Origin of the sequence: Ferrovibrio sp. (genome assembly GCF_035304305.1) — a bacterium.
In the GTDB taxonomy this organism is placed as follows: Bacteria; Pseudomonadota; Alphaproteobacteria; order Ferrovibrionales; family Ferrovibrionaceae; genus Ferrovibrio.
The window spans coordinates 1-49,441 of record NZ_DATGQG010000044.1 but is presented as its reverse complement, the minus strand read 5'-3'; the positions used below and the strand labels follow the sequence as shown (position 1 = coordinate 49,441).

Below are 49,441 nucleotides of genomic sequence, written 5' to 3'. Positions count from 1 at the left end.
TATGCCGGCGATCAGGGTTTCCTGCTGTTGAAGGTCGCGACCGAGATCGTCAGCCGCACCTACCTGGTCATCGGCTTTTCCGCCCTGTTCGGCCTGACCCTGCTGGGCCTGACCTCGACGGACGGCGCGCTGCGGCGGCTGGGCGGCAAGCGCTGGCAGATGCTGCACCGGATCGTCTACGGCCTCGCCGTGCTGGCCCTGATTCACTACCTGCTGCAGAGCAAGCGCGACATGACCACGCCGCTGCTGCATTTCGGCCTGCTGGCCTGGCTGCTCGGCTACCGGGTCGCCTATGCGCTCGACCGCATGGAACGGCCCTGGCAGGCGGTGGCGCTCGCGGTGTTTGCGGGTCTCGCGACGGTGGTCATCGAGGCCGGCTGGTATGCCGGCTTCACGCAGATCCCGGTGGATCGCGTGCTGGAGGCGAATCTGCAATTCGCCTTCCGGATCTCGCCATCCTGGTGGGTATTCGGCACCGGCCTGGCCATCGCGGTGCTGGCCTGGCTGCGGCAGCCGGGGCGGCGCCTCGCGATGGCGGGGTGAAAGTTTACTGGAAGACGATCTTCGGCCCACGGTTCGCCGCGGCCTCGCGATCGACCTTTTCGGCCACCTTCGCCGCGATGGCGCGATAGGCCTTCGCTTCCTCGCTGTCGGGCTGCGAGGCCACGATCGGCGTTCCGCCATCGGAGGTTTCGCGGATCGCGATGTTCAGCGGCAGCTCGCCGAGGAAATCGCAGCCCAGTTCGGCGGCGGTCTTGCGGGCGCCGCCATGGGCGAAGATCTCGCTGCGGTGGCCGCAATTGGGGCAGCAGAAGTAGCTCATGTTCTCCACGATACCGAGAACGGGCACGTCGACGCGGCGGAACATGTTTAGTCCCTTGCGGGCATCCAGCAGCGCGATGTCCTGCGGGGTGGAGACGATCACGGCGCCGGCCAGCGGCACGCGCTGCGCCATGGTGAGCTGCGCATCGCCAGTGCCGGGCGGCATGTCGACGACCAGAATGTCGAGCTCGCCCCAGTTCACGTCGCGCAGCATCTGTTCCAGCGCGCTCATCACCATCGGCCCGCGCCAGATCATCGGCGTGTCTTCCGGCACCAGGAAGCCCATGGACATGCAGGGAATGCCCCAGCCCTGCAGCGGGTGCAGCCGTTTGCCGTCGGGCGAATGGGGCTTGCCGGTGATTCCCATCATGCGCGGCAGCGAGGGGCCGTAGATGTCGGCGTCCAGCAGGCCGATCCTGCGTCCTGTCTGCGCCAGTGCCAGCGCGAGATTCACCGCGGTGGTGGATTTTCCGACCCCGCCCTTGCCCGAAGCGACGGCGATGATCGCCTTGATGCCTGGGATGGCCGGCCGCTCGCCGACCGGCCCGTCGCCGCCGCGCCGGGCGCCCGGATGTGCCGCTCGCCCGGCATGGGCATGGCCGCGATCCGTCGCCGGCGGTGCCGCCTTGCCCTGGGTTTCGGCCGTCAGCACCACGGTGGCCGAGGTCACGCCGGGTAGGCGGGTGACGGCTTCCTCGCAGGCCTTGCGGAGGGGCTCCTTGGCGGCACCCTGTTTCGGGTCGACCTCGATCGCGAATCCGACATTGCCGCCCTTGATGACGAGTCCCGACACCATGCCGGCGTCGACCACATTCCTGCCATGATCGGCATCTACGACTTGCCGCAGCGCCTCGAGGATCTGCGCTTCCGTTACCCCGGTCATGCTTGAATTCCCTGCAATTGTTCCAATATTGTCGGCATCACGCCGGGCGGCGCGCGGCTCGCACCAACTGTTCGATAATCCTGTTGCGGATATATCGCAGGGGGCCGGGCCGGGCAATTCGCCCCTGTTCTTGACCGGGCAGGCGTTCGTTACCGGACAGGCGTTTCACAGGAGAGGCGTGCGGCAGAATAGCCCGGATCGCAGGCATCCGGGGCAAACAGCCATAATCCTCGGCAAAAAAGGACTTTAGGATGCCCTGGAGCAATCAAGGTGGGGGATGGCAAGGCGGCGGCGGTGGTCGCGGTCCTTGGGGGGGCAAAGGCGGCGGCCCGGGTGGTTCGGGTGGCGGCTTCGGCGGGGGACCCACTCCGCCAAATCTCGAAGAAATTCTGCGGCGCGGCCAGGACCGCTTCCGCAACATGCTGCCGGGTGGAAACGTCTCCGGCCGCGGCCTCGGCCTGCTGGTGCTTGTCGCAGTGGCGATCTGGCTGGGCACCGGCTTCTACCGTGTCGACACCGATGAACAGGGCGTAGTGCTGCGCTTCGGCAAGGTGCATGCCGTTACCGAGCCGGGCCTGCGCTACCGGCTGCCCTGGCCGATCGACACCGTCCTGACGCCGAGGGTCACAAGCATCAACCGCGAGGAAATCGGTTTCCGTACGCTGGGTGATACCGCCGGCCGCACCGGCCAGCAGCGCGACGTGCCGGAAGAAAGCCTGATGCTGACAGGCGACGAGAACATCGTCGACATCGACTTCACCGTACTGTGGCAGGTGCGCGATGCCGGCCAGTATCTGTTCAATGTCGTCAATCCCTCGCAGACCATCAAGCAGGTGGCGGAAAGCGCCATCCGTGAGGTCGTCGGCAAGAACAACATTCAGTTCATCCTCACCGACGGCCGCACCAAGGTGGCCGACGATACCCGCCAGCTGATCCAGCAGATTCTCGACAGCTACAATGCCGGCGTGCTGATCACGCAGGTCGCATTACAGCGCACCGAGCCGCCGGCTTCGGTGATCGACGCCTTCCGTGACGTGCAGGCGGCCCAGGCCGACCGCGAGCGCGCGCAGAACGAGGCGGAAGGCTACCGTAACGACATCATCCCGCGCGCCCGCGGTGAAGCGCAGCGCATCGTGCAGCAGGCCGAAGCCTACAAGCAGGAGACCGTCGCCAATGCCCAGGGTGAGGCGAGCCGCTTCATCCAGGTCTACGACGAATGGCGGCAGGCCAAGGACGTGACCAGCAAACGCCTCTATCTCGAAACCATGGAGCAGATCCTGCGCGGGACCAACAAGGTCGTGATCGACAGCCAGGCCGGCAGCGGCGTGGTGCCCTATCTCCCGTTACCCGAACTGCAGAAGCAGCGACAGAATTCGTCGCAGCAACAGCAGCCGCAGCGCTGAGGAGGGCCCGCCATGAACCGTTCTCTCCTCACCATCATTGCCGTCCTCGTCGTCATCGGCGGTTTCGTCCTCAAGGGCTCGCTGTTCACCGTGCATCAGGCGCAGCAGGCGCTGGTCGTGCAGTTCGGCGATCCGCAGCGGGTCATCATGGAGCCGGGTCTGAACTTCAAGATCCCGCTGATCCAGGACGTGATCTATTTCGACAAGCGGATCCTCGGCCTCGACGCCCAGTCGGAAGAGGTGCTGACCACCGACCAGCGTCGCCTGGTGGTGGACAGCTTCGTCCGCTACCGCATCACCAATCCGCTGCTGTTCTACCAGACCGTCCGTAACGAGCATGGCCTGCGTGGCCGCCTCGCGCCGTCGGTCGCCAACGCCCTGCGCGGCGCCTTCGGCAAGCTGGACGCGGTCTCGATCATCTCGGGCGACCGGCCCTCGGCCATGCAGCAGGTCTTCGCCGCCCTGCAGGACAACGCCCAGCGGCTGGGCATCGAGATCGTCGACGTGCGCGTGAAGCGTGCCGACTTCCCGGATGCGATCAGCCAGGCGATTTTCCGCCGTATGCAGACCGAGCGTCAGCGCGAGGCCAACGAGCAGCGCGCGACCGGCGCCGAGCTGGCCGAGAAGATCCGTGCCGAGGCCGACCGCCAGCGCACCGTGCTGCTGGCCGAGGCCCGCCGCCGAGCGGAGATCCTGCGCGGTGAGGGTGATGCCGAACGGACCCGGATTTTCGCCAATGCCGCCAACCGGGACCCGGAATTCTATGCCTTCTACCGGTCGCTGCAGGCCTACTCCAAGGCGCTGCAGCAGAGCGACACGACCATGATCCTGTCGCCGGATTCCGAATTCTTCCGGTATTTCGAGAATGTGCCGGGCGGAACCGCGCCACGGAACGCGCGCCAGTAGCGGTAGTTGTTGAGGCTGCCCTGTCGGCAGCCTGGAGGTTGGGACCATGAATGCGATCCTGCATCGGCGTCTGATCCGTGCCTGTGCCGCCACGGCCGGCATGCTGTTCGTCGTGCTGCTCGGCGCCGCGGCGCAGGCCAGGCCGCCCGAAGGCGATTTCGCCGATCTGGCGGAACGGCTGCTGCCGGCGGTGGTGAACATCTCCACCACCCAGAGCATCCAGAACCGCGGCCTGCCGGAGGGAATGCCGCAGTTTCCGCCGGGCTCGCCGTTCGAGGACTTCTTCAAGGAGTTTTTCGACCGGCAGCAGCGCGGCGAGGGCAGCCGGCCGCGGCAGGTTTCCTCGCTCGGCTCGGGCTTCATCGTCGATGCGCGCGGCTATGTCGTGACCAACAACCACGTCATCGCCGAAGCCGACCAGGTGAAGGTGATCCTGCACGACAAGACCGAGCTGGATGCCAGGATCGTCGGCCGCGACCCGGAGGTCGACATCGCCGTGCTCAAGGTCGAGCCGAAGAAGCCGCTCACCGCGGTCGAATGGGGCGATTCCGACAAGCTGCGGGTCGGCGAGTGGACGCTGGCGATCGGCAATCCCTTCGGCCTCGGCGGTACGGTGACCGCCGGCATCATCTCGGCGCGCGGCCGCGACATCAATGCCGGCCGCTATGACGATTTCCTGCAGACCGACGCCTCGATCAACAAGGGCAATTCCGGCGGCCCGCTGTTCAACAAGGCCGGCGAGGTCATCGGCATTAACACCGCGATCTTCTCGCAGACCGGCGGCTCGATCGGCATCGGCTTTGCCGTGCCGGCCAACCTGGCCCGCCCGGTGGTGCAGCAGCTGATCGAATTCGGCCGTACCAAGCGCGGCTGGCTGGGCGTGCAGATCCAGTCGGTCACCGAGGAAATGGTCGAGGCGCTGGGCCTGGATGCCGCCCGCGGCGCCCTGGTCGCCAAGGTGGTTCCGGGCGGTCCGGCCGAGAAGGCCGGCATCGAATCCGGCGACGTGATCGTGTCGCTGGACGGCAAGCCGATTGCCAGCACCAACGCCCTGACCCGCAGCGTGGCCGAAACCCCGGTCGGCCGCACGGTGAATATCGAGATCATGCGCAAGGGCAAGAAGCGCACGGTGAAGGCGACCCTCGGCGAGCTGGAAACCGCACTGGCTTCGGCCCGGGCCGAGAATGGCGGCAAACCTGGTTCCGCCGACCGCCCCAAGGCAAGCCGGAACGAGACCGAGCTGGCCGAACTGGGACTGCGGGTCGCGCCGCTGACCAAGGAGCTGCGCCAGAAGCATGACATCAAGGAAGACGTCAGGGGCGTGGTGGTGACCGATGTCGAGCCCGATGGTCCGGCGGCGAAACGCGACGTTCGCGTCGGCGACGTGATCATCGAGGTGGCGCAGTCGGAGGTGCGCAATCCCGACGACATCACCGAGATGCTGAAGGCACTGAAGGACGCCAAGCGGAAGGTGGCGCTGCTGCAGATCCAGCGCGCCGGCGAGCCGCGCTTCGTACCGGTGCCCCTGCGCTCCTGAGCCGAATGGCAGATATGAAAAAGGCCGGCTGAACAGCCGGCCTTTTTGATTCCCGGTAACGGGCGGGATCAGCCGATCTCGGTCACGTTTTTCACGATCCGGCCAACCAGACCGTAGGTCACGGCGTCTTCGGCGCTGATCCAGAAGTCGCGGTCGGTATCCTTCTCGATCTTCTCGATCGGCTGGCCGGTCTCACGGGCGAAGATCTCGTTGAGGCGCCGGCGCATGCGGATGATCTCCTTGGCCTGGATCGCCACGTCCGAGGCCGGGCCCATGGCGCCGCCGGCCGGCTGGTGCAGCAGGAAGCGGGTGTTGGGCAGCGCGAAGCGGTTCTCCTTCTTCGCCGCCACGTAGATCAGCGCGCCCGCCGAAGCGACCCAGCCGGTGCCGACGACGCGGACTTCCGGCTTCACGTACTTGATCATGTCGTAGATCGTGTCGCCCGACTCGACATGGCCGCCCTGGCTGTTGATGTAGATGGTGATCGGGTCGTCGCCGGCATACTGAAGGGCGAGCAGGCGGGCCGAGACGTCCTTGGCCACCTTCTGGTCGATGCCGCCGTAGATCAGGATGGTGCGGCCCTTGAACAGCCGTTCCTCGATGCCGGGCGATTTCTCGCGGACCTTCTCGCCTTCATTGGCGTCGGGCTTGTCGTCCTCGTCCAGGCGCATCGTGGCACGGAGGTCGCTCGGGTTCAGCATCGGGAAAGCTCCTTGAAACAGGCTGATTTTGTATCCCATGCAGGGCAGGGCGGTGCAAGGCTCAGGCCGCCGGGCGGCATCCCGGCTCTGGTCGGGCGGAATGGCTTGGGCTAGGCTCCCGGCCGATTTAGCACCCTTCCTGAGATGAGGTCGCCCATGCTGAAAGGCAAGTCCGCCATTGTCACCGGCTCCACCAGCGGCATCGGGCTCGGCATCGCCCGCGCACTTGCCGGCCAGGGCGTGAACGTCATGCTGAGCGGCTTCGGGGATGCCGCCGAGATCGAGAAGACGCGGGCCGCGCTGGCGGCCGATTTCGGCGTCAGGGCGGTCTATGACAATGCCGACATGGCCGATGGCGCCGCCGTGGCCGCCCATGTCAAAAAGGCCGAGGACGCCTTTGGTGGCGTCGACATCCTGGTCAACAATGCCGGCATCCAGTTCGTCTCGGCGGTCGACGAGTTTCCCGAGGCGAAATGGTCGGCGATCCAGAACATCATCCTGAACTCCACCTTCCACGCCACCAAGGCGGTGCTGCCCGGCATGAAGGCGCGCAACTGGGGACGCGTGGTCAATATCGTTTCCGCCCATGGCCTGGTCGCCTCGCCCTTCAAGTCGGCCTATGTCTCCGCCAAGCACGGCCAGATCGGCTTCACCAAGTCGGTCGCGCTGGAAGTGGCCGAAAACAACATCACCGTGAACGCGATCTGCCCCGGCTATGTCCGCACACCGCTGGTGGAGGGCCAGATCGAGGACCAGGCCAAGGTGCACAACATGCCGCGCGACAAGGTGATCCGCGAGGTAATCCTGGCCGCGCAGCCGAACAAGCGCTTCATCGAGATCGAGGAGGTCGCCGCACTGGCGCTCTATCTCTGCGGCGACATGGCGAAATCGATCACCGGCACGGCCATCGCGATCGATGGCGGCTGGACGGCGCGGTAATCACGTCGGGCTTGTCATGGCCTGTCCAGGCCATGACAGGGAAACTGCGGGACAGAGCAGAGCTACCCGCGCCCGGAAATTTCCTCGCGGCGGTAGCCCTGCGCATAGAGCAGGGCAGTCAGGTCGCCGTGGCGGATGTTGTAGCGGGCGGCTTCCTGCACCTTCGGCTTGGCATGGAAGGCGATGCCGAGGCCGGCCTCGCCGAGCATGTCGAGATCGTTGGCCCCGTCGCCCACCGCGATGCAGTCCTTCACGTCGATGCCGCGCTGCTGCGCCACGCGGCGCAGCGCTTCCAATTTGGCCTCGCGGCCCAGGATCGGCTCGCGCACCTCGCCCGAGATCTGGCCGTCGGCGATGATCAGGTGGTTGGCCTGGTGCTCGTCGAAACCGAGCTGCGCCGCCACCGGGCCGGTGTAGTAGTCGAAGCCGCCGGACACCAGCGCGCAGTAGACGCCGTGTTCCTTGAGGGTGCGCAGCAGAACCTGCGCGCCGTTCATCAGCCTGATCTTTTCAGCCGCCTTTTCCAGCAGCGCGGCCGGCTGGCCCTTCAGCAGCGCAACGCGCTCGCGCAGGGCGCCGCGGAAGTCGATTTCGCCGTTCATGGCCCGCCGCGTGATATCGGCCACCTGGTCGCCGATATCGGCCTCGAAGGCGATCTCGTCCAGCATCTCGTTGCGGATGATGGTGGATTCCATGTCGGCTATCAGCGCTTTCTTGCGCCGGTTCTCGGGGTTCAGCACCAGCACGTCGATCGGCGTGTTGCGCAGGGCGGTTTTCGCCGCCTTCACGGCTTCCGCCGGCGCCACGTCATCGAAGGGAATGTCGCAGGCGATGCCCTGATCGAGCCAGTCCACCGGGCCCACCCGGCCGCGCGACAGCGCCAGCGCATCGCGCACGGCATTGGTCTGCCGGGCGGTCAGCATCGCGTTATGGGGATCGGTGATCAGGGTCAGGATATGTTGCATGCATTTGTTCTAGGCCTGTAGAAAGGGGCGCGCAACCGCCGGTATCAGACACCATGCACAGTGAAACCGTTCCCCTGATCGTCGTGGCGGGGCCGACCGCCAGCGGCAAATCCGCTCTGGGGCTGGCGATCGCGCAGCATGTCGGCGGCACCATCATCAATGCCGACAGCATGCAGATCTACCGCGACCTGCGGATCCTCACCGCCCGGCCGAGCGATGACGAAATGACGCTGGTGCCGCATCGCCTCTACGGTGTGGTGGACGGCAGCGAGAAGGGCACGGCGGCCTTCTGGTGCCGACTGGCCCGCGAGGCGATCGCGGAGGCCGCCGCATCCGGCCGCGTCCCCATTCTGCTTGGCGGGACCGGGCTTTACCTGCGCGCCCTGCTGGAAGGACTGGTTGAGTTGCCGCCGATACCGGAGGCCGCGCGCGACGAGGCGCGGGCGAAACTTGCCGCCCTCGGGGCTCCCGGCCTGCATGCGGAATTATCGCGGCTCGACCCGGAGACGGCGGCGCGGCTGAAGCCGGGCGACCGCCAGCGGCTGGTCCGCGCCTATGAAGTGGTGGTCGGGACAGGCCGGGGATTGGAGGCCTGGTATCGCGAGGCGCCGCGGGACGCGCCGCTGCCCAATCCGGTCTTCCGCCTGCTGCTGCGCCCGGACCGGGCGGCGCTGTACCAGCGGATCGACCGGCGGTTCATGACGATGATCGCCGAGGGGGCGCTGGACGAGGTGCAGGCGGTGATGGCGCGGGGCGAACTGCCCGAGGAGGCGCCGATGCGAAAAGCCCATGGACTTCCTGAACTTATGCGACATCTGAAGGGCGAGATCAGCCTCGACGAGGCGATCCGGCTCGGCCAGCGCAATACCCGGCACTACGCCAAGCGCCAGACCACCTGGTTCCGGAACCAGTTCGAACCGGAACTGCTTGTGGAAAATGCCGTTTGGCAGCAAGAAAATTTCAACCTAGAGGCAGAAATCTTTCCGAAGATTGTGGAATACCTATTGACCGCCCGCCAAACCGGCGATTAGGTTGGCGCGTTTTTTCGCCCGGCGGCCCTTCGTCTGCCGGGCGACGTCATTCAGGAGAGTGCGTTATGTCCGGGAAGCAGCCCGCGCCGGAGCAGATGTCCGGCGCCGAACTGGTGATCAAGGCTCTGGTGGATCAGGGCGTTGAGGTCATTTTCGGTTATCCGGGCGGCGCCGTACTTCCCATTTACGACGCGCTGTTCAAGCAGAATGCCATCCGTCATGTGCTGGTCCGCCACGAGCAGGGCGCGGTGCATGCCGCCGAAGGCTATGCCCGCTCCACCGGCAAGCCGGGCGTCGTGCTGGTCACGTCGGGTCCCGGCGCGACCAATGCGGTCACCGGCCTGACCGACGCGCTGCTCGACTCGATTCCGGTGGTCTGCCTGACCGGCCAGGTTGCCACCCATCTGGTCGGCACCGATGCCTTCCAGGAATGCGACACCACCGGCATCACCCGGCCCTGCACCAAGCACAATTACCTGGTCAAGAATGTCGACGACCTCGCCCGCATCGTGCACGAGGCCTTCTATGTCGCCACCAACGGCCGTCCCGGTCCGGTGGTGATCGACCTGCCGAAGGATATCCAGGTTGCCCAGGGACCCTATACCGGTCCGACCAACGTCAAGCACAAGACCTATCGCCCCCGCGTGGAGGGCGATGAAGCGAAGATCAAGGAAGCCATTGCGCTGATGGCCGCGGCCGAGCGCCCGGTCTTCTATACCGGCGGCGGCATCATCAATGCCGGCCCGCGCGCCGCCGAACTGCTGCGCGAATTCGTCAAGCTGACCGGCTTCCCGATCACCAACACGCTGATGGGTCTCGGCGGCTATCCCGGCACGGACAAGCAGTTTCTCGGCATGCTGGGCATGCATGGCACCTGGGAAGCCAACCATGCGATGCATGACTGCGACGTGATGATCAATATCGGCGCGCGTTTCGACGACCGCATCACCGGCCGCCTGAACGCCTTCTCGCCGGGCTCGAAGAAAATCCATGTCGATATCGATCCGTCCTCGCACAACAAGACGGTGCATTGCGACATCAATATCGTCGGCGACGCCGCCACGGTGCTCGAGCAGATGATCGCGGCCTGGAAGCAGGGCGGCCACAAGCCGAAGCAGAAGGCGCTCGACAGGTGGTGGCAGCAGATTGACCAGTGGCGCGCCCGCGACTGTCTGAAATACAAGACCGATCCCAGGATCATCAAACCGCAGCAGGCGATCCAGCGCCTTTACGAACTGACCAAGGACCGCGACACCTTCATCACGACGGAAGTCGGCCAGCACCAGATGTGGGCGGCGCAGTTCTACAAGTTCGACAAGCCGAACCGCTGGATGACCTCGGGCGGCCTCGGCACCATGGGTTATGGCCTGCCGGCCGCCATTGGCGTGCAGCTGGGCCATCCCGGCAAGCTGGTGGTCGATATTGCCGGCGAGGCCTCGATCCTGATGAACATCCAGGAGCTTGGCACCGCGGCGCAGTTCCGCCTGCCGGTGAAGGTCTTCATCCTGAATAACGAGTATATGGGCATGGTGCGCCAGTGGCAGGAACTGCTGCATGGCGGTCGCTACAGCCAGAGCTATTCGGAATCGCTGCCCGATTTCGTCAAGCTGGCGGAAGCGTTCCACTGCAAGGGCCTGCGCTGCACCGATCCGGCCGATCTGGATGCCGTGATCAGGGAGATGATCGACCATGACGGGCCGGTCGTCGCCGATATCGCGGTCGACAAGGCGGAGAACTGTTTCCCGATGGTCCCGTCGGGCGCGGCCCATAACGAGATGATCCTGCCCGAAACGCTCGGCGGCGACGCCGCCGAGCCGAGCGTTTCCGAAGAGGGTATGGCGCTGGTCTGACGCCCGAACCTGTAAAAGAAAGTCCAGAGAAAATGCCTGCCCCGCAGCAGCCGATCGAATCCCACATCCTGTCCGTGCTGGTCGACAACGAACCGGGCATTCTCGCCCGCGTGGTCGGCCTGTTCTCGGGCCGCGGCTACAATATCGAAAGCCTGACCGTGGCCGAGGTGTCCGATGCCGCGCATCTGTCGCGCATCACCGTGGTCACCTCCGGTCCCGCCAACGTGATCGAGCAGATCAAGGCCCAGCTCGGCCGGCTCGTGCCGGTGCATTCCGTACACGATCTGACCGTGGAAGGTCCGCATATCGCCCGCGAACTGGCGCTGATCAAGGTGGCCGGTACCGGCGAGAAGCGCGTGGAATCCCTGCGGATCGCCGATATTTTCCGGGCACGGGCGGTGGATTCCACGATCGAATCCTTCGTTTTCGAGCTGACCGGCACGCCGGAGAAGATCACCGCCTTCATCGAACTGATGAAGCCGCTCGGCCTCGTGGACGTGTCGCGCACCGGCGTGGTGGCGATCAGCCGCGGGCCCAGGGCGATGTAATCCGGACGATGTACGTTCCGTCATTCTGATCCATAATCACAACGACGCTTCCGAGGAGATAAAAGATGCGCGTTTACTACGACCGCGATGCGGACCTGAACCTGATCAAGGGCAAGAAGGTCGTCATCGTCGGCTATGGCAGCCAGGGCCATGCCCATGCGATGAACCTGAAGGACAGCGGCGTGAAGGAAGTTGCCGTCGCGCTGCGCAAGGGGTCGGCCGGCGTGAAGAAGGCCGAGGAGGCCGGCTTCAAGGTGATGACGCCTGCCGAGGCCGCCAAGTGGGGCGATGTCGTCATGGTGCTGACGCCCGACGAGGGCCAGTCGGACCTGTGGAACAACGACCTGCGTGACAACATGAAGGAAGGCGCGGCGCTCGCCTTCGCCCACGGCCTGAACATCCATTTCAACCTGATCGAGCCGCGCAAGGACCTCGACGTGTTCATGATCGCGCCGAAGGGCCCCGGCCATACCGTGCGTTCGGAATACCTCAAGGGCGGCGGCGTCCCCTCGCTGGTTGCGGTGCACCAGAATGCCTCGGGCAATGCGCTGGAGATTGCGCTGTCCTACGCTTCCGCCATCGGCGGCGGCCGCGCCGGCATCATCGAGACCACCTTCCGCGAGGAATGCGAGACCGACCTTTTCGGCGAGCAGGTGGTGCTCTGCGGCGGTCTGGTCGAGCTGATCAAGGCGGGCTACGAGACGCTGGTCGAAGCCGGCTATGCGCCTGAGATGGCCTACTTCGAGTGCCTGCATGAAGTGAAGCTGATCGTCGACCTCATCTACGAGGGCGGCATCGCCAACATGAACTACTCTATTTCCAACACCGCCGAGTACGGCGAATACGTCACCGGCCCGCGCATCATCACTGCCGAGACCAAGGCCGAGATGAAGCGCGTGCTGGACGACATCCAGTCGGGCCGCTTCACCCGCAACTGGATGCTTGAGAACAAGGTCAACCAGACGTCGTTCAAGGCCACCCGGGCCCGTCTGGCCCAGCACCCGATCGAGGAAGTCGGCGCCAAGCTGCGCGCGATGATGCCCTGGATCGCCAAGAACAAGCTGGTCGACAAGGCCCGCAGCAACTAAGTCCAAAGGGACGTTGCGTCAGCGGCCGCCGGAGAAATCCGGCGGCCGTTTTCGTTTGTGCCGGGCCGCATCTGCCGTACACTCCGCGCAGCAGAAGGAGAAAACGTCATGGCCAAGGTCATTGTTGCCGGCGTCGGCATGATCCCGTTCGCGAAGCCGGGCGCTTCGGCGCCCTATGACGAGATGGGCGCGGAGGCGACGGGGCTGGCGCTGAAGGATGCCGGGATCGGCTACGACGCCGTTCAGCAGGCCTATGCCGGCTATGTCTACGGCGACAGCACCTGCGGCCAGAAGGCGCTCTACCGCGTCGGCATGACCGGCATTCCGGTGATCAACGTCAACAACAACTGCTCGACCGGCTCGACGGCCCTGTTTCTGGCCCGGCAGGCGGTGGAGAGCGGCGCCGCCGACTGTGTGCTGGCGCTCGGCTTCGAGCAGATGAAGCCCGGCGCGCTGGGCTCCGTCTATGATGACCGGCCCAGCCCCTTTGTGGAATTCGACCGGGTCTGCGACGACATCGTCGGCCAGCCCGACATCCCGCTGGCGCTGCGCTACTTCGGCGGTGCGGGCCTGAGCCATATGGAGAAATACGGCACGAAGCTGGAGACCTTCGCGCGCATCCGCGCCAAGGCGAGCCGGCATGCCAGGAACAATCCGCTGGCGCTGTTCCGGCAGGAGGTCAGCGCGGATGACGTGATGAACGCCCAGGTGATCTGGCCCGGCGTGATGACGCGCCTGATGGCCTGCCCGCCGACCTGCGGCGCGGCGGCGGCCCTGCTGGTGTCGGAGAAATTCGCCGCCAAACACGGCCTGCGCAGCGACATCAGGATCGCCGCTCAGGCGATGACGACGGATTATCCCTCGACTTTCGAGGCGCGCGACATGATGCAGGTGGTCGGCGCCGACATGAGCCGCGCGGCCGCCGACAAGGTCTACGAACAGGCCGGCATCGGACCCGAGGATCTCGACGTGGTCGAACTGCATGACTGCTTCGCCCATAACGAGCTCATCACCTACGAGGCGCTGGGCCTCTGCGGCGAAGGTGGCGCCGAACGCTTCGTCGAGGATGGCGACAACACCTATGGCGGGAAGGTTGTCACCAATCCGTCCGGCGGGCTGCTCTCGAAGGGGCACCCGCTCGGCGCCACGGGCCTCGCGCAATGTTACGAGCTGACGCACCAGCTGCGCGGCACGGCCGAAGCGCGGCAGGTCGAGGACGCGCGTCTCGCGCTGCAGCACAATCTCGGCCTGGGCGGCGCCTGCGTCGTGACGCTGTACCAGCGCGCCTGATCTACAGCGCGCCCAGCAGCGTCAATCCCCCGTCGACCAGCAGCGACTGGCCGGTAACGTAAGCCGCCAGTGGCGAGACGAGGAACAGCACCGCGCCGGCGATGTCGTCCGGCGTGCCGGTGCGGCCCAGCGGCAGCTTGGCGTTGAAGGCGGCGATGGCTTCCGGGCTGCTCTGGTTGGCCGTCATCTTGGTCGGCACGAAGCCGGGCCCGACACCGTTCACGCGAATGCCCTGCTTGCCCCATTTCATCGCCAGCACCTTGTTCAGGTGCTTCAGGCCGATCTTGCTGGCCGAATAGGCGGGGTTGTTGCGGGCCGCCTGCTCGGTGACAACGGAATCCAGATTGACGATGCAGCCCTGCCGTTTCGCCAGTGCCGGCTGCAGGCTGGTGCAGAGGTCCATCACGCCGGTGAGATTGACATTGACCACGCGGGCGAAATGCTCGCGCTCGAATTCTTGGCCCTTGTAGAGAACCATGCCGACGCAGTTCACCAGCACGTCGAGGGCATCGAATTTTTCCGTCACCGCCCTGACCGAAGCCGGATCGGAAACGTCCAGCCGGTGGAAATCCATGCCGCTGAAATCCTGCACGTAAGCCGAAGCTTCGCGCGTGCCGGTCACAGCAACGGTGGCGCCGAGCGCCTGGAAGGCGCGCGCCACGCCATGGCCGATCCCGTCCGATCCGCCGGTGACCAAAACGCTCTTGCCGCTGAAATCCAGTGTCCGCTGCCAGGCCGCCATGCTGTCCTCCCTGTCTGTGACAGGGAGGTTAGCGTCGCCCGGCGCGGCTGGCGAGTTTACGCCGCGGCAGCCAGGGCCGCGCCTTCATGGGCGAGCAGCCAGCGCTTGCGCTCCAGTCCGCCGGCATAGCCGGTCAGCGAGCCGTTGCTGCCGACTACGCGATGGCAGGGCACCACGACGCCAATGGGATTGGCGCCGTTTGCCAGACCGACGGCGCGCACCGCCTTCGGGCAGCCCAGCTTTGCCGCCAGCGCGGCGTAGCTCATGGTCTGGCCGATCGGAATCTCGCGGAGCGCCGCCCAGACTGCGCGCTGGAACGTCGTGCCGGCGGTGGCGCAGGGAATGCTGCCAAGCAGGCTCAAATCGCCGGCGAAGTAGGCCTCGAGCGCGTGCCGGATCGCCACCGGCGCCGGCTTCGGCGCGACCGGCGTTGCTGCGCCGTAATGCAGCCGCAGCAGGCGCAGGAAGCGCGCCTCGTAGCCCTCCCAGTCGAAGGCGCGAAGATGGCCATCCACATCGGTGATCAGCAGGCCCTTGCCGATCGGCGTTTCGATTTCGTCATAGAACAGGATCTGCGTCGTCATGGGGCTTCTCCGGGGTTACGGGATGCGCCTGAACAGGCCAGGATAGTCGACCACGAGACCATCGTCGTCGATGGTCACCTCCGCGACGAAGTCGCTGTCGCGCGACTCGTAGCGGTAGCGGTGCCAATCGAGGCAGGTATAGCGCTGCGGATCGGGCTGCACGGTCAGATCGGGAAAGCTGACATAGGCAGTGACGATGTCGGCCGACTGGCCCGGCTGCAGCTTCAGCCGCCTGATCGGCAGCGTGTTGGTGAACGGCGTGGCCGGCAGGTCGATGTCGATGGCACCATTGAGGTGATCGATAAGCGTCCCGTCATGTCCGCACCAGCCGCCTTCACCGTCGCTTTGCAGCCGGAATGGCGCCCGGCCGAGCACTTCGACCTCCAGCAGCCGCAGATGCCAGCGCCGGTCGCAGGTGACGCGATAGCGGGCGGCATAGTCTCGGCCGACGATCATGGATTCCGCAACGACGCCATCCTCGTCCTGCCGGAGCAGCAGGAGCTCGCGGCTGTCACCGTCCCGGCTTTCCCACCGGACGATCCGGTCAGGCTGCCTTGCGTGCATCAGTGCGATCCTTCATCTGCGCGGCGTCGGCGGCCCAGAGATGGATCGCCGCATAGGCGCGCCAGGGACGCCAGGCTTCGGCACGCTGCAGAAGTTCGACGGCCGTCGGCCGTCGTCCCTCGGCATCGGCCATGGCGCGCATCAGGCCGATATCGCTGGCCGGAAAGGCATCGGGTTCCCGCAGCAGCCGCATGGCGATGTACTGCGCCGTCCATTCGCCGATCCCGGACAGGGCGCGCAGCGAGGCCACGGCGTCTTCCAGGCTGCGGCGGGGACCGAAGATCTGCGGGTCGCGTTCCACCGCCGCCGCCATGCTGGAGATGGCACTGGCGCGGGCACGCGGCATCCCGACTCTTGCCGTGATATCGGCGCCGCTCAGCCGGGCCGGGCGCGGGAACAGATGGGTCAGCACGCCGTCCGCTCCGGGCAGGGGATCGCCGAAGGCCTGCACGATCCGGCCGGCCAGCATCGTCGCAGCACCGACGGAGATCTGCTGGCCAAGTATGGCCCGCACGGCCAGCTCGAAGCCGTCCCAGGCCCCCGGCACGCGCAGGCCGGGCCGCGCTGCCACCAGGGGTGCCAGCTGCGGGTCTTCCGCGAGATGCGCATTGATCGCCAGCGGATCGGCGGCGAGGTCGAAGACGCGCCGGATCCGCGCGATGATGGCGGGCAGCGCCGTCAGGGTCGGCAGGCGGATCGTGGCCGCGAGCGCGTTTCCGGTTCCCGCCTCGACGCTGATGCTGCCGCACTGGCCATCTATCTCGATGCTGCGGCGATACCGGCCGCCTTCCACCGCCTCGACGCCCGGAATGGCCCGCGCGGAGAGGAAGGCCAGCATGGCCTGGAAATCGTAGGGCGGCCGGTAGGGCAGCAGGATCCGCACCGCCCCGGCATCGCGGGCCCGGTCGCCGCCGCCGCGGCGCAGGCTGGCGGGTGGGCGGCGGAACAGCTGCTGGAAGGTTTCGTTGAAGCGCCGCACGCTGCCGAAGCCCGAGGCCATGGCGATCTCGGTCATCGACAGCCGGGTCTGGTGGATCAGCTGCTTGGCCAGCAGCACCCGGCGCGTCTGCGCGACGGCGATGGGCGAGGCGCCGAGATGCCGCCGGAACAGCCGGCGCAGTTGCCGCTCGCCGATGCCGAGCCGGTCGGCCAGCTCCTCGACATCGCCGCGATCCAGCGCGCCCTGCTCGATCAGCGCCAGCGCGCGCGAAACCGTATTGGAGGTGCCGTGCCAGGCGGCGAGGTCGGGCGAGGTTTCCGGGCGACAGCGCAGGCAGGGCCGGAAGCCGGCTTCCTGGGCGGCGGCGGCCGAGGGAAAGAAAACGACATTTTCGCGTTTCGGCACCCGGGCGGGGCAGACCGGCCGGCAGTAGATGCCGGTGGTCTTCACCCCGGTGAACAGCCGCCCGTCGAAGCGGGCGTCCCGGGTGCAGATGGCGCGGTAGCAGGCGTCGTGGTCCATATCCATGCCGGCAGTATCATGCGCCTGCCGCCAAATGTCCGGCGGTTCTCGGACTCCAAGGGCCCGGACTGGCGGATTTCGGACTCTTGGATCGGCATGAGGCCCCAGGGTCGGCCCTCCCGGTTTTCCGCGGAAATCCGAAACAGGAACCCGTTTTGGTTGGTATTCACCCTCTTTTAAGCATGCTATCGGAGAGTAGCGCCGCAAAGTCTTGGTTAATCCAGCCTTTCCTCCTTTGATTGGACCCCGGCAAAGCGTGTACACTATGGCTAAGACACGGAAAGCACGGCGAAATCGGGCGCGGCCGCCGTTTGGCGCCGCCCAGCCCGTGGAAAGGGATTGCCATGACTAACGCAGCGGTAACCGGCACTCGGACGACGGCCGAATCGGGCTCGAAGCGCGAGCGCGTCATCATCTTCGACACCACGCTGCGCGACGGCGAGCAGTCGCCCGGCGCGTCGATGAATCTGGAAGAAAAGCTGAAGATCGCCGCCGTGCTGGAAGGCATGGGCGTCGACGTCATCGAGGCCGGATTTCCGATCGCGTCCAACGGCGATTTCGAAGCCGTCAACGAGATCGCCAAGCGGGTGAAGAATTCGACCGTCTGCGGCCTCAGCCGCGCCGGCCGGAAGGATATCGACCGCGCCTGGGAAGCGCTGAAGCCGGCGAAGCGGGCGCGCATCCACACCTTCATCTCCACCTCGCCGCTGCACATGAAGTACAAGCTGCAGATGGAACCCGAGGCCGTGCATCAGGCGGTGATCGACAGCGTCACCTATGCGCGTAATCTCTGCGACGACGTGGAGTGGAGCTGCGAGGACGGCACGCGGTCGGACCGGGAGTTCCTCTGCCGCCTGATCGAGAGCGCGATCAAGGCTGGCGCTACCACGATCAACGTGCCGGATACGGTCGGCTACACGATCCCGGAAGAATACACGGCGCTGATGCGCTACCTGATCGAGAACGTCCCGAACAGCGATAAAGCCAGATTTTCCGCGCATTGCCACAACGACCTCGGCCTTGCGGTTGCGAACTCGCTGGCGGCCGTGATCGGCGGCGCGCGGCAGGTGGAATGCACCATCAACGGCCTCGGCGAGCGCGCCGGCAATGCGGCGCTGGAAGAGATCGTGATGGCGCTGCGCACGCGCGGCGACGCCATGCCGTACGAGACCGGCATCAAGACGACCGACATCATGAAGGCCTCGCGGCTGGTTTCGGCCGTGACCGGTTTCGTAGTGCAGCCGAACAAGGCCATCGTCGGCGCCAACGCCTTTGCCCATGAAAGCGGCATCCACCAGGACGGCATGCTCAAGCATGCCGGCACCTACGAGATCATGACGCCGGAATCCGTCGGCCTGAACCGCTCGACCCTGGTGATGGGCAAGCATTCCGGCCGCCATGCCTTCCGCAAGAAGCTGGAGGAACTCGGCTTCAATCTGGCGGAAAACCAGCTCAACGACGCCTTCGGCCGCTTCAAGGACCTCGCCGACCGCAAGAAGGAGGTCTTCGACGAAGACCTCATCGCCCTGGTCGACGATGCCGTCGCCCATGACAGCCACCGGATCCGCTTCGTCAGCCTGCAGGTGATCGCCGGCTCGCGGGAGCCGCAGAGCGCGGAGCTGGAACTGGAGATCGACGGCGCACTGAAGGCGGTGAAGGCGACCGGCAACGGGCCGGTGGACGCCACCTTCAACGCCATCAAGGCGCTTTTCCCCCATGATGCCGACCTGCAGCTCTACCAGGTCCATGCGGTGACCCAGGGCACCGACGCCCAGGCGGAGGTCACGGTGCGGCTCGCGGAGGACGGCAAGACGGTCAACGGACAGGCATCGGACGCCGACACGCTGGTGGCGTCGGCGCGGGCCTATATCCACGCGCTGAACAAGCTGCTGGTGAAGCGGGAAAAGACCGCTCCGGCCGCGCTCAGCGCATAGTCGGGGGCAATCGGGGGCAGGGGGAATTGCATGCGCGAGAGGTGTCTGAAAATAAAGGAAGCCGGGGCTTGCGCCGCGCCGGATTCAAAGGCGATAACGGCGCACTATTCCGGTTGCTGAGGGGTCTTACTCGATGTTCTCGCGTTTGATGGGTTTCATGTCGGCCGATATGGCCATCGACCTCGGCACGGCCAATACCCTAGTATACGTCAAAGGCCGCGGCATCGTCCTCAACGAGCCCTCCGTGGTGGCGATCACGACCAGCCGGGGCAAGAAGCAGGTTCTTGCCGTCGGTGACGAAGCCAAGCAGATGCTCGGCCGCACCCCCGGCAACATCGAAGCCATCCGCCCCCTCCGCGACGGCGTCATCGCCGATTTCGAGGTGGCGGAGGAAATGATCAAGCATTTCATCCGCAAGGTTCACAACCGCCGCAGCTTCGCCTCGCCGCAGGTGATCATCTGCGTGCCCTCGGGCTCCACCGCGGTCGAGCGCCGCGCGATCATGGAGTCGGCCGAGTCCGCCGGCGCCCGCCGCGTGTTCCTGATTGAGGAGCCGATGGCTGCCGCGATCGGCGCCGGCCTCCCGGTCACCGAGCCGACCGGCTCGATGGTCGTCGATATCGGCGGCGGCACCACCGAGGTGGCGGTGCTCTCGCTCGGCGGCATCGTCTATTCGCGCAGCGTGCGCGTCGGCGGCGACAAGCTGGACGAGGCGATCATCGCGTATATCCGTCGCAACCATAACCTGCTGGTCGGCGAGGCCTCGGCCGAGCGGATCAAGAAGCAGATCGGCTCGGCGGCGCCCCCCGAGGATGGCAACGGCCTCTCGATGGAGATCAAGGGCCGCGACCTGATGAACGGCGTGCCGAAGGAACTGGTGATCAACCAGCGCCAGATCGCCGAGAGCCTGGCAGAGCCGGTCGGCGCCATCATCGAAGCCGTGAAGGTCGCGCTGGAGCATACCGCGCCGGAACTGGCGGCCGACATCGTCGACAAGGGCATCGTGCTCACCGGCGGCGGTGCGCTGCTGGGCAATATCGATCTCGTGCTGCGGCATGCGACCGGCCTGCCGGTTTCCATCGCCGACGAGCCGCTTTCCTGCGTTGCGCTTGGAACCGGACGCGCGCTGGAAGAGATGAAGACGCTGAAGCACGTATTGTACAACCCGCCCTACTGACAGAGTTGCAGCGGGGCGACGGGAGGGGTTCTGACGGACAGCCATGGCGAAACGGTCGGGACGAGGCATCTGGATCGCGGCACCCTTTCGGGCGCTGGTGCAGCGATTTGCCTTCCTGCTGCTGCTGGCTACCGCAATTGCCCTGATCCTCGTCGGCCGCATCGACCGTCCGCTGGTTGAACGCAGCCGCGCCTTTCTCGCCGATCTGGCCGAACCGGTACTGAGCGCCATCGCGCAGCCGGTATCCGCCGTCAACGCCGTGGTCGGCTGGGTCGACGACATCCTCTATGTCCATGAGGAAAACTTCCGCCTGCGCACCGAGAATGCGCGCCTGCTCCAGTGGCAGGAGGTGGCCCGCCGGCTGGAGCAGGACAACGCGGCGCTGCGCCGGCTGCTCGCCGCCGGCCCGGATATCAGCCACAATTACGTGACCGGTCGCGTCATCTCCGATGGCGGCGGCAGCTTCGTGCGGTCTGTGCTGATCAATATCGGCGCCCATGACGGCGTGAAGAAGGGCCAGGCGGCGATCGGCGAGGGCGGCTATGCCGGCCGTGTCGCCGAGGTCGGCCAGCGCGCAGCCCGCATCCTGCTGGTCACCGACCTCAACTCGCGCCTGCCCGTGATGCTGCGCGAAGGCGGCCACCGGGCCGTGCTGACCGGCGACAATTCGCCACTACCGAAGCTGGAATACCTGCCCGGCCACGCCAAGCCGGCGCTCGGCGAGCATGTCGTCACTTCGGGCGATGGCGGGCAGTTCCCGGCCGGCATCCCGGTCGGTGAGATCGTGGCCAGCGACGACAACACGATCCGCGTGCGGCCCTTCGTCGATCTCGGCCGGCTCGATTTCCTGCGCATTATGCAGTTCGAAGAACCTCGTCTGGACGCCGAAGAGACAGGGCCGCTGGCAGCGATGCCGCGGCACTACTAGGAGGCGCGCCATGGCCGCGCTGTTCCGCCAGACCAATCGCCGCCTCAGCGCCCTGCTGCCCCTGTTCAGCAGCATCGCGCTGGTGCTGGTCTCGATCACGCCGCTCGGCCTGCCTCATCTGAACGGCATCGCACCGCTGCTGGCGGTCATGGCCGTGTTCTACTGGAGCATCTTCCGGGCCGACCTGATGTCGATGCTGGATGCCTTCCTGATCGGGTTGCTGCTCGATCTGCTCGGCGGCGGCCCGCCGGGCCTGAATGCCGCTACGCTGCTGCTGATCCATCAGCTCGGCGTGTCGCAGCGGCGCGTCTTTCTGGGGTCGTCCTTCCTGGTGAACTGGACCGCCTTCGCGCTGGTTGCCGGCGCCGTGCTGCCGATCAGTTGGCTGGTCGTTTCGCTGCTGCACTGGAGCCTGCTGCCGACCGCACCCGTGCTGGCGCAGTTCCTGCTGTCACTGGCGATCTATCCCGCAGTCTACTGGATGTTCAGCCGCCTGGAGCGTCGCCTGCCGCGCCCCGAAGAGCCGTTCTGAGCCGGACGCCCCGTCATGGCCGGCCTCACCATGAACCGACGCGACAACGATCTGCAGCGGATCTTCACCCGGCGCGCCCTGCTGCTCGGCTCGGTGCAGCTGGCGCTGTTCGGCACCCTTGCCGGCCGGCTGTATTACCTGCAGGTGATCGAGTCCGACAAATACCAGCTGCTTGCGGAGGAGAACCGCATCAACATGCGGCTGCTCCCGCCGCGTCGCGGCCGCATCCTCGACCGCAACGGCGTCGAGCTCGCCAGCAACCGCCGCAACTACCGCGTCCTGATCGTGGCCGAGCAGACGCCCAATGTCGATGCCACGCTGGAGGCGCTCTCCAAGCTGATCAATGTCGACGACGTCCAGCGCCAGCGCGTGAAACGGGAGATCGAGCGGCGCCGCAAGTTCGTGCCCGTGATGGTGGCCGAAAACCTTTCCTGGGAGGATTTCGCCAAGGTCAACCTGCACAGCCTCGATCTGCCGGGCGTGCAGCTCGATGTCGGCGAGACGCGCGACTACCCCTTCGGCGAGACCTTCAGCCATGTCATCGGCTATGTCGGCGCGGTGTCGGAAGCCGAACTCGGCGACGATCCGCTGCTCGAACTGCCGGGGTTCCGCATCGGCAAGAGCGGCATCGAAAGAATCTACGACGAGAAGCTGCGCGGCCGTGCCGGACACAGCCAGATCGAGGTGAATGCCTTCGGCCGGGCGATCCGGGAACTGGCGCGGCATGAGGGGCAGCCCGGCGACGATGTCGTCCTGACCATCGATTCCGAGCTGCAGCGCGTCGCCATGGAGCGGTTCGGCGACGAAAGCGGCGCGGCCGTGGTAATGGACATCCATACCGGCGACGTGCTGGCGCTGGTATCCAACCCCGGCTTCGATCCGAACTGGTTCAATGTCGGCATCACCAGCGCGCAGTGGCGGCAGCTCAATACCGACAAGTTCAAGCCGCTGATCAACAAGGCGGTGCAGGGTACCTATCCGCCGGGCTCCACCTTCAAGATGTTGGTAGGCATGGCGGCGCTGGAAGCCGGCACGATGAGCCCGGATACCCGCGTCTTCTGCCCCGGCCACATGGAATTCGGCAACAACCGCTTCCACTGCTGGAAGAAGGGCGGCCACGGTTCGATGAACCTGGTTTCGGCCATCGAGGAAAGCTGCGACGTCTATTTCTACGAAGCAGCCAAGCGCACCGGCGTGGACAAGATCGCCGAGATGGCCCGGCGGCTGGGCCTCGGGGCGCCGACCGAGATCGACCAGACCGGCGAGCGCCGCGGCCTGATTCCCACACGCGAATGGAAGCGGGGAGCGCTGGGACAGCCGTGGCATCCGGGCGAGAATCTCGTCACCGGCATCGGCCAGGGCTACGTGCTGGCCACGCCGCTGCAGCTCTGCGTCATGGTCAGCCGACTGGCCAATCATGGCTATGCGGTGACCCCCCGGCTGGTGCGCCCCGATGGCGCTCTGGGGCCGGAGCCCGATCCCCGGCCGGCGTCGCAGCGCTGGCCCAAGCTCGACATCCGGCGCGACCATCTCGATCTGGCGCTCGAAGGCATGATCCGCGTCACCACGCCGCCGCGCGGCACGGCCCAGCGGGCGCGTATCACGCTGGCGGAATACGCCATGGCGGGAAAGACCGGCTCGAGCCAGGTACGCCGCATCTCCAAGGCCGAGCGCGATACCCGCGTGCGCAAGAACGAGGAGAAGCCCTGGGAAGAGCGCGATCACGCGCTGTTCGTGGCCTATGCCCCGGTCCACGCGCCGCGTTATGCCTGCGCGGTGATCGTCGAGCATGGCGGCGGCGGTTCCACGGCCGCGGCGCCGATCGCCCGCGACATCATGCTGGAAGTGCAGAAGCGCGACCCCTCGCGCAAACCCCGCGAGGTGCCGGGCGTGACCACTGCGGCCAGACAGCGCCGCGATCCCGAGAACGGAGGCTGAGCGGCCATGCGCGCACACTGGTACAGCCGCAACGATCTGTCGCTCGGCCGCAAGCTGCGTGACGTCAACTGGGGCCTGGTCCTGCTGCTGACGGCGATCGCCAGCATCGGCTTTGCGACGCTCTATTCCGCCGGCGGCGGCAATCTCCATCCCTGGGCCGACCGCCAGATGGCGCGCTTTGCCGTCGGCCTCTGCGTCATGGTGGTGATCGCCGTGACCGATGTCCGCCTGTGGATGCGGCTGTCCTATCTGATTTATGCCATCGGCGTCATTCTACTCGTTGCGGTCGAACTGGTCGGCCGCGTCGGCATGGGCGCGCAGCGCTGGCTCGACCTCGGCGTAATCCATGTGCAGCCGTCGGAGGTGATGAAGATCGCCTTGCTGCTCACCCTGGCGCGCTATTTCCACGGTTTTTCCTTCGACGAGGTCGGCAAGATCCGCTGGCTGTTCGTGCCGCTCGCCATGGTGGTCATCCCCGTCGGGCTGGTGATGAAGCAGCCCGATCTCGGCACGGCCATGCTGCTGCTGATGAGCGCGGGTGGGGTCTTCTTCCTCGCCGGCGTGCGGATCTGGAAATTCCTGGTGGCGCTCGCCGCCGGGCTGGCGACGCTGCCCATCGCCTGGGGCCTCCTGCACGAGTACCAGCGCAAGCGGGTGCTCACCTTCCTCAACCCGGAGGAGGACCCGCTCGGTGCGGGGTACCATATCCTCCAGTCCAAGATCGCGCTGGGCTCGGGCGGCTTTGCCGGCAAGGGCTTCATGCAGGGCAGCCAGGCGCATCTCAGCTTCCTGCCGGAGAAGCAGACCGATTTCATTTTCACCATGCTGGCTGAAGAGCATGGCCTGATTGGCGCCCTGGTGCTGCTGGCCCTCTATATCGTGCTGATCGGCTATGGCTATGCCATCGCGCTGCGGTCGCGCAGCCAGTTCGGCCGGCTTCTGGCTGGCGGCATCACGGTGATGCTGTTCCTCTATGTCTTCATCAACATCGCCATGGTGTCCGGCATGGTGCCGGTGGTCGGGGTGCCGCTGCCCCTGGTCTCCTATGGCGGCACGTCGATGATGACCCTGCTGGTCGGGATGGGCCTGCTGGTGAATGTCTACGTACACCGCGACGTTGAAATTCCGCGCCATATGAGCGGATTGTAAGTCTCTGTCGGGGCTGGCGATTTTCCCTTCGTCAAGCCCTTGCAATTTGCGCGAATCCGGGTATTTTCGCGCGGCTTCCGGCACCCCGGTGCCGGCCGGAAAATGGGCGCATAGCTCAGTTGGTAGAGCAGCTGACTCTTAATCAGCGGGTCCTAGGTTCGAGCCCTAGTGCGCCCACCATTTTCCCCTCGTTTCCCCAGCATTTTCCCATTGCCGGAGTGATGCCGGACCGCTCAGCGGGCGGTTGCCGAGGCCTGGTGCACGTGGCTGCGATGCTGCTGGACCAGCGTTGCCATCTCCGACGCCAGGCTTCGCAGCTGCGGTGTTTCGCCGTGGGCGGCGTAGCCGGAATGCACATTGTAGGCCTGCTCGTGTGCCTCGGCCTGCATCGAGAGATACATCCGGTCGAACTCGGCGCCGCTGGTGTTCCGCAGCTGCGCGAGCCGCTGCGCGGCCACGCCGCCGACCGCACTGACCTGCGACTTCATGCCCAGCGCTTTGCTGGCAGCCTCCATCTTGGCCGAGGAGCGGGTATGCTCGTCGAGCATCCGGGTCGCCAGCGCCCGCACCGCCGGATCACGTGACCGCTCGAGCGCCAGCCGGCTGGATTCGATCTCGAATATGTCCGCGGCGGTGGCCTGGTTCAGATAGACCTGCGTGTCCACGGCGGAGGAGCGGGCGCTGGGTGCCGTGCCGGCGCCGCTATCCATGCCGGAACCGGATTGCGAGGACTGCATGTTCGAGCAGGCGGCGAGGGCGACCGTGGCGGCGACAAGGGCGAGGGCGGTTTTCATGACGTCTCTCCATTTGCGGGACGGATGGAGAAAACACGACTTCCCCGCGAGGGTTCCGTCGCAGCGGCCGGCGCCGGCTCAGCCGCCCTCGGCCAGCAGTGCCATCCGCACCAGCTCGGAGAGGCTGCCGGCCCGCATCTTGGTCATCACATTGGCGCGGTAGATTTCCACGGTCCGTGCGCTGATGCCCAGTTCGCCGGCAATCACCTTGTTGGGCCGGCCGAGCACGAGGCGGTCCAGCACCTCGCGCTCCCGCGCCGACAGGGTGGCGATGCGCTCCCGGATTTCGGCCTGCCTGCCTTCCTCGCGCTGCTGCGTCTCCCCGGCCTGCAGGGCGGTCCGGATCGCTTCCAGCATGACGCTGTCGTCGAACGGCTTCTCGAGGAAATCGATCACGCCGGCCTTCATCGCCTCCACGGCCAGCGGCACGTCGCCGTGGCCGGTGATCACGATCACCGGCTGGCGGATGCCGAGCTCTTTAAGCCGGCGCACCAGATCGAGCCCGCTCATATCCGGCATCCGGATGTCGGTGACGATGCAGCCCGGCGGAAGGTCGGACAGCGCATCAAGGAAAGCGCCGGCGGAGTCATAGCTGCGGGCGGAATGGCCGGCGCTTTCCAGTAGGAAGACGAGCGAGTCGCGCATCGCCGCATCGTCGTCGATGACATGGATCACGGCGTCAGTCATGTGCTGCCTCCTCGGTACCTGCAGCTTTCAGGGTGAAGCGGAAGGTCGTACCGCCGCCCGGCGTTTCCTCCGCGGCAATACGTCCGCCATGGGCTTCGACGATCGTGCGCGAGATGGACAGGCCCACACCCATGCCCTGCGGCTTGGTGGTGACGAACGGCTGGAACAGCTGATCGGCGATGTCGCGGCTGATGCCGGGGCCGGTATCGGAGATGGCGACTTCGACCCAGCCGGGTTGCGTCATCGTGGTGGAAATTTCCAGATCGCGGCGTGGCGAGTCCATCATGGCGTCGACGGCGTTCCGGATCAGATTCACCAGCACCTGCTGGATCTGGACGCGGTCGGCCAGGACGAGGTCGGCTCCCGGCGCGAAGCGGTAACGCACGTTAACGCCGTGATCCTGCGCTCCGAGCAGGGCGAGCGCGCCCGCCTCCTCGACCAGCTTCTGCAGGCTTTCGACGCGCGGCTCCGCCTCGCCGCGCGCCAGGAAGTCGCGCAGTCGTCGGATGATCTGGCCGGCCCGCAGCGCCTGTTCGGTGGCCTTCTCGAGGGCCTCGGACAGCCGTTCGCGTGGCACGGTGTCCTGCATCAGCAGCCGGCCGGATCCGCGCAGATAATTGGCGATGGCTGAAAGCGGCTGGTTCAGCTCATGCGCAAGCGCAGACGCCATTTCACCCATTGCGGTCACCCGCGAGATATGGATCAGCTCCGACTGCAGCTCCTGCAACCGCGTCTCGGCCTTCTGCCGCTCCGACAGATCGCGCACGAACCCGGTGAAGAAGCGGCCGTTACGGGTGGTGATCTCGCCGACAGCCAGTTCGAGCGGAAAGGTCGAGCCGTCGCGGCGGAGACCCACCACCAGCCGCCCCTGCCCGATCACCCGGCGCTCACCGGTCCGGTAATAGCGCTCGAGATAGCCGTCATGGGCTTCACGGTGGGGCGACGGCATCAGCATATTGACATTGCGGCCTTCGACCTCGCTTTTGGTCCAGCCGAACAGCCGCTCGGCGGCCGGATTGAATGAGCGGATCAGTCCGCGCTCATCGATCTCGATCATGGCGTCCGGCATGGTGTCCAGTACCAGCTGGAGATGCGCCTGACCCTGTTCGAGATCGCGGTTGACCCGCACGGCCCAGCGGCGTGCGCGCTGCAGCCACTCCCCGCCGGCCACGATGATTCCCGCCACGAAGACATACAGGGCGGCATTGGCGATGTCGGGCAGATCCGCCGGTGCGCGCCGCGTCACCAGCACCATGCCCACGATCAGGGCGAGCAGGCCGATAAGAGCGCCCGGAACGAGGCCCGCCACCGCGGCCGCGGCGGCGACGGCCGGGATGAAGAACAGGAAGGCCGCGCGGTCGCCAAGTACGGGCTCAACCAATAGCTGCAGGGCGGTTCCGACGCCCACGCCAAGGATGCCGATCGCGCAGCCAATCCAGATATTCGGCCGCGTCAACCTTCGCATTACCGCCAGCACCTCCGGGATTCTACTTAGGGAGAATTCCGGGATTTTAGCGGTGCGGCGTCATCGCTACAACCTGCGCCCGTTAGGTTTGCATGTCTGTTCTCGCCTCCCATACACCACGCATATTGCTCGTCGACGACGACCCGGGACTGCGCCAGGCGCTGGAGTTCCGGCTCGGCATCGAGGGCTTTGTGGTCAACTCGTTCGAGAGCGGCGAGGCGGTGATCCAGGAATCGGCATTTCCCGAATGGGGCTGCCTGGTTCTCGACTGGCGCCTGCCCGGCCTTGACGGATTGCAGACCCTGCAGCGGCTCCGGCAGCGCAACGTGCAGCTGCCGGCAATCCTGATCACCAGCAATCCGGGCTCGGATCTGCAGGCTGCCGCAGCGGCCGCCGGTGTGCCGGTTGTCGAGAAACCGCTGCTGACCAACGAACTCGAGCTTCAGATCGAGCGCCTGCTGGCGCCGCAAGAGGATAGAGAATGAAGCGTCCAGTACCCACGCAGCGCGAGCGGCATTTCGACGAGTCGGAGATCATCGTGTCGAAAACCGATCTCAAGGGTCGGGTGACCTACGCGAACGAAGTCTTCTGCAGGATCGGGATGTATTCCGAGGATGAGCTCGTCGGCAAGCCGCACAGCATCGTGCGCCATCCCGACATGCCGCGCACTGTCTTCCATCTGCTGTGGGAGCGCATCAAGAGCGGCGGGGAAATCTTCGCCTACGTCAAGAACCTGGCCAAGAACGGCGACTACTACTGGGTGCTAGCCCATGTCACGCCGAGTTACGGCGCCGATGGTCAGCCGGACGGCTATCACTCGAACCGTCGCGTGCCGGAGCGGTCGGCCGTGCAGGCGATCGAGACCGTCTACCGTGATCTGCTGGATGTCGAGGCTGCGGCGGGCGATCCCCGCGAGGCCGTTCGCAAAGGCGTAGCCAGGCTCGAGGAGCTGCTGAAGCAGCGCGGGCAGAGTTACGACGAATTCGTTTTTTCGCTGTGAGGTCGGCATGTTGTTGTTTGGGAAGAACGCCACTCTGTTGCCCGCCGCCATGGCGGAGATCGAATCCGTCTGCGCCCGCGTGGCAAAGGGCGATTTCTCCGCGCGTATCGTGCATACCGAAAAATACGGCGACGTCGCCCCGACGCTGCGCCTGCTGAACCGCATCCTCGATCTGTCCGACGCCTATATCCGCGAATCCGCGGCCTCGCTGACCGCTGCGTCGGAAGGGAAGTTCTACCGGCCATTCCTGACGCGCGGCCTTCCCGGCGCCTTCGCGAGCGGGGCCGAGACGATCAACCGGGCGCGGGAAGCGATGAAGGCGAAGGCCGAGGAGGCCGTCCGCCTGCAGCATGAAATCGAGGAGCAGAAACGCGCCGCAGAGGAGCGCGCCAGGGCGGAGCGCGAGGCACTGGCCAGCCAGTTCGAATCCGAAGTCATGACGATCGTGTCGGCCGTCCAGCGCGCGGCCGAGAGCCTGGGGTCTGCGGCGACGACGATGGTGGCCGATGCCCAGGCCGTCAGCGGCAAGTCGGAGCGGGTCAACCAGGCCGCTCTCCAGGCGACCCAGAACACCCAGGCCGTCGCCGCCGCAACCGAGGAGCTGGCCGCATCTGTCGCCGAGGTCAGGGACCAGGTCGTGGCGTCGAAGACGGAAAGCGTTGCCGTCGCCCGTCAGGCGATCGAGGCCGAAACGGCGGTGACCGCGCTGGCCAGCGCGAACCGCAAGATCGACGAGGTGGTGGAGTTCATCAAGAGCGTCGCCTTCCAGACCAATCTGCTGGCGTTGAACGCGTCGGTCGAGGCTGCCCGGGCGGGGGAAGCCGGGAAGGGCTTCGCCGTCGTGGCGCAGGAAGTGCGCAATCTCGCGCAGAAGACCTCCGAGGCCGCGAAGGATATCGCGGCGCAGATCGGCGCCATCCAGCAGGCCTCCGAGCAGACCACCGACGCCATCAAGGTGATCCGCCAGCAGGCGGATCAGCTGGAGCAGCGCGTGTCGGCGATCTCGGATTCGGTCAGCGAGCAGTCGGTGGCCACCGCCGACATCAGCAACAATATCCAGCAGGCAGCGGCCTTCACCGAAAGCGTCTCGATGAACATTGCCGACATTTCCGAGAGCGCCGGCCGGACCGGCCGGTCGGCGGATGACGTGCAGGCCGCTTCAGGGGAGATCGGCACGCAGGCGAACAGCCTGGCGGGCAGGGTCCAGAAGTTCCTCACCTATATCCGGTCGATGTAGTCGCCGGGCTGACGCGCCGTTGGTGTATGTCAGCGGCCCGTGCCTAGTCTGATGCCGCGCGACCGACCGTGTCAGCCATGGTCGCGCCACGCTGCCCGAGCGGCTTCGGCGATCCCGTGGTGGTATCGCGCGCCGTCTGGTGTTCCAGCTCCGCGTCCAGCTGCGCGCCAAGCAGGACGGCGAGGGCCGAGATCCAGATCCATGTCATGAAGATGATGACGGCGCCGAGCGAGCCGTAGGTCTTGTTGTAGTTGCCGAAGTTCTCGGCATACCAGGAAAACAGGACGGAGACGGCGACCCACAGCAATGCCGCGAGCGTACTGCCCCAGGTCACCCAGCGCCATTTCGGCTTCTCCCGGCTCGGGCCGTAACGATAGATCATTGCCAGCGCAAAGACGATTCCGGCGAACAGGAAGGGCCAGCGGAACAGTTTCAGGATGAATTCGGCGGCGCCGCCCAGTCCGACGAAGGTCAGCACTGCCGGCAGCACAACGAGCGCGCCCATCGCGCAGACCAGAAACGCGATGCTGCCCAGCGTGAACACCAGCGACAGGGCCGTGAGCTTGAAGAAGTTGCGCTGTTCCCGTTCTCCATAGACGACGTTCAGGGCATCGAACAGCGCCTTGGTGCCCGCGTTCGCGGTCCACAGCGAACCGGCCAGGCCAATGATGAAGGTGAGGCCGAGCGCCTGCTGGCCCTGGGCGGTGACATGCTCGACCTGCGCCCGGATCAGGTCCATACCGCTGGCCGGTATGAAACTGCCGAGCGACTCAAGATGATCATCCACGGTACCCGGATCGGCAAACAGGCCGTAGAGAGAAACCACCGCGGCAATGGCCGGGAAAAGAGCAAGCAGCGTGTAGAAGGCGATGCCGGCGCTGACGGCCGCCAGCCGGTTCTCCGACATGGCATCCTTGACGCGCAGCAGCACGTCCTTCCAGCCGCGTTTCGGAATCTCCGCCGGACTGGCCGCCTCGCGTCCGCGGCCGGCCTCGCCCGAACGCTTCCAGTGCACCACCCGTCCACCGGCAGGGCGGGCGTTAAAGCCCGACGCCAGCAGGATCACCGCTATGGCCATGGCCCAGAGCGGCGCGCCCTGTGCCGGGCCCGCCGGCCAGCCGCCCGGTTCATCGGCGCGAAGCGACAAATGTCACTCCACGATGCGGTGCTGCGCCGGTGCGCCGCCTGAGCCCTGCTGCGACCGGACTCCGCCGAAGCTGTCGCCCGCGCCGTCTTCTTCAAGATCGGCGCCGCCGCTCGCTCCGGCGGCATAGCTTTCCTCGTGCTCGCCGGTCCCCATGCTGCTGCTGCCGCTGCCGTTGCCGACGACGCTGTCACGGGCCTCGCGCCAAGCGGAAGAGGCCTCGGACGACATCCGGTCTGCCATGCCGGAGGCGCGACGTTTCACTTCGTCGCTGGCATCGCCGACCAGTTCGTCTTCCATCCGCGTGGCCGGCAGCATGGCGCCGATGGCGGCGCCGATCGCCAGACCGAGGCCTGCTACGATCAGCGGTTGCTCGCGGCAGAAGTCGAAGAAGCGCCGCGACATTTCGCCTGCCTCCGAGGCGGAATCGCCGATCGCTTTCCGGGCCCGCCGCATGCCCTGCCGCGCCGAAGCCGCACCATGCTGCAGGCCGTCCCGGACCGAGGCGGCGGTGTCGCCGATGCTGTCGCGCGCGGCATGGGCGGAATTGCTGATGCGGCCGGTGGCATCCTGCGCCATCTCGCGCAGCCGGCTGCCGGAACCATCCTCCGCGCCATCATCGTAGTCCGAAGCATCGTCATACAGAGACCGGCTGGAGCCGTCCGCCCCGATGCGATAGCCGCTGCCGTCGCCGGCGTGAAATTCGCCGGACAGATTGCCCGGCTCCACGTAATTCTCGTCCATGCCGCGGTCGCTGTACATGTCGTCCACTGAGGCGTCGTGCGCTGTGCGGCTGCGCGGCTGCGGATTTCTGTTCGCCATCATCAGCCACGCGAGGCCGATCCCCATCACGGCGACAGGAATGGGATTGGCGGCGATCTGCTGTCCGAAATTGCGGACGAACTCACCGCCCCTGCCATCGCGCGCCCGCTCCATCAGCTGGTCGACGATCTGGCCCGGCGTAATGCGGGCGCGCAATTCATCGAGGGTCCCCTCGAGTTCCGCGCGGGTCTGTTCGGTTTCGCGTGCGAGCTGGGCGGTATCGGTCATGGTGCGGTCCTGATCTGGCTCTTGGCGACGTCGGCGTCGCGTTGCAACTGGTCGAGCGTGCGGTTGGGTACAAGCTTTTCGGCTTTCAGTCGGCTGAGGCCGGCCAGCAGCAGCAGGGCACCAATCAGCAGGGTACCGCCGCCGACGATCAATGCGGCCCAGTGCGGCTGGATGCCGGCGTTGATCAGGGCTGTCACGGCGGCTCCGAGCAGGATGACCAGTGCGGGGATCAGCAGCACCGCGCCGCCGACGATCATCGCCAGCCCGCCCGCGATCTGGCCGAGCTTCTCGGAGACTTCCGCCCGCGCCAGCTGGCTTTCCTTGCGCGCCAGCGTGGTCACCTGACTGATCAGGTCGCGCAGGATGTCGGCGATCGAGCGGTTCGGACTCGCGCGGCCTGTCGTCTCGAAACGGTTCGGGGTATCGGCATAGGCCATGATGGTCCTCCTCAGTGACGGCTGCTGTCCGGCATGCCGGACAGCGATGACTGGTCGGCAGCGGCACTGTTGCCGGAAACGACCGAATTGATGCTGCCCGCTCCGTCTCCCATGCCGGTGTCGCGGGTGCGGGGAGTCGCCATTCCGTAATGCGAATAGGTGTCCGTCGGACGGCTGGCCTTCAGGAACCGCGACAGCGCGAAGCCGGCGACGATCGCGCCGCCGAACAGGACCGCAGGCTGGCTGCGGGCGAATTGCGTCACGCTGCCCAGCAACTCCTCGATGCTGCGCTCGCGCAAGGTGGCCGAGGCCTGTTCCAGACGGGCCGCGGCATCGTGGACGTAATGGGCAGCCATGGGCAGCTGCTCCTCGAGCTGCTCGGCGGCGCCGTGGGCGGCGCGAGCCAGTCCTTCCATCTGTTCGGCGCCGTAATCCTTCTGCTGCTGCACGATGGAGGTCGCGGCTTCGCGCGCCTGCAGGGCTGCCTGACGGGCCTGGTCGGCGGCATCCCGTGCCGCCTGCGTCGTCTGCCGAGCGGCTTCGCGCGCCGCATGGCTGGCCTGCTCTGCGGCGTCACGGGCCTGTGCTTCGGCACTGGCGGAAAGCCCGCGGCTCTGGTCTGGATCCTGCCGCTGCCGGAAATCGCCGTCACCGGATTCGTATGCCATGGAGTCCCCTTTGCTGCCTGAAATGTGGGCATGACCGATGCTGTTCATGCAGATGTCACAGTCGGCATGCACGATGAAATTCAGTGCAGCCTTAACCGCTCGGCAGGGCGCGTGTTCCGCGAGGATGTCCATAGCTTTCGTGCAGACTCGCGTCACAACCGGGCCACAGCTTCCGCATGGCTTTGTAACAGGGTGTTACGAACTTTCCGGGCCACAGTGCGTTCCTCGGTCACCGCAAAGACTTACCTGCAGACAAACAGGGGAGACGCATGGACAAGCCCGTCCTGGTGAACATCGGCTGCGGCCGCGTATGGCATCCGTACTGGATCAACCTCGACCATCAGCCGACCTCACCCGAGGTTCGGGCCTTCGACATCCGCAAGCCGCTGCCGTTCGAGGACGGTACGGTCGATGCGGTCTATGCCTCGCATATACTCGAGCATCTCGATTTCGAGGAAGGGTTGCGCCTGTTGCGCGAATGCCGCCGCGTGCTCAAGCCGGGTGGCATCGTGCGCATCGTCGTGCCTGATCTTGAGGATCTCTGCCGCTTCTACCTGCAGCGGCTGAGCGCCGTCTGCGACCGTCCGTCGGCGAAGAACGAGACCTCGTATGACTGGGCCTACCTGCAGCTGCTCGATCAGCATGTGCGGCGCCGCAGCGGCGGCGATCTGGTCGACTATCTGAATCGTCCGGGACTGATCGCCAACGATGATATCCGCGACCGCCTGTCGAGCAATGTCCGCATCCTGCTGGAGGAGCGCGCGCGGCGGGACTGGATCGCGCCCTCAGCCTACCTGCACGAGGCGCAGAACCACCGCGTGGAGGAACAGAAGCGCTTTGATGCCCGCAAGGGTATGAAGGCACGGATTCGCGGCATGATCGTCGGCATCGTGCGGAAGCTGCTGCCGGCCAGCGTCGTCGACAGTCTCGAGACCGCCGCCTTCCTGCGGCTCGGCGAGGTGCACCGGGTCGGCTATGACCGCTTCTCGCTGCCCCGCCTGCTGGAGCGCGCCGGCTTCGACAATGTCGAGGTGCTCAATGAGGCGCGCAGCAGCATCCCGGGCTTCACCACTTCCGGTCTGGACATGGTAGACGGCCGTGCACGCAAACCGGGCTCGCTGTTCGTCGAGGCGAAACGCCCCCTGCGCAGCGGCGTCGCTGTGCCGCATCCGGCTTTCGAGGACGAGGAAGTAGCCCGCCGCGCTGCCGGCATGCGCCAGAGCGCCTGACCGCAGCCAGCGGGAACATGCCATCCGCTGCCGCGTTGGACTGAGGTGCAACGCGGCAGAAAGGATGGGTCATGACCAACACCCGCAGTTTTGCGCTGGTCTACGGTATCGTGTTCCTCGCTGCCGGCATCGCCGGATTCATCCCGGGTCTCGTCCAGCCGATATCCGGAGTGCCGCAGGGTTCCGCGGGCATGGAGACGCCGCATATGGAAGGCGTCGGCCTTCTGTTCGGACTGTTCCCGGTCAATGCGATGCACAACATCGTGCACATCCTGTTCGGCCTTGCCGGCCTGATCGCGGCACGCAGCCTGCGCGCCGGCTGGATCTACGCCTGCGTCGTGGCGGTGATCTATTTCATCCTGGCGCTGATGGGCATTGCGTCCGGCCTGCAGACCATGTTCGGTCTTGTGCCGCTCTGGGGCTATGACGTCTTCCTCCATCTGGTGCTGGCGGCGGTGGCGCTGTTCTTCGCCGTCACCGGCCGCGGCAAGTGGCGCGAGGCGCCCACGGTGAGCAACGCGCGCTGATCCCGCTGTCTCTGTTCATGCGTAACGCACAGGAGTCCCCAATGCCCGACAAACGTCCGCAATATATTCCTTCCGGCAAACTGCCGCCGGGCAACCTGCCGACCGACGATCTGCCCGGCGGCCGCGCCGGCAATCTCGCCGAACGCGGCCCGGACGACCGCTCGCGCATCAATGTGGACCAGGACTGGGAGATGCGCTGGTGGGCCAAGAAATACAACGTCGCCGTCGAGGATCTGCGCGCTGCTGTGGAGGCGGTCGGCCCCTCGGCCGACGCGGTGGCCAAGCATCTCGGTCTGCAGGCCGATGCCGAGGCGCCCGAGCATACGCCGCTGAACACGACCGGCCCGCACTAGAATCCGGCCACATCTCCGCCGTTTTTCGCGGTCAGCCTCGGATCATGCCCTGGCTGACCGTTTTCCTGAGCGCCATCGCCTTCGTCCTGCTGGCCGGACCGGCGCTGGCCGCCGACCCGCGCCCCCGCGTGGTGATCTCGACCGATATCGGCGGCGCCGATCCCGACGACATGCAGAGCCTGGCGCATGCGCTGCTCTATGCCGACCGCATCCGTCTGGTCGGTCTCATCTCGACGCCCACCGGCCATGGCGGCCGCACGGCCGACATCCACAGGGCGCTGGATGCCTATGAAGCCGACTACCCGCTGCTGCGCCGCGCCTCGCCGTCCTATCCCGCCCCCGACAGCCTGCGCGGCATCGTGCACCAGGGACGGCTGACGCCGCAGCCCGAGGCAGGCTTCAGCGAGCCGAGCGACGGCTCGCACGCCATCATCGCCGCGGGGCAGGAGGCTGCGGCCGCGGGAGAACCGCTCTGGGTGCTGCTCTGGGGGGCGGCCACGGATCTCGCCCAGGCCCTGCACGACGCGCCGCAGATCGCGCGGCATCTGCGCGTCTACATGATCGGCGCCTGGAACACCGCGCAGGATCGTGCCGCGCGCGACTATATTGCTGCCAGCCATGCCCGCGAGCTGTGGTGGATCGAGAATGACAGCAGCTTCCGCGGCTTCTACACCGACGAGCAGGGGCGCGAGAACAATGAATGGCGCATGGGCGAGGCGCGCGGGCATGGCGCGCTCGGGCGGTATTTCACCGAGGCCCGCCAGTACGGCCTGAAAATGGGCGACACGCCGTCGCTGCTGTATCTGATCGACAGCGCGCCCGACGACGATCCCGGCGATCCATCCAGCTGGGGTGGCGCCTTCCGGCGCTTCCCGGCGCGCGGGCCGCATTACTGGACCGATGCGGATGTGGAGCGCGAAGCCTATCGCGGTGCGGCCACCGTGCGCCGCCACCGCGTGGCCGCCTATCGCGACTTCGCCGCGCGGCTCGACCGGCTGCGCGCCATGGAATGACGATGGCGCGAACGACGCTGGGCGTGGGCTGAAGACAAGAAGGGCGCGCCGGCGGGCGGGGGGACTGTCGCCGGCGCGCCCTCTCTGGAAAGCCTCTGCCGGGGAGGAGCAGCAGGGCCTTCCGGGGGACAGGATTAAACGGCCGGGCTCACGAGCGCCGTCGCCGCGCGGCGCTGCGGTTCAGCCGGTACAGGTTCTCGAAGCGCATCAGGTCGCCCCGGGCGCACATCACGCGCGCCTCGGCATGGGCGGCGCTGCGCTCCACGTTGCGCAGATTCTGGTAGAGGATGCGGGTCTGGGTCAGATCGCCGGCTGCCTGGGCCGCTTTCAGTTCGGCCTTGGCCGCTGACACTGCGGCCTGCGCCGTCTTGTACTGCTCCTGGGCTGCGCTGAGCGCATTGATAAGGTGGGAATGCAGCCGTTCGATATTCGCATCCATAGTGACCCCTCCTGTTTTTGCGTCCGGCTCATGTCTGTCCGGTGCCCGGGAGCATGTCCCAGGAGACCTGCAAAAGGCCAGTGGTCGCTTTGTGGCGCGAAGACTGGGGCAGAACTGTGACCGGACCACTGCCGGTCACAGCATTGCACCGGCCAATTCACGGAAATGCCTCAACTCTGTGCAGAACGCTCTCTGGCGAGCGCTTTGCGCACGGCGGGCCGCTCGCTCATGCGCTGCCGGTGCGCGGCGACTTTCGGCAGGCGGGCAGGGTCGACGCCATCGCCTTCCAGCCATTGCGCGACGGTGAAGAGATAGGCGTCGCAGATCGAGTAACGCTCGCCCATCACCCAGGGGCCGGCCAGCATGGCGGTCTCGATCAGCGCGAAGCAGTCATACATGTTCTGCGGCACCTTGCGCTTCATCGCCTCCATGGCCGCCTCGTCGTCGGCCCAGCGATAGGCGCGGGGCCGGTGGGCATGGGCCACGTGCACGGTGGAGCACAGATACGAATTGAACTCCTGCTCGCGGGCGAAGGCGAAGGGGTCGTCCAGCGAGGCCAGCCTGGCCTCGGGGAAGCTCTGCGCGATGAAGGCGAGCAGGGCCGGCGTCTCGGTCAGCACGCCACGCCCGGTCACCAGCGCCGGCACGCGGCCCTTGGGATTGACCTTCAGGTATTCCGGATCGCGCTGGGCGTTCTTTCTGAAATCCACCGCCACGGCTTCGTAATCCGCCCCGGCCTCTTCGAGGGCGATCATCGAGGCCAGCGCGCAGGTGGCGGGAGCGTAATAGAGGGTGAGCATGGGATTTCGGCTTTTTCCGCTTGAAATGCGAACAAAAGAGGGGTAGAACAATCAGAAAACAAAGGGGGCAGGTATGGCAACAGCTCCGATTGGGGAAGGCGAGCAGGTTTACACCTACAGGAATCTTCACGTCTGCCTGACGATAGCGGATTGGCATGGGTTTGCCGACGCGCTTTTCGACGAGTTTCCCGATGCCCGGTATTTCTTCCAGCCCAGCATATTCTATCGGGTGTGGCCTGAACCGCCGCCATGCGGTGTCGGTGAACATATGTTCAGGATGGGCGATGACCGGGGACCGTTTGACCCCGACAAATTTCATCAATCCGAGATGCATTTCGATCCCGACTGGAAACCGGAATGGATCGTCGTCGGAGATCCGATCAACGACGTGCTGCCGGAGCCCGGAGCTTACTGGGACCTGCGGGCCCCGAAACTGCCGGTGTTCAGATTCGAATACAGCTTTCACCAGGAGAGGAGTTACGACGCACCGGAGCACCTCACCGATGGCGAATACTGGTTCTTTTACGCGCCGGGGGATCAGAAGCATCTGAAGATCGGCCACAGGGTCTTCCGGATTTTTCGCCAGTTCGCCACCAACCGCAATCAGGCTCTCGTCTATCCGGCGACACGCACCGTCACGGCCAGGAGGGTGTCACCCGTCTGGTTGGGAAACGATGCGATACGGTGGGCGCGGGAAGACAGGAATCGCCTGCTGTCTTTCTGGCACCACAGGGATGAGCCGGAGCGCAGTCATGGTGTCCGTCCGCTGGACGACTGAAGTCAAAGCCACCCGCTCTTCTTGAAGCGCCAGTAGAGCAGCCCGCAGATTCCGCCCATCAGCAACAGCGCGAGCGGGTAGCCATATTTCCATTTCAGCTCGGGCATGAATTCGAAATTCATGCCCCAGATGCCGGCAAAGGCGGTGGCGACGGCGAAGATGCCGGCCCAGGCGGCCAGCCGCTTGTTCACCTCGCTCTCCTCGATGGTCACCATGGAAAGGTTCACCTGGATCGCGGTGCCGATCGTGTCGCGCGCCGTGTCGATCGAGGAATTCAGCCGGGTGAGGTGGTCGTAGATGTCGCGGAAATACTCCTGCAGATTGGCGCAGGTGCGCGGCACGCGGCCGCCATAGAGCTTGCTGACGGCCTCCATCAGCGGCGCCACGGCATGCTTGAGCACCATCACCTTGCGCTTGAGTGCATAGAGCCGCTCGATATTGGCGCGCGGCGAGCCGCCGCGCTCGCGATCGAAGATATGCTCCTCGATCTCCTCCAGTTCGGTCTCCAGTGCATCCAGAACGGGGAAATACCGGTCGACCACCGCATCCATCAGCGCGTAGAGCACATAGGCCGAGCCGAGGCTGAGCAGATGCGGCTCGCGCTCCGCCCGGTCGCGAACGCCCAGAAAGGTCTGCGCTGCGCGGTTGCGCACCGAGAGGATATGGCCCTCGTCGACGAAGACATTGACCTCGCCCTGCACCAGCTCGCCGTCCACGATTTCGAGCAGATGCATGACGACGAAGACGCTGTCGCCGTATTCCTCGATCTTCGGGCGCTGATGGCCGTGATGCGCGTCCTCGACGGCCAGTTCGTGCAGGCCGAATTCGGCCTGCATCTCGGCCAGCTCCTCCGCCGTCGCGTCCTTCAGCGCCACCCAGACGAAGGTGTCGGGCTGTTTCAGATATTCGCCGATCCGCTGCACCGGCAGATCGGCGAGTTTCCGGCCCTGCCGGTAAGCGACGCAATTGACCAGCATCGGCGGCCTCCCTCGCCACCATCCGCGACGCGGCGGTCCGCGACTCTGCGGTTCGCGACTCGGAGGGGCCGGGCAATGGTAGCGCGGATCGCGCGGCGCTTCATTGCCCCGTCACACCGGGGCGGCGGCGCAGCCCTCGACATCGTCCGGGGTTGCACCATCTGCTCGCATGGCGGAACACCCGCCATTGTCATGAACCCGAGGGGAGAGATGGGATGACCTATGTCGACGGCGTTCTGCTGCCAGTGCCGAAGAAGAACCTTGCCGCCTACCGGCGCATCGCCAGGAAGGCGGGGAAGATCTGGCGCGAGCACGGCGCGCTTGATTACAAGGAATGCGTCGGCGAGGACCTGAAGGTGAAGATGGTGCAGCCCTTCACGAAGGCGGTGACTCTGAAACCCGGCGAGGTCCCGGTCTTTGCCTTCATCGTGTTCAAGTCGCGCGCCCATCGCGACCGGGTCAACAAGAAGGTGATGGACGACCCGCGGCTGAAGGCGATGGCCGGCAGCGACACCATGGTCTTCGACATGAAGCGTATGGTCTATGGCGGCTTCAGGACACTGGTCGAGGTCTGACGCCGCGCCGCATACACCCGTAACCAGGCTGGCGGCAGGCTGGACTTTATATTCACTTTATGTTCTAATCTCCGATTGTGCATGCCATGCGGCGGCGGAAGTGGTAAATGCCGGATAAGCAGCGTTAAGCTTGTTTAAGGCCCGGATAAGACCGGATAAGCACTGCCAGGCCCGGCCTAAGAACAAAGACTCCGGATTAGCCGGATTATGATCCGGACAGACGCCGGATGCGGTGTTCGGCGACGGGTGATTCGACAAAGGAGGAACGGCGCATGGCCAATGGCGAGACTTCTGCAGGTGCGCGCCAGCCCGAAACACCCGAGCCGCGCCACCGCTGGCGTTTCTTCCGCGCCGGCGGCTTCGATCAGGTCCGCATCGAGGCGGGTGAGGACCTGAAACATCTCGACCAGCTGGACCAGAAACTCTGGCTGGCGCTGAGCTGCCCGGTCGATTCCGTGCAGTTCGACCGCCGCACCCTCGACCTGATGGATACCGACAGGGACGGCCGCATCCGCGCGCTTGAACTGCTGCACGCGGTACGCTGGACCTGCAGCATGGTCAACGATGCCGATGCGCTGTTCGCCGGCCATGGCACCCTGCCGCTCAGCCTGATCGACGACCGCCACGAGGAAGGCGCGCGCATCCTTGCCTCGGCGAGACGTATCCTGACCAATCTCGGCAAGGCCGATGCCGGCGCGATCGCGCCCGAGGAGGCGGCCGACGTGCAGCGCATCTTCGCCAGCACGCAGTTCAACGGCGACGGCATCGTGCCGCCGGCCGCGGCGAAGGAGCCGGAGACGGCTGCGGTGATGCAGGACATCATGCGGCTGGCGGGGTCGCGCCCCGATCGCGGCGGCGAACAGGGCATCGGACAGGAGGAGTTCGACAGCTTCTTCGCCGCGGTGGATGCCTACTGCGCCTGGTGGGACGAGGCGCAGGCCTCGCCCGACATCCTGCCGCTGGGCGAGGGAACGCTCGCCGCCGTGCAGGCGGTGGATGCGATCAGGGCCAAGCTGGACGATTACTTCTTCCGCTGCCGCATGGCCGCCTTCGATCCGGCGGCCGAAGCGGCGCTGAACGCCGATGCGGAGGATTTCGCCGCCATTGCCGATGAGGATCTTTCCGGCGGCGCCGCGCCGGTGGTCGGATTTCCGCTGGCGCGGGTCGCGGCCGGCCGGCCGCTGCCGCTGGGCGACGGCGGAATCAATCCGGCCTGGGCGGACAAAGTCGCCGCCCTGCGCGATGCAGCCGTAACTCCTCTTCTCGGAGCGCGCGAGGCCCTGAGCGAGGAGGACTGGCTGGCGCTGCAGGCGAAGCTGAAGCCGGGCATGGCATGGCTGGGCCGCAAGCAGGGCGGTCTCGTCGAGCCGCTCGGACTGAGCCGCGTGCGCAGCATCAGGGCGGGCGAGGCGCGGCAGAAAATCGCGGCGCTGATTGAGGCCGATCTGGCGCTGAAACCGGAATTCGAGGCGATTGCCGCCGTCGAGATGCTGGCGCGCTATGTGCGCGACCTCGTGCCGCTGCTGCACAACTTCGTGTCCTTCCGCGATTTCTATACCCGCAAGGGCAAGGCGATCTTCCAGGTCGGCAAGCTCTATATCGACGGCCGTTCCTGCGATCTCTGCGTCCGTGTCGACGACCCCAACAGCCATGCGACGCTGGCCTCGCTGAGCCGCATGTATCTGCTTTACTGCGACTGCTACCGGCGCGGCTCGAACGAGAAGATGACCATCGCCGCGGCGATTACCGGCGGCGACGGCGATCAGCTTATGAACGGCCGCAACGGCGTGTTCTACGATCGCCAGGGTCGCGACTGGGATGCCGTGGTGGTGAAGATCGTCAGCCATCCGATCAGCATCCGTGAAGCCTTCTGGCTGCCCTACAAGAAGCTGGGCAAGTTCATCGGCGATCAGATCGAGAAATTCGCCGCCGCCCGGGCCAAGCAGTCCGAGGCGCAGATGACGGCGCAGCTGCTGAAGACCGGCACCCAGGCAGTGACGGGGGCCCCGCCTGCGGCCGCGGCGCCCGCGGCTCCGCCGCCGCCCGCTTTCGATGCCGGCAAGTTCGCCAGCATCTTCGCCGCCATCGGCCTGGCGATCGGCGCGATCGGGACCGCGCTGGCTTCGGTGGTCACCGGGATTCTCAATCTGACCTGGTGGCAGATTCCGCTGGCGATCTTCGGCGTGATCCTGCTGATCTCCGGGCCGTCCATGGTGATCGCGGCGATGAAGCTGCGGCAGCGCAATCTGGCGCCGATTCTCGACGCCAACGGCTGGGCGGTGAATGCGCGCGCGAAGATCAACATCCCCTTCGGCGGCAGCCTTACCCAGCTGGCCAAGCTGCCTCCGGGCGCCGAGCGGGCCCTGACCGATCCCTATGCGGAGCGGACCACGCCCTGGCGGCTGATCGGTTTTCTGGTGCTTGTGGTCATCCTGCTCGGCTTCGCCTGGCGCTACGACTGGCTGCCGCGGCTGTTCGGCCATTAACCATAACGCCGGATTTTCAGTCGCTCGAAGCCCGATTGGCGGGTTAGGATGGGGCCATGAAACTCGAGCCGCGCTTCTTCAGTCCCATCGGCACGCTGCGCCATGCCGAGCGCCTGAATTTCCTGTCGAAGGATGTTCGCGCCGCCGGCACCGTGATGGGCTTCTTCGGGGCCGCGGCGGCGCTGGGCGCTAGGCCGGAAGAACTCGTTCTGCTGGTCTGCCGGCGTCACAGCCCGGCCGACCTGCACAGGCAGGTAGTTCTGGTCTTCCAGCCGAACCGCGGCCTGACGGAGGCGCTGACCCGGCTCTATCGCGCCCATGGCCGGCCGCTCGGTTTCGAGGGCCAGCAGCGCTGGTGCGCCATTCCCGAGCCGGGCTTTCTGCGCGACGAAACCTTCGCCCTGCTGGCGGCGCATTTCCCGACCCTGCTGATGATCGAAGAGACGGCCGCCGGAGATCTGGACATCGCCGTCCATGCCTCGTCCGGCTTCAAGTCGCATCCGAAGCTGAAGCTGGCGCCGCTGGGCGATGGGACAAAGCCGGCCGTCGCGGCGGCACCGGCGGCGAAGGTCACCCCGCTGCCGCGCAGCGCGGCAGCACCCACCCCGCAGCCGCAGCCAATCACTGCGCCGCAGGCCGCGCGTCCGGCCCAGGTCGTGCCGTTGCGGCCGCGCCGGCTGAAAAGCGGCGTGGCGCTGAACGAGCATGTCGAACGCCGGGTGGTGAACGAGTTCCGCCGCCTGCTGCAGATGGTGGCGCTGCACTCCTGACCTCTCAGCCCAGCGGGCCCGTGCACATATAGGCGCCGTCCTGGTAGATCAGCGGCGCGACATCGTCGCGGCAGGTTGCGCGCGTCACGCGGCCGATGCAGACCGAATGCGAGCCATAGGCATGCAGCGCCTCGATCTCGCAGAACACGTTGGCCTGTGCATCGGCCAGATAGGGCACGCCGTGCTCGTCGGCCCGCCAGTCGCCGATCCGGAAACGCGCCTCGCCATCCGCCGAGGCCGCGAAGACCTCCGAGAGCTTCTGCTGGCTGCAATGCAGCAGGTTGATGCAGAGCAGCCGGCCCAGGCTGAGCTGGGCATGCAGGGCTGCCGAGCGGTTGACGCAGGCCAGCACCGCCGGCGGGTTGGCGGAGACGGAGGTGACGGCCGTCGCTGTCATGCCGTGGCGCAGGCCGTTTTCGGCGCGGGTGGAGATCACGGTGACGGTGGCGGCCAGCCGGCGCATGGCGCTGCGGAAGGCGGCGTCGAGAGCTTGGTCGGTCATGCCCTAGGATGTAGTGGAAGCGAGCCGGGCGGGCAATTCCGCCGCGACCTTTTCCGCCAGTTCGCGCCAGTCGGCGGCCTGGCTCTGCCGCAGCAGCCGCAGTGTCGGATACCAGGGCGTGGTCTCGCCCTCCAGCCCCCAGTACCAGTGCGGCGAGATACCCTTGTGAAGCAGCACCCAGGTCGGCCTGCCCAGTGCGCCGGCCATATGCGCGGTCGTATTGCTGGTGCTGATCACCATGTCCATGGCGGCCACCTGGGCGGCGAAACCGTCCAGGTCCTTCAGCTGGTCGATCCCCGGGTCATGCAGGATGTCGGCGCCGCAGGCGGCCTTCAGCGCGGCCCGGTCTTCGGCGCGGTTGCCGTATTGCAGGTCGACGAAGCGGATGCCCGGCAGCGTCAGGAACGGGGCGAAATCCGTCAGCTGCGCCGATTTCGGAGCGCCCAGCTTCGGGTTGCCGCTGTGCCAGGCGATACCGACCAGCGGGCCGTCATGGCCCGCCAGGTAGCGCTGACGCAGCATGGCGGTCCGCTGCGGATCGGCGCGCAGTGGCAGTGCACCCTTGCAGTCGGCCGGCGAGCGGCGAAAGACGGCGGCGACGTCGAACAGCGTCGCCTGCACGACGAGATCCCCGGCGAAAAGCCGCGGCTCGGGCGGCGCCTTGCGGGCATGCACCTCAATGCCGGGAAAGCTGCGATTCAGCAGCGGGATCATGCGCGGATCGCATTCGATCACCGGCGTGATTCCGCAGGCGAGCAGTTCCGGCAGCACGCTCAGCAGCACGAGGTTTTCGCCGACACCCTGTTCGGTGAACAGCAGCATCTTCCTGTCTGCGGGGATCGGTTCGCCCTTCCAGAAGGGCAGCGTGAAGGGCCGCCGGTCCACTGCCATTTCGGCGAGATTCCAGCGCGCCTCGAAATGCGGCCAGGCCTGTCCGTAATTGCCCCTGATCATGAGCGCCGCGCCGTAGCGCATATGGGCTTCGCCATGGCCGGGCGCCTGCCGCCAGGCCTTTTCATACCAGCGCAGCGCGCCGTCCAGGCTGCCCTTGCCGCGTTCCAGGTCGCCGAGCGCGATCAGTGTATCGATCCCGGCCGGCGACAGTTCGGCCGCCTTTGCAACCGCTGCCTCTGCGCCGGCAAGGTCGCCCTGGGCCATCAGGGCGAGGCCGAGATTCTGGTGCGCCATGGCCAGACCGGGGTTCAGTGCGATGGCCTGGCGCAGCACGTCGATGGCGGCGGTAAAGTCGCGGACGTCCTGCAGGGCCGCGCCGAGGTTCACCAGCGTGTCGGCCGATCCGGGCCGCAGCCTGAGCGACGTGCGGTAGCTGGCGATGGCCTCGTCCGGGCGGCCGAGCTGGCGCAGTAGGTTGCCGCGGTTGCTGTGAGCGCCGGCGTTGTCCGGATCCAGCGTGACGGCGCGATCCAGATGGTCCAGCGCCCCGGTGGTGTCGCCGGACAGCCGCAGCAATTCGCCCAGGTTGCTGTGGAAGAGGCCGTGGCGGGGCGCCAGCGCGACGGCCCGGCGCAGGGCGGCGATGGCTTCGGGAAGCTGGCCGGCGCGGAAGAATGCCAGCGCCTGCTCGTTCAGCCGGGCGGCCTCCTGCGGCAGGGGCGGGACCGAGCCGGCGCGCATCGGCGCGGCCGCTCTCCTGTCCTGTGCCCGGCGCTGTTTCCTGTTCACCCGCGGTCTCCTGCTGCTGCCCGGAATGCATGGCGGACGGACCCTTAAGGAGGGCTTAATCTCGGCATGATCAAACCTGCAGGGCGTCTCCGTGCAGGGTATGTGCGGATGACGGCAGAGCCTGGAGGCCGGTGATGTTTGACACTTTCGCGGCGGCGCTGGACTGGTTCGGTATTGTCGTCTTCACGACGACCGGCGCACTGGTCGCCTCCCGCAAGCAGATGGATGTCGTGGGCTTCATCCTGCTGGGTACCGCAACGGGTATCGGCGGCGGCACCATCCGCGACGTGCTGCTCGGCGCGCTGCCGGTCTTCTGGGTGGGCGAACCGTCCTATCTGGTCACCTGCGTCCTGGTCTCGGTCGCAACCTTCCTGCTGGCGCATATCCCGCAGTCGCGTTACGCGCTGCTGCTCTGGTGCGATGCGATCGGCATGGCGCTGTTTGCCGTTACCGGCGCCGAGAAGGCGCTGCTGGCCGGCGCCGCTCCGGTCGTGGCGGTCGCCATGGGCGTGGTGACCGCGACCTTCGGCGGCATGATCCGCGACATTCTCGGCGGCGAAAGCCCGGTCATCCTGCGCCGCGAAATCTATGCCACGGCCGCGCTGGCGGGCGCCGCTCTGTTCGTCACCCTGTCCGTGTCCGGCATCGCCCGGGAAATCGGTCTGGCCAGCGGGTTCTGTCTTGCCGCGGCAATCCGGGGTGCGGCGCTGCGCTGGAACTGGTCACTGCCGCGCTACCGCTCCCGGCCCGGCCGCGTGATGGACGACCGCGGTGACTGAAGCGCGGCCCGGCCCTCAGATTTCGCGCGCCGGCAGCAGGCCGGCCGCCTTCAGCCGCAGACAGAGCCGACAGGCCATGTCGACGCAGCGCTGGCCGTCGAAGGGGAAGAGGTCGGAGAAGGCGGCGGCCACGCGGTTGGACAGCGCTGCCCGGATCAGGCGCCGCGCGCGGTGCAGCCGCGTCTTGACCGTCTCCGGCCGGATCGACAGCTGCGTGGCGACTTCCTCCGTGCTCATCCCTTCGATGTCGCGGAGGATGAAGACGACGCGGAATGGATCGGGCAGTTCGTCCACGCATCGTTCAAGCAGCTGGCGGATCTGCTCGCGGGCAAGATCAGTCTCCGGGTTATGCTGCGGCAGGCTCGGGAAACGGATCACGGCGGCGCTGGTCTGCTCGATCGCTTCGATATCCGTCGTCCGGCCGCGTACCCGGCGCTTGCGCAATCTGCCGAAAGCCTCGTTCAGCGCGATCCGCGTCAGCCATGTCGAGAAGCTCGACTCGCTGCGAAAGCCGTCCAGGCTGGCAAAGGCGCGCAGATAGGCCTCCTGCACCACGTCCTCGGCGTCGGTGTCGTCCTGCAGCACGGCGCGGGCCACCCGGAACAGGCGACGGTTATGACGCTGCACCAGCGTGCGGACCGCGGCTTCGTGGCCCTCCCGGATCATGGCGATCAGCGCGGTATCCTCAAGCGCGCCGAGATTACGTGCGGACTTCGGGGCGGTTTGCATCGGGATCTCCCTTCGCGTTCCTGCATTCGTCACGGGCAGATGCTGCGGTCCTGCGACACGCGCGCCAGCCAGGCCACCAGGTCGGCCCGTTCCTGCGCGTTCTTGACGCCCGCATATCCCATCTTGGTGCCGGGCAATGTGCCGAGTGGATCCTTCAGGAAGCGATCCAGAGTTTCCTCGGTCCAGATGATACCCGAACCGGCCATCGCCCGCGAATAGGCATAGTCCGGCAGACTGCCCGCCCGACGCCCCAGAAGGCCGCAATGCTTCGGCCCGCTGCGGTTGCGGTCGAGCGAGTGGCAGGCGATGCATCTCTGATAGATCTGCTCGCCCCGCTCCGTATCGGCCGCCTGCGTCGCCGGCGCCGCTGTAGCAGCGAAGACGGTGGCGAGAAGAATGAGTCCGGAGATCGTCGGCATGTGGGTCTGGCGGGCGCGGCAGATCGGGGGCAATCGTCCGGCCCGCCCTCCTGTTCAGGATACAAAGGCCGCCGGAACCGGATCCTGGCCAAGCGCCTGCCGCAGCATGGCCCAGTGCATGGCCTCATCGCCGAGGATGGAGGCGGCAACCTTCGCAAGCTCGCGATCGGTGAGGACTGGCACCGCGCCGAGATACGCGCTGACGGCGCCTTTCTCGAGCTGGGCCGCGAAAGACAGAATGTCGGCCTGGCTCTTCAGCCTCTCCGTCGGAAACGAAAAGGTCTTCGGCGGTTCGACGGGTCTGCCGCCAAGCGCCCTGATCGTCTTGGCCAGCGCATCGACATGCTGCTTGTGATGATCCTGGAAGCCGACAGCCAAGTCGAGAACGGGCTTCTGCAGCAATCCGCTCTCGGCGCCGAGCTGATAGGCGGCCACGGCCTCCTGCTCGGCGCCCAGCGCCGCATTCAGGATCGTCACATCATTGCCCGAAGTCGCCGCCCTGGCGCTGCCCACGGCCAGCCTCGGATTGCCGGCCAGCAACGCGATTGCGGTGGCAGACAGCGTCAGGTGCGCGCCGCCCGACAGGAAACTGCGCCGGCTGGTTCCGGCAGTGATCGGTTCAGTTACATTGCGTATGATGGTCATGGTCGTCTCCTGGCTGCGGCGCGTTGCGGCAGTGCCGCGATTGCTGGTCGGCTGGCGGCCTTCATGGCGTGTCAGCAATCATTGGATGCGCGACCCGCATAAAGGTTTCCGCGATTGTCAGAGGGAGAGCGAGGCGAGGAATTCGCTGCGCAGCCTGGTATCGCTGTGGAACTCGCCGATCAGCCGCTTGGTGACCATGCGTGCGCCGCTGATGCCGATGCCGCGGGTGCTCATGCAGGCGTGGTCGGCCTCGATGACGACGGCGACGCCGCGCGGTCGCAAAGCTTCATCGATGGCGGTCGCGATCTGATCGGTCAGTCTTTCCTGGATCTGAAGCCTGCGTGCACAGGCGTCGACGACGCGCGCCAGCTTTGAAATGCCCACGACACGGTCGACCGGCAGATAGGCGACATGCGCTTTGCCCCTGATCGGCGCCATGTGATGTTCGCAGATCGAATGAAAGGGGATATCGCGCAGTTCGACCGGTTCGCCGTAATCGCCGGCATCCTCGAACGTGCGTTCGAGCAGGGTGACGGGATTTTCGCGATAGCCGCCGAACCATTCCCGGTAGGCGCGGATGACCCGCGCCGGCGTTCCGCGCAGGCCTTCGCGGTCCGGGTTTTCGCCGATGAAGCGGATCAGCGTCCGGATCGCCGATTCCGCTTCCTGCACGGTGGGCGCGTCCGCCAGGGAATCAGTGACGGACAGTTCGGCCAGTGCGTTCATCGGGATGCTCCTGTTGCGGCAGTCACGCGTTTGGATGCGTTCAGCGCAAAAGGGTTCCCCGGATTGTCCGGTCAGGGATGATTGAGCAGGAGCAGTGCTTCGGCCACGGCAATCACATGGGTCCGGCGCTGATGCGCGGCGATCATGGCCGACAGCTCGCTGCGCAGCCGGTAATCCCGCACGGAGGGGATTTCCCGGCTCATGCGGTGCACCATCCGGTCGCGGTCGTCGCATAAACCGCGCAGCTCGTCATGGGCGTTCTCCGGCGTGAGCGGCGTGCCACCGTCGTTCTGCTCGCGGACCCGGACGACGGCGCCGAGATGCAGGAGCTGCTCGCGGAGGAAGTCGCAGAAACTGACATCCTCGGCGCAGATGCGGTGCAGGGCCTTTGCGATCTCGCCGCCGGTCACGGCATTTTTCAGTCCGGTCAGCACCGGAACGCCGGCGGACCAGCCGTCATACAGGTCGCGCAGCAGGGGCAGGAGAGTCGAAGGGGGCGCCGTCTCGATATATTCCGGCCCCAGTTCGTGCATGAAGCAGGGCGGCGAGGCATAGG

General features: G+C 66.2%; 51 protein-coding genes, 1 tRNA gene and 1 pseudogene. 29 read left to right on the top strand and 24 right to left on the bottom strand.

The features are described 5' to 3' along the window. A pseudogene (locus VKZ87_RS05555) lies at nucleotides 1-543 on the top strand (sulfoxide reductase heme-binding subunit YedZ); the annotation flags it as partial. Nucleotides 544-547: 4 nt separating this feature from the next. Here the strand turns inward: VKZ87_RS05555 and apbC are convergent. After that, a complete protein-coding gene (apbC, locus tag VKZ87_RS05550; protein ID WP_324220260.1) occupies nucleotides 548-1,705 on the bottom strand; it encodes an iron-sulfur cluster carrier protein ApbC in 1,158 nt (385 codons plus the stop codon). 419 nt (nucleotides 1,706-2,124) lie between these two features. Here apbC and hflK point away from each other — a divergent pair, with 419 nt between their 5' ends. Genes hflK through VKZ87_RS05535 form a run of 3 tightly spaced genes read left to right on the top strand, consistent with a single transcriptional unit; the run spans nucleotide 2,125 to nucleotide 5,551 of the window. Then, the gene (hflK, locus tag VKZ87_RS05545; RefSeq protein ID WP_324220259.1) at nucleotides 2,125-3,108 is read left to right on the top strand and encodes an FtsH protease activity modulator HflK; all 984 of its coding nucleotides are present in this window, start codon (nucleotides 2,125-2,127) and stop codon (nucleotides 3,106-3,108) included. A 12-nt stretch (nucleotides 3,109-3,120) separates the two neighbouring features. Then, nucleotides 3,121-4,014 (top strand): protease modulator HflC, encoded by an 894-nt coding sequence (gene hflC, locus VKZ87_RS05540; protein ID WP_324220258.1) that lies wholly within the window; start codon nucleotides 3,121-3,123, stop codon nucleotides 4,012-4,014. Between the two features lie 46 nt (nucleotides 4,015-4,060). Then, entirely contained in the window at nucleotides 4,061-5,551 is a 1,491-nt protein-coding gene (locus tag VKZ87_RS05535; protein WP_324220257.1) for a DegQ family serine endoprotease, read from the top strand. 68 nt (nucleotides 5,552-5,619) lie between these two features. Here the strand turns inward: VKZ87_RS05535 and VKZ87_RS05530 are convergent, their stop codons facing one another. Continuing rightward, a complete protein-coding gene (locus VKZ87_RS05530; protein WP_324220256.1) occupies nucleotides 5,620-6,252 on the bottom strand; it encodes an ATP-dependent Clp protease proteolytic subunit in 633 nt (210 codons plus the stop codon). A gap of 156 nt (nucleotides 6,253-6,408) precedes the next feature. Here VKZ87_RS05530 and VKZ87_RS05525 point away from each other — a divergent pair, with 156 nt between their 5' ends. Then, the gene (locus VKZ87_RS05525) at nucleotides 6,409-7,191 is read left to right on the top strand and encodes a 3-hydroxybutyrate dehydrogenase (RefSeq protein ID WP_324220255.1); all 783 of its coding nucleotides are present in this window, start codon (nucleotides 6,409-6,411) and stop codon (nucleotides 7,189-7,191) included. Between the two features lie 62 nt (nucleotides 7,192-7,253). Here the strand turns inward: VKZ87_RS05525 and serB are convergent, their stop codons facing one another. Then, a complete protein-coding gene (gene serB, locus VKZ87_RS05520; protein WP_324220254.1) occupies nucleotides 7,254-8,156 on the bottom strand; it encodes a phosphoserine phosphatase SerB in 903 nt (300 codons plus the stop codon). A gap of 53 nt (nucleotides 8,157-8,209) precedes the next feature. Here serB and miaA point away from each other — a divergent pair, with 53 nt between their 5' ends. From miaA to VKZ87_RS05495, 5 genes are all read left to right on the top strand, one after another. Next, on the top strand, nucleotides 8,210-9,187 hold the full coding sequence (gene miaA, locus VKZ87_RS05515; protein WP_324220253.1) for a tRNA (adenosine(37)-N6)-dimethylallyltransferase MiaA: 978 nt from the start codon (nucleotides 8,210-8,212) through the stop codon (nucleotides 9,185-9,187). A gap of 65 nt (nucleotides 9,188-9,252) precedes the next feature. Further along, nucleotides 9,253-11,037 (top strand): acetolactate synthase 3 large subunit, encoded by a 1,785-nt coding sequence (locus tag VKZ87_RS05510; protein ID WP_324220252.1) that lies wholly within the window; start codon nucleotides 9,253-9,255, stop codon nucleotides 11,035-11,037. 32 nt (nucleotides 11,038-11,069) lie between these two features. Continuing rightward, entirely contained in the window at nucleotides 11,070-11,585 is a 516-nt protein-coding gene (gene ilvN, locus VKZ87_RS05505) for an acetolactate synthase small subunit (RefSeq protein ID WP_324220251.1), read from the top strand. A 65-nt stretch (nucleotides 11,586-11,650) separates the two neighbouring features. Then, on the top strand, nucleotides 11,651-12,673 hold the full coding sequence (gene ilvC, locus VKZ87_RS05500; protein ID WP_324220250.1) for a ketol-acid reductoisomerase: 1,023 nt from the start codon (nucleotides 11,651-11,653) through the stop codon (nucleotides 12,671-12,673). Nucleotides 12,674-12,781: 108 nt separating this feature from the next. Continuing rightward, a complete protein-coding gene (locus VKZ87_RS05495; RefSeq protein WP_324220249.1) occupies nucleotides 12,782-13,963 on the top strand; it encodes a lipid-transfer protein in 1,182 nt (393 codons plus the stop codon). Between the two features lies 1 nt (nucleotide 13,964). Here VKZ87_RS05495 and VKZ87_RS05490 read toward each other — a convergent pair whose 3' ends face one another. The 4 genes from VKZ87_RS05490 to VKZ87_RS05475 are packed head-to-tail and all read right to left on the bottom strand — an operon-like array spanning nucleotide 13,965 to nucleotide 17,321. After that, a complete protein-coding gene (locus VKZ87_RS05490; RefSeq protein ID WP_324220248.1) occupies nucleotides 13,965-14,705 on the bottom strand; it encodes an SDR family oxidoreductase in 741 nt (246 codons plus the stop codon). Between the two features lie 56 nt (nucleotides 14,706-14,761). Further along, complete coding sequence (locus VKZ87_RS05485; protein WP_324220247.1) at nucleotides 14,762-15,289, bottom strand: methylated-DNA--[protein]-cysteine S-methyltransferase; 528 nt, start codon at nucleotides 15,287-15,289, stop codon at nucleotides 14,762-14,764. Between the two features lie 15 nt (nucleotides 15,290-15,304). Beyond that, nucleotides 15,305-15,853: a putative glycolipid-binding domain-containing protein gene (locus VKZ87_RS05480; protein WP_324220246.1), complete on the bottom strand. Its 549-nt coding sequence runs from the start codon at nucleotides 15,851-15,853 to the stop codon at nucleotides 15,305-15,307. Next, on the bottom strand, nucleotides 15,834-17,321 hold the full coding sequence (locus tag VKZ87_RS05475) for an AlkA N-terminal domain-containing protein (RefSeq protein WP_324220245.1): 1,488 nt from the start codon (nucleotides 17,319-17,321) through the stop codon (nucleotides 15,834-15,836). Before VKZ87_RS05475 ends, VKZ87_RS05480 begins: the two co-directional genes overlap by 20 nt. 338 nt (nucleotides 17,322-17,659) lie before the next feature. On the opposite strand from VKZ87_RS05475, the gene VKZ87_RS05470 reads away from it, so the two are divergent. From VKZ87_RS05470 to VKZ87_RS05440, 7 genes are all read left to right on the top strand, one after another. Next, nucleotides 17,660-19,249, top strand: coding sequence for a 2-isopropylmalate synthase (locus VKZ87_RS05470; protein WP_324220244.1), 1,590 nt, complete (start codon nucleotides 17,660-17,662; stop codon nucleotides 19,247-19,249). A 133-nt stretch (nucleotides 19,250-19,382) separates the two neighbouring features. Further along, complete coding sequence (locus VKZ87_RS05465) at nucleotides 19,383-20,426, top strand: rod shape-determining protein (RefSeq protein ID WP_324220243.1); 1,044 nt, start codon at nucleotides 19,383-19,385, stop codon at nucleotides 20,424-20,426. Between the two features lie 43 nt (nucleotides 20,427-20,469). Next, nucleotides 20,470-21,354 carry a rod shape-determining protein MreC gene (gene mreC, locus VKZ87_RS05460; protein WP_324220242.1) on the top strand — a complete coding sequence of 295 codons (885 nt, stop codon included), beginning with the start codon at nucleotides 20,470-20,472 and terminating at the stop codon, nucleotides 21,352-21,354. Nucleotides 21,355-21,364: 10 nt separating this feature from the next. Next, nucleotides 21,365-21,886 carry a rod shape-determining protein MreD gene (gene mreD / locus VKZ87_RS05455; RefSeq protein WP_324220241.1) on the top strand — a complete coding sequence of 174 codons (522 nt, stop codon included), beginning with the start codon at nucleotides 21,365-21,367 and terminating at the stop codon, nucleotides 21,884-21,886. 15 nt (nucleotides 21,887-21,901) lie between these two features. Beyond that, complete coding sequence (gene mrdA, locus VKZ87_RS05450) at nucleotides 21,902-23,824, top strand: penicillin-binding protein 2 (protein ID WP_324220240.1); 1,923 nt, start codon at nucleotides 21,902-21,904, stop codon at nucleotides 23,822-23,824. Between the two features lie 6 nt (nucleotides 23,825-23,830). Further along, the gene (rodA, locus tag VKZ87_RS05445) at nucleotides 23,831-24,973 is read left to right on the top strand and encodes a rod shape-determining protein RodA (protein ID WP_324220239.1); all 1,143 of its coding nucleotides are present in this window, start codon (nucleotides 23,831-23,833) and stop codon (nucleotides 24,971-24,973) included. Nucleotides 24,974-25,077: 104 nt separating this feature from the next. Beyond that, nucleotides 25,078-25,153, top strand: a tRNA-Lys gene (locus VKZ87_RS05440). Between the two features lie 53 nt (nucleotides 25,154-25,206). Here VKZ87_RS05440 and VKZ87_RS05435 read toward each other — a convergent pair. From VKZ87_RS05435 to VKZ87_RS05425, 3 genes are all read right to left on the bottom strand, one after another. Next, nucleotides 25,207-25,767: a DUF4142 domain-containing protein gene (locus tag VKZ87_RS05435; protein WP_324220238.1), complete on the bottom strand. Its 561-nt coding sequence runs from the start codon at nucleotides 25,765-25,767 to the stop codon at nucleotides 25,207-25,209. 78 nt (nucleotides 25,768-25,845) lie between these two features. Then, a complete protein-coding gene (fixJ, locus tag VKZ87_RS05430) occupies nucleotides 25,846-26,454 on the bottom strand; it encodes a response regulator FixJ (RefSeq protein WP_324220237.1) in 609 nt (202 codons plus the stop codon). Beyond that, nucleotides 26,447-27,919: a PAS domain S-box protein gene (locus VKZ87_RS05425; protein WP_324220236.1), complete on the bottom strand. Its 1,473-nt coding sequence runs from the start codon at nucleotides 27,917-27,919 to the stop codon at nucleotides 26,447-26,449. The genes fixJ and VKZ87_RS05425 overlap by 8 nt, the downstream gene beginning before the upstream one ends. Nucleotides 27,920-28,011: 92 nt before the next feature. On the opposite strand from VKZ87_RS05425, the gene VKZ87_RS05420 reads away from it, so the two are divergent. From VKZ87_RS05420 to VKZ87_RS05410, 3 genes are read left to right on the top strand one after another with little or no spacing between them, the layout of a single operon-like run. Continuing rightward, a complete protein-coding gene (locus tag VKZ87_RS05420) occupies nucleotides 28,012-28,404 on the top strand; it encodes a response regulator (RefSeq protein WP_324220235.1) in 393 nt (130 codons plus the stop codon). Further along, nucleotides 28,401-28,919, top strand: a complete 519-nt coding sequence (locus VKZ87_RS05415) for a PAS domain-containing protein (protein WP_324220234.1) — start codon at nucleotides 28,401-28,403, stop codon at nucleotides 28,917-28,919. The genes VKZ87_RS05420 and VKZ87_RS05415 overlap by 4 nt, the downstream gene beginning before the upstream one ends. Nucleotides 28,920-28,926: 7 nt before the next feature. Then, a complete protein-coding gene (locus tag VKZ87_RS05410; protein WP_324220233.1) occupies nucleotides 28,927-30,156 on the top strand; it encodes a methyl-accepting chemotaxis protein in 1,230 nt (409 codons plus the stop codon). A gap of 43 nt (nucleotides 30,157-30,199) precedes the next feature. Here the strand turns inward: VKZ87_RS05410 and VKZ87_RS05405 are convergent, their stop codons facing one another. The 4 genes from VKZ87_RS05405 to VKZ87_RS05390 are packed head-to-tail and all read right to left on the bottom strand — an operon-like array spanning nucleotide 30,200 to nucleotide 33,455. Then, on the bottom strand, nucleotides 30,200-31,303 hold the full coding sequence (locus VKZ87_RS05405; protein ID WP_324220232.1) for a YihY/virulence factor BrkB family protein: 1,104 nt from the start codon (nucleotides 31,301-31,303) through the stop codon (nucleotides 30,200-30,202). A 3-nt stretch (nucleotides 31,304-31,306) separates the two neighbouring features. Further along, nucleotides 31,307-32,350 carry a DUF3618 domain-containing protein gene (locus VKZ87_RS05400; protein WP_324220231.1) on the bottom strand — a complete coding sequence of 348 codons (1,044 nt, stop codon included), beginning with the start codon at nucleotides 32,348-32,350 and terminating at the stop codon, nucleotides 31,307-31,309. Continuing rightward, nucleotides 32,347-32,787: a phage holin family protein gene (locus VKZ87_RS05395; protein WP_324220230.1), complete on the bottom strand. Its 441-nt coding sequence runs from the start codon at nucleotides 32,785-32,787 to the stop codon at nucleotides 32,347-32,349. The genes VKZ87_RS05400 and VKZ87_RS05395 overlap by 4 nt, the downstream gene beginning before the upstream one ends. An 11-nt stretch (nucleotides 32,788-32,798) precedes the next feature. After that, nucleotides 32,799-33,455, bottom strand: a complete 657-nt coding sequence (locus VKZ87_RS05390; RefSeq protein WP_324220229.1) for a hypothetical protein — start codon at nucleotides 33,453-33,455, stop codon at nucleotides 32,799-32,801. 269 nt (nucleotides 33,456-33,724) lie between these two features. Between VKZ87_RS05390 and VKZ87_RS05385 the strand changes: the two genes are divergently transcribed. From VKZ87_RS05385 to VKZ87_RS05370, 4 genes are all read left to right on the top strand, one after another. Next, nucleotides 33,725-34,684, top strand: coding sequence for a class I SAM-dependent methyltransferase (locus VKZ87_RS05385; RefSeq protein WP_324220228.1), 960 nt, complete (start codon nucleotides 33,725-33,727; stop codon nucleotides 34,682-34,684). Nucleotides 34,685-34,755: 71 nt separating this feature from the next. Beyond that, nucleotides 34,756-35,211 (top strand): DUF4383 domain-containing protein, encoded by a 456-nt coding sequence (locus tag VKZ87_RS05380; protein WP_324220227.1) that lies wholly within the window; start codon nucleotides 34,756-34,758, stop codon nucleotides 35,209-35,211. Nucleotides 35,212-35,252: 41 nt separating this feature from the next. After that, nucleotides 35,253-35,564: a DUF3606 domain-containing protein gene (locus tag VKZ87_RS05375; RefSeq protein ID WP_324220226.1), complete on the top strand. Its 312-nt coding sequence runs from the start codon at nucleotides 35,253-35,255 to the stop codon at nucleotides 35,562-35,564. 44 nt (nucleotides 35,565-35,608) lie between these two features. Next, a complete protein-coding gene (locus VKZ87_RS05370) occupies nucleotides 35,609-36,577 on the top strand; it encodes a DUF1593 domain-containing protein (protein ID WP_324220225.1) in 969 nt (322 codons plus the stop codon). 148 nt (nucleotides 36,578-36,725) lie between these two features. On the opposite strand, the gene VKZ87_RS05365 is transcribed toward VKZ87_RS05370, so the two are convergent. Then, nucleotides 36,726-37,016, bottom strand: coding sequence for a hypothetical protein (locus VKZ87_RS05365; protein WP_324220224.1), 291 nt, complete (start codon nucleotides 37,014-37,016; stop codon nucleotides 36,726-36,728). A 170-nt stretch (nucleotides 37,017-37,186) separates the two neighbouring features. Further along, a complete protein-coding gene (locus VKZ87_RS05360) occupies nucleotides 37,187-37,816 on the bottom strand; it encodes a glutathione S-transferase family protein (protein ID WP_324220223.1) in 630 nt (209 codons plus the stop codon). 73 nt (nucleotides 37,817-37,889) lie between these two features. Between VKZ87_RS05360 and VKZ87_RS05355 the strand changes: the two genes are divergently transcribed. Further along, on the top strand, nucleotides 37,890-38,594 hold the full coding sequence (locus VKZ87_RS05355; protein WP_324220222.1) for a hypothetical protein: 705 nt from the start codon (nucleotides 37,890-37,892) through the stop codon (nucleotides 38,592-38,594). Between the two features lie 2 nt (nucleotides 38,595-38,596). On the opposite strand, the gene corA is transcribed toward VKZ87_RS05355, so the two are convergent. Next, nucleotides 38,597-39,571 carry a magnesium/cobalt transporter CorA gene (corA, locus tag VKZ87_RS05350; protein WP_324220221.1) on the bottom strand — a complete coding sequence of 325 codons (975 nt, stop codon included), beginning with the start codon at nucleotides 39,569-39,571 and terminating at the stop codon, nucleotides 38,597-38,599. 215 nt (nucleotides 39,572-39,786) lie between these two features. Here corA and VKZ87_RS05345 point away from each other — a divergent pair, with 215 nt between their 5' ends. The 3 genes from VKZ87_RS05345 (at nucleotide 39,787) to VKZ87_RS05335 (ending at nucleotide 43,402) form a co-directional block, all read left to right on the top strand. Beyond that, nucleotides 39,787-40,146, top strand: coding sequence for a DUF1428 domain-containing protein (locus VKZ87_RS05345; RefSeq protein WP_324220220.1), 360 nt, complete (start codon nucleotides 39,787-39,789; stop codon nucleotides 40,144-40,146). Nucleotides 40,147-40,418: 272 nt separating this feature from the next. Further along, nucleotides 40,419-42,632, top strand: coding sequence for a hypothetical protein (locus tag VKZ87_RS05340; protein WP_324220219.1), 2,214 nt, complete (start codon nucleotides 40,419-40,421; stop codon nucleotides 42,630-42,632). 56 nt (nucleotides 42,633-42,688) lie between these two features. Then, a complete protein-coding gene (locus VKZ87_RS05335) occupies nucleotides 42,689-43,402 on the top strand; it encodes a hypothetical protein (protein ID WP_324220218.1) in 714 nt (237 codons plus the stop codon). 4 nt (nucleotides 43,403-43,406) lie between these two features. Here VKZ87_RS05335 and VKZ87_RS05330 read toward each other — a convergent pair whose 3' ends face one another. Both VKZ87_RS05330 and VKZ87_RS05325 read right to left on the bottom strand, forming a co-directional pair. Next, nucleotides 43,407-43,904: a flavin reductase family protein gene (locus VKZ87_RS05330; RefSeq protein WP_324220217.1), complete on the bottom strand. Its 498-nt coding sequence runs from the start codon at nucleotides 43,902-43,904 to the stop codon at nucleotides 43,407-43,409. 3 nt (nucleotides 43,905-43,907) lie between these two features. Continuing rightward, on the bottom strand, nucleotides 43,908-45,587 hold the full coding sequence (locus tag VKZ87_RS05325) for a tetratricopeptide repeat-containing glycosyltransferase family protein (RefSeq protein WP_324220216.1): 1,680 nt from the start codon (nucleotides 45,585-45,587) through the stop codon (nucleotides 43,908-43,910). A gap of 134 nt (nucleotides 45,588-45,721) precedes the next feature. Between VKZ87_RS05325 and VKZ87_RS05320 the strand changes: the two genes are divergently transcribed. After that, complete coding sequence (locus VKZ87_RS05320; RefSeq protein WP_324220215.1) at nucleotides 45,722-46,366, top strand: trimeric intracellular cation channel family protein; 645 nt, start codon at nucleotides 45,722-45,724, stop codon at nucleotides 46,364-46,366. 15 nt (nucleotides 46,367-46,381) lie between these two features. On the opposite strand, the gene VKZ87_RS05315 is transcribed toward VKZ87_RS05320, so the two are convergent. The 5 genes from VKZ87_RS05315 to VKZ87_RS05295 all read right to left on the bottom strand — a co-directional run. Next, entirely contained in the window at nucleotides 46,382-47,095 is a 714-nt protein-coding gene (locus VKZ87_RS05315) for an RNA polymerase sigma factor (RefSeq protein ID WP_324220214.1), read from the bottom strand. 29 nt (nucleotides 47,096-47,124) lie between these two features. Then, complete coding sequence (locus tag VKZ87_RS05310; RefSeq protein ID WP_324220213.1) at nucleotides 47,125-47,514, bottom strand: c-type cytochrome; 390 nt, start codon at nucleotides 47,512-47,514, stop codon at nucleotides 47,125-47,127. Nucleotides 47,515-47,568: 54 nt separating this feature from the next. Further along, a complete protein-coding gene (locus VKZ87_RS05305; RefSeq protein WP_324220212.1) occupies nucleotides 47,569-48,159 on the bottom strand; it encodes a ferritin-like domain-containing protein in 591 nt (196 codons plus the stop codon). A 117-nt stretch (nucleotides 48,160-48,276) separates the two neighbouring features. After that, nucleotides 48,277-48,885, bottom strand: a complete 609-nt coding sequence (gene folE / locus VKZ87_RS05300; RefSeq protein ID WP_324220211.1) for a GTP cyclohydrolase I FolE — start codon at nucleotides 48,883-48,885, stop codon at nucleotides 48,277-48,279. Between the two features lie 71 nt (nucleotides 48,886-48,956). Further along, nucleotides 48,957-49,441: DUF6306 domain-containing protein (locus tag VKZ87_RS05295; RefSeq protein ID WP_324220210.1), on the bottom strand; the 485-nt coding region annotated here is incomplete at its 5' end.

Coding starts and splice junctions, on each gene's coding strand:
- miaA (WP_324220253.1), top strand. CDS start 8,210: ATGCACAGTGAAACCGTTCCCCTGATCGTCGTGGCGGGGCCGACCGCC.
- mreD (WP_324220241.1), top strand. CDS start 21,365: ATGGCCGCGCTGTTCCGCCAGACCAATCGCCGCCTCAGCGCCCTGCTG.
- VKZ87_RS05355 (WP_324220222.1), top strand. CDS start 37,890: ATGGCAACAGCTCCGATTGGGGAAGGCGAGCAGGTTTACACCTACAGG.
- hflC (WP_324220258.1), top strand. CDS start 3,121: ATGAACCGTTCTCTCCTCACCATCATTGCCGTCCTCGTCGTCATCGGC.
- VKZ87_RS05495 (WP_324220249.1), top strand. CDS start 12,782: ATGGCCAAGGTCATTGTTGCCGGCGTCGGCATGATCCCGTTCGCGAAG.
- VKZ87_RS05530 (WP_324220256.1), bottom strand. CDS start 6,252: ATGCTGAACCCGAGCGACCTCCGTGCCACGATGCGCCTGGACGAGGAC.
- VKZ87_RS05395 (WP_324220230.1), bottom strand. CDS start 32,787: ATGGCCTATGCCGATACCCCGAACCGTTTCGAGACGACAGGCCGCGCG.
- VKZ87_RS05475 (WP_324220245.1), bottom strand. CDS start 17,321: ATGGATATGGACCACGACGCCTGCTACCGCGCCATCTGCACCCGGGAC.
- VKZ87_RS05335 (WP_324220218.1), top strand. CDS start 42,689: ATGAAACTCGAGCCGCGCTTCTTCAGTCCCATCGGCACGCTGCGCCAT.
- VKZ87_RS05330 (WP_324220217.1), bottom strand. CDS start 43,904: ATGACCGACCAAGCTCTCGACGCCGCCTTCCGCAGCGCCATGCGCCGG.
- mreC (WP_324220242.1), top strand. CDS start 20,470: ATGGCGAAACGGTCGGGACGAGGCATCTGGATCGCGGCACCCTTTCGG.
- VKZ87_RS05465 (WP_324220243.1), top strand. CDS start 19,383: ATGTTCTCGCGTTTGATGGGTTTCATGTCGGCCGATATGGCCATCGAC.
- VKZ87_RS05365 (WP_324220224.1), bottom strand. CDS start 37,016: ATGGATGCGAATATCGAACGGCTGCATTCCCACCTTATCAATGCGCTC.
- VKZ87_RS05345 (WP_324220220.1), top strand. CDS start 39,787: ATGACCTATGTCGACGGCGTTCTGCTGCCAGTGCCGAAGAAGAACCTT.
- rodA (WP_324220239.1), top strand. CDS start 23,831: ATGCGCGCACACTGGTACAGCCGCAACGATCTGTCGCTCGGCCGCAAG.
- VKZ87_RS05320 (WP_324220215.1), top strand. CDS start 45,722: ATGTTTGACACTTTCGCGGCGGCGCTGGACTGGTTCGGTATTGTCGTC.
- VKZ87_RS05490 (WP_324220248.1), bottom strand. CDS start 14,705: ATGGCGGCCTGGCAGCGGACACTGGATTTCAGCGGCAAGAGCGTTTTG.
- hflK (WP_324220259.1), top strand. CDS start 2,125: ATGCTGCCGGGTGGAAACGTCTCCGGCCGCGGCCTCGGCCTGCTGGTG.
- VKZ87_RS05425 (WP_324220236.1), bottom strand. CDS start 27,919: ATGCGAAGGTTGACGCGGCCGAATATCTGGATTGGCTGCGCGATCGGC.
- VKZ87_RS05315 (WP_324220214.1), bottom strand. CDS start 47,095: ATGCAAACCGCCCCGAAGTCCGCACGTAATCTCGGCGCGCTTGAGGAT.
- mrdA (WP_324220240.1), top strand. CDS start 21,902: ATGGCCGGCCTCACCATGAACCGACGCGACAACGATCTGCAGCGGATC.
- VKZ87_RS05305 (WP_324220212.1), bottom strand. CDS start 48,159: ATGACCATCATACGCAATGTAACTGAACCGATCACTGCCGGAACCAGC.
- VKZ87_RS05390 (WP_324220229.1), bottom strand. CDS start 33,455: ATGGCATACGAATCCGGTGACGGCGATTTCCGGCAGCGGCAGGATCCA.
- VKZ87_RS05470 (WP_324220244.1), top strand. CDS start 17,660: ATGACTAACGCAGCGGTAACCGGCACTCGGACGACGGCCGAATCGGGC.
- VKZ87_RS05375 (WP_324220226.1), top strand. CDS start 35,253: ATGCCCGACAAACGTCCGCAATATATTCCTTCCGGCAAACTGCCGCCG.
- corA (WP_324220221.1), bottom strand. CDS start 39,571: ATGCTGGTCAATTGCGTCGCTTACCGGCAGGGCCGGAAACTCGCCGAT.
- VKZ87_RS05310 (WP_324220213.1), bottom strand. CDS start 47,514: ATGCCGACGATCTCCGGACTCATTCTTCTCGCCACCGTCTTCGCTGCT.
- VKZ87_RS05420 (WP_324220235.1), top strand. CDS start 28,012: ATGTCTGTTCTCGCCTCCCATACACCACGCATATTGCTCGTCGACGAC.
- VKZ87_RS05535 (WP_324220257.1), top strand. CDS start 4,061: ATGAATGCGATCCTGCATCGGCGTCTGATCCGTGCCTGTGCCGCCACG.
- VKZ87_RS05485 (WP_324220247.1), bottom strand. CDS start 15,289: ATGACGACGCAGATCCTGTTCTATGACGAAATCGAAACGCCGATCGGC.
- ilvC (WP_324220250.1), top strand. CDS start 11,651: ATGCGCGTTTACTACGACCGCGATGCGGACCTGAACCTGATCAAGGGC.
- serB (WP_324220254.1), bottom strand. CDS start 8,156: ATGCAACATATCCTGACCCTGATCACCGATCCCCATAACGCGATGCTG.
- VKZ87_RS05380 (WP_324220227.1), top strand. CDS start 34,756: ATGACCAACACCCGCAGTTTTGCGCTGGTCTACGGTATCGTGTTCCTC.
- VKZ87_RS05525 (WP_324220255.1), top strand. CDS start 6,409: ATGCTGAAAGGCAAGTCCGCCATTGTCACCGGCTCCACCAGCGGCATC.
- fixJ (WP_324220237.1), bottom strand. CDS start 26,454: ATGACTGACGCCGTGATCCATGTCATCGACGACGATGCGGCGATGCGC.
- VKZ87_RS05340 (WP_324220219.1), top strand. CDS start 40,419: ATGGCCAATGGCGAGACTTCTGCAGGTGCGCGCCAGCCCGAAACACCC.
- apbC (WP_324220260.1), bottom strand. CDS start 1,705: ATGACCGGGGTAACGGAAGCGCAGATCCTCGAGGCGCTGCGGCAAGTC.
- VKZ87_RS05360 (WP_324220223.1), bottom strand. CDS start 37,816: ATGCTCACCCTCTATTACGCTCCCGCCACCTGCGCGCTGGCCTCGATG.
- VKZ87_RS05435 (WP_324220238.1), bottom strand. CDS start 25,767: ATGAAAACCGCCCTCGCCCTTGTCGCCGCCACGGTCGCCCTCGCCGCC.
- VKZ87_RS05410 (WP_324220233.1), top strand. CDS start 28,927: ATGTTGTTGTTTGGGAAGAACGCCACTCTGTTGCCCGCCGCCATGGCG.
- VKZ87_RS05415 (WP_324220234.1), top strand. CDS start 28,401: ATGAAGCGTCCAGTACCCACGCAGCGCGAGCGGCATTTCGACGAGTCG.
- VKZ87_RS05480 (WP_324220246.1), bottom strand. CDS start 15,853: ATGCACGCAAGGCAGCCTGACCGGATCGTCCGGTGGGAAAGCCGGGAC.
- ilvN (WP_324220251.1), top strand. CDS start 11,070: ATGCCTGCCCCGCAGCAGCCGATCGAATCCCACATCCTGTCCGTGCTG.
- VKZ87_RS05370 (WP_324220225.1), top strand. CDS start 35,609: ATGCCCTGGCTGACCGTTTTCCTGAGCGCCATCGCCTTCGTCCTGCTG.
- folE (WP_324220211.1), bottom strand. CDS start 48,885: ATGAACGCACTGGCCGAACTGTCCGTCACTGATTCCCTGGCGGACGCG.
- VKZ87_RS05385 (WP_324220228.1), top strand. CDS start 33,725: ATGGACAAGCCCGTCCTGGTGAACATCGGCTGCGGCCGCGTATGGCAT.
- VKZ87_RS05510 (WP_324220252.1), top strand. CDS start 9,253: ATGTCCGGGAAGCAGCCCGCGCCGGAGCAGATGTCCGGCGCCGAACTG.
- VKZ87_RS05400 (WP_324220231.1), bottom strand. CDS start 32,350: ATGACCGATACCGCCCAGCTCGCACGCGAAACCGAACAGACCCGCGCG.